50 protein-coding genes, 1 rRNA gene and 2 riboswitches (1 of these 53 running past the window's edge) are annotated in these 57,671 nt (G+C 53.2%); of the genes, 10 read left to right on the top strand and 41 right to left on the bottom strand.

The genetic code is table 11. The features are described 5' to 3' along the window. Positions 1–609, bottom strand: the 5' portion of a protein-coding gene (locus IEV46_RS13900) for an ABC transporter substrate-binding protein (protein ID WP_188433151.1). It extends 351 nt beyond the left edge of the window; only the first 609 of its 960 coding nucleotides appear in the window; the start codon lies at positions 607–609; the stop codon falls past the left edge of the window. 138 nt (positions 610–747) lie between these two features. Beyond that, positions 748–943, bottom strand: a riboswitch (cobalamin riboswitch). A 103-nt stretch (positions 944–1,046) separates the two neighbouring features. On the opposite strand from IEV46_RS13900, the gene IEV46_RS13895 reads away from it, so the two are divergent. Both IEV46_RS13895 and IEV46_RS13890 read left to right on the top strand, forming a co-directional pair. Next, positions 1,047–1,919 carry an alpha/beta hydrolase family protein gene (locus IEV46_RS13895; protein WP_188433150.1) on the top strand — a complete coding sequence of 291 codons (873 nt, stop codon included), beginning with the start codon at positions 1,047–1,049 and terminating at the stop codon, positions 1,917–1,919. 689 nt (positions 1,920–2,608) lie between these two features. After that, complete coding sequence (locus tag IEV46_RS13890; protein ID WP_188433149.1) at positions 2,609–3,400, top strand: DUF2797 domain-containing protein; 792 nt, start codon at positions 2,609–2,611, stop codon at positions 3,398–3,400. Between the two features lie 77 nt (positions 3,401–3,477). Here the strand turns inward: IEV46_RS13890 and IEV46_RS13885 are convergent, their stop codons facing one another. From IEV46_RS13885 to IEV46_RS13865, 6 genes are all read right to left on the bottom strand, one after another. Then, on the bottom strand, positions 3,478–4,059 hold the full coding sequence (locus IEV46_RS13885; protein WP_188433148.1) for a glycerol-3-phosphate acyltransferase: 582 nt from the start codon (positions 4,057–4,059) through the stop codon (positions 3,478–3,480). Between the two features lie 89 nt (positions 4,060–4,148). Next, complete coding sequence (locus IEV46_RS13880) at positions 4,149–4,715, bottom strand: nitroreductase family protein (protein ID WP_308420314.1); 567 nt, start codon at positions 4,713–4,715, stop codon at positions 4,149–4,151. Between the two features lie 89 nt (positions 4,716–4,804). After that, complete coding sequence (locus IEV46_RS13875; protein WP_188433146.1) at positions 4,805–5,863, bottom strand: YkvI family membrane protein; 1,059 nt, start codon at positions 5,861–5,863, stop codon at positions 4,805–4,807. A 122-nt stretch (positions 5,864–5,985) separates the two neighbouring features. Further along, positions 5,986–6,117, bottom strand: a complete 132-nt coding sequence (locus tag IEV46_RS18365; RefSeq protein WP_268235914.1) for a hypothetical protein — start codon at positions 6,115–6,117, stop codon at positions 5,986–5,988. Positions 6,118–6,337: 220 nt separating this feature from the next. Further along, complete coding sequence (locus tag IEV46_RS13870) at positions 6,338–8,770, bottom strand: transglycosylase domain-containing protein (RefSeq protein ID WP_188433145.1); 2,433 nt, start codon at positions 8,768–8,770, stop codon at positions 6,338–6,340. A 172-nt stretch (positions 8,771–8,942) separates the two neighbouring features. Then, positions 8,943–11,525 carry a transglycosylase domain-containing protein gene (locus IEV46_RS13865; RefSeq protein ID WP_188433144.1) on the bottom strand — a complete coding sequence of 861 codons (2,583 nt, stop codon included), beginning with the start codon at positions 11,523–11,525 and terminating at the stop codon, positions 8,943–8,945. Between the two features lie 204 nt (positions 11,526–11,729). On the opposite strand from IEV46_RS13865, the gene IEV46_RS13860 reads away from it, so the two are divergent. Further along, the gene (locus tag IEV46_RS13860) at positions 11,730–11,903 is read left to right on the top strand and encodes a hypothetical protein (protein ID WP_188433143.1); all 174 of its coding nucleotides are present in this window, start codon (positions 11,730–11,732) and stop codon (positions 11,901–11,903) included. Between the two features lie 395 nt (positions 11,904–12,298). Here the strand turns inward: IEV46_RS13860 and IEV46_RS13855 are convergent, their stop codons facing one another. From IEV46_RS13855 to IEV46_RS13835, 5 genes are all read right to left on the bottom strand, one after another. Further along, positions 12,299–12,553: a hypothetical protein gene (locus IEV46_RS13855; RefSeq protein ID WP_188433142.1), complete on the bottom strand. Its 255-nt coding sequence runs from the start codon at positions 12,551–12,553 to the stop codon at positions 12,299–12,301. A 112-nt stretch (positions 12,554–12,665) separates the two neighbouring features. Beyond that, positions 12,666–14,351 carry a lipase family alpha/beta hydrolase gene (locus IEV46_RS13850; protein ID WP_188433141.1) on the bottom strand — a complete coding sequence of 562 codons (1,686 nt, stop codon included), beginning with the start codon at positions 14,349–14,351 and terminating at the stop codon, positions 12,666–12,668. Positions 14,352–14,458: 107 nt separating this feature from the next. Next, positions 14,459–15,361, bottom strand: coding sequence for an RluA family pseudouridine synthase (locus tag IEV46_RS13845; RefSeq protein ID WP_188433140.1), 903 nt, complete (start codon positions 15,359–15,361; stop codon positions 14,459–14,461). Between the two features lie 606 nt (positions 15,362–15,967). Further along, positions 15,968–16,423, bottom strand: coding sequence for a helix-turn-helix domain-containing protein (locus IEV46_RS13840; RefSeq protein ID WP_188433139.1), 456 nt, complete (start codon positions 16,421–16,423; stop codon positions 15,968–15,970). Between the two features lie 234 nt (positions 16,424–16,657). Further along, positions 16,658–18,346, bottom strand: a complete 1,689-nt coding sequence (locus IEV46_RS13835) for a transglutaminase domain-containing protein (protein ID WP_188433138.1) — start codon at positions 18,344–18,346, stop codon at positions 16,658–16,660. A gap of 481 nt (positions 18,347–18,827) precedes the next feature. On the opposite strand from IEV46_RS13835, the gene IEV46_RS13830 reads away from it, so the two are divergent. Further along, a complete protein-coding gene (locus tag IEV46_RS13830) occupies positions 18,828–20,222 on the top strand; it encodes a helix-turn-helix domain-containing protein (protein WP_188433137.1) in 1,395 nt (464 codons plus the stop codon). 309 nt (positions 20,223–20,531) lie between these two features. Here IEV46_RS13830 and ligA read toward each other — a convergent pair whose 3' ends face one another. The 3 genes from ligA to pcrB all read right to left on the bottom strand — a co-directional run bounded on the left by ligA (position 20,532) and on the right by pcrB (position 25,850). Then, positions 20,532–22,544: an NAD-dependent DNA ligase LigA gene (ligA, locus tag IEV46_RS13825; RefSeq protein WP_188433136.1), complete on the bottom strand. Its 2,013-nt coding sequence runs from the start codon at positions 22,542–22,544 to the stop codon at positions 20,532–20,534. A 26-nt stretch (positions 22,545–22,570) separates the two neighbouring features. Further along, on the bottom strand, positions 22,571–24,757 hold the full coding sequence (gene pcrA / locus IEV46_RS13820; protein ID WP_188433135.1) for a DNA helicase PcrA: 2,187 nt from the start codon (positions 24,755–24,757) through the stop codon (positions 22,571–22,573). Between the two features lie 361 nt (positions 24,758–25,118). After that, on the bottom strand, positions 25,119–25,850 hold the full coding sequence (pcrB, locus tag IEV46_RS13815) for a heptaprenylglyceryl phosphate synthase (protein ID WP_229736129.1): 732 nt from the start codon (positions 25,848–25,850) through the stop codon (positions 25,119–25,121). Positions 25,851–26,019: 169 nt separating this feature from the next. Here pcrB and IEV46_RS13810 point away from each other — a divergent pair, with 169 nt between their 5' ends. Then, positions 26,020–26,364, top strand: coding sequence for a hypothetical protein (locus tag IEV46_RS13810; protein WP_188433134.1), 345 nt, complete (start codon positions 26,020–26,022; stop codon positions 26,362–26,364). A 310-nt stretch (positions 26,365–26,674) separates the two neighbouring features. Continuing rightward, the gene (proS, locus tag IEV46_RS13805; RefSeq protein ID WP_188433133.1) at positions 26,675–28,141 is read left to right on the top strand and encodes a proline--tRNA ligase; all 1,467 of its coding nucleotides are present in this window, start codon (positions 26,675–26,677) and stop codon (positions 28,139–28,141) included. 308 nt (positions 28,142–28,449) lie between these two features. Here the strand turns inward: proS and IEV46_RS13800 are convergent, their stop codons facing one another. The 4 genes from IEV46_RS13800 to IEV46_RS13785 form a co-directional block, all read right to left on the bottom strand. Next, on the bottom strand, positions 28,450–29,001 hold the full coding sequence (locus IEV46_RS13800) for a cysteine hydrolase family protein (protein ID WP_229736131.1): 552 nt from the start codon (positions 28,999–29,001) through the stop codon (positions 28,450–28,452). 297 nt (positions 29,002–29,298) lie between these two features. Then, positions 29,299–29,619: a YerC/YecD family TrpR-related protein gene (locus IEV46_RS13795; protein ID WP_188433131.1), complete on the bottom strand. Its 321-nt coding sequence runs from the start codon at positions 29,617–29,619 to the stop codon at positions 29,299–29,301. 74 nt (positions 29,620–29,693) lie between these two features. Continuing rightward, positions 29,694–30,683, bottom strand: coding sequence for a DUF3048 domain-containing protein (locus tag IEV46_RS13790; RefSeq protein WP_188433130.1), 990 nt, complete (start codon positions 30,681–30,683; stop codon positions 29,694–29,696). Positions 30,684–31,150: 467 nt separating this feature from the next. Further along, positions 31,151–32,923 (bottom strand): adenine deaminase C-terminal domain-containing protein, encoded by a 1,773-nt coding sequence (locus IEV46_RS13785; RefSeq protein ID WP_188433129.1) that lies wholly within the window; start codon positions 32,921–32,923, stop codon positions 31,151–31,153. Between the two features lie 131 nt (positions 32,924–33,054). On the opposite strand from IEV46_RS13785, the gene IEV46_RS13780 reads away from it, so the two are divergent. The 4 genes from IEV46_RS13780 to IEV46_RS13770 all read left to right on the top strand — a co-directional run bounded on the left by IEV46_RS13780 (position 33,055) and on the right by IEV46_RS13770 (position 34,610). Then, a complete protein-coding gene (locus IEV46_RS13780) occupies positions 33,055–33,303 on the top strand; it encodes a YgaP family membrane protein (RefSeq protein ID WP_229736128.1) in 249 nt (82 codons plus the stop codon). 3 nt (positions 33,304–33,306) lie between these two features. Beyond that, positions 33,307–33,435 (top strand): EYxxD motif small membrane protein, encoded by a 129-nt coding sequence (locus tag IEV46_RS18360; RefSeq protein WP_268235913.1) that lies wholly within the window; start codon positions 33,307–33,309, stop codon positions 33,433–33,435. A gap of 79 nt (positions 33,436–33,514) precedes the next feature. After that, positions 33,515–34,153, top strand: coding sequence for a CBS domain-containing protein (locus IEV46_RS13775; RefSeq protein WP_188433127.1), 639 nt, complete (start codon positions 33,515–33,517; stop codon positions 34,151–34,153). 235 nt (positions 34,154–34,388) lie between these two features. After that, a complete protein-coding gene (locus IEV46_RS13770; protein WP_188433126.1) occupies positions 34,389–34,610 on the top strand; it encodes a hypothetical protein in 222 nt (73 codons plus the stop codon). A gap of 57 nt (positions 34,611–34,667) precedes the next feature. On the opposite strand, the gene IEV46_RS13765 is transcribed toward IEV46_RS13770, so the two are convergent. The 22 genes from IEV46_RS13765 to rrf all read right to left on the bottom strand — a co-directional run. Further along, a complete protein-coding gene (locus IEV46_RS13765; RefSeq protein WP_188433125.1) occupies positions 34,668–35,657 on the bottom strand; it encodes a CDP-alcohol phosphatidyltransferase family protein in 990 nt (329 codons plus the stop codon). Positions 35,658–35,663: 6 nt separating this feature from the next. Beyond that, positions 35,664–36,413 carry an ABC transporter ATP-binding protein gene (locus IEV46_RS13760; protein WP_188433124.1) on the bottom strand — a complete coding sequence of 250 codons (750 nt, stop codon included), beginning with the start codon at positions 36,411–36,413 and terminating at the stop codon, positions 35,664–35,666. Between the two features lie 2 nt (positions 36,414–36,415). Continuing rightward, entirely contained in the window at positions 36,416–37,234 is an 819-nt protein-coding gene (locus IEV46_RS13755) for an ABC transporter permease (protein ID WP_188433123.1), read from the bottom strand. 12 nt (positions 37,235–37,246) lie between these two features. Continuing rightward, positions 37,247–38,341: an iron-containing alcohol dehydrogenase family protein gene (locus IEV46_RS13750; protein ID WP_188433122.1), complete on the bottom strand. Its 1,095-nt coding sequence runs from the start codon at positions 38,339–38,341 to the stop codon at positions 37,247–37,249. An 18-nt stretch (positions 38,342–38,359) separates the two neighbouring features. After that, positions 38,360–39,076 (bottom strand): phosphocholine cytidylyltransferase family protein, encoded by a 717-nt coding sequence (locus tag IEV46_RS13745; protein WP_188433121.1) that lies wholly within the window; start codon positions 39,074–39,076, stop codon positions 38,360–38,362. Between the two features lie 59 nt (positions 39,077–39,135). Beyond that, positions 39,136–39,876 carry a CDP-alcohol phosphatidyltransferase family protein gene (locus IEV46_RS13740; RefSeq protein WP_188433120.1) on the bottom strand — a complete coding sequence of 247 codons (741 nt, stop codon included), beginning with the start codon at positions 39,874–39,876 and terminating at the stop codon, positions 39,136–39,138. Beyond that, positions 39,854–40,918, bottom strand: coding sequence for a glycosyltransferase family 2 protein (locus IEV46_RS13735; protein WP_229736127.1), 1,065 nt, complete (start codon positions 40,916–40,918; stop codon positions 39,854–39,856). Before IEV46_RS13735 ends, IEV46_RS13740 begins: the two co-directional genes overlap by 23 nt. 930 nt (positions 40,919–41,848) lie before the next feature. Next, entirely contained in the window at positions 41,849–43,123 is a 1,275-nt protein-coding gene (purD, locus tag IEV46_RS13730) for a phosphoribosylamine--glycine ligase (RefSeq protein WP_188433119.1), read from the bottom strand. A gap of 167 nt (positions 43,124–43,290) precedes the next feature. Beyond that, positions 43,291–43,569, bottom strand: a complete 279-nt coding sequence (locus tag IEV46_RS13725) for a hypothetical protein (RefSeq protein ID WP_188433118.1) — start codon at positions 43,567–43,569, stop codon at positions 43,291–43,293. A gap of 69 nt (positions 43,570–43,638) precedes the next feature. After that, positions 43,639–45,180, bottom strand: coding sequence for a bifunctional phosphoribosylaminoimidazolecarboxamide formyltransferase/IMP cyclohydrolase (gene purH / locus IEV46_RS13720; protein WP_188433117.1), 1,542 nt, complete (start codon positions 45,178–45,180; stop codon positions 43,639–43,641). Positions 45,181–45,263: 83 nt separating this feature from the next. Next, positions 45,264–45,866, bottom strand: coding sequence for a phosphoribosylglycinamide formyltransferase (purN, locus tag IEV46_RS13715; RefSeq protein WP_188433116.1), 603 nt, complete (start codon positions 45,864–45,866; stop codon positions 45,264–45,266). Continuing rightward, positions 45,863–46,897, bottom strand: coding sequence for a phosphoribosylformylglycinamidine cyclo-ligase (purM, locus tag IEV46_RS13710; RefSeq protein WP_188433115.1), 1,035 nt, complete (start codon positions 46,895–46,897; stop codon positions 45,863–45,865). The genes purN and purM overlap by 4 nt, the downstream gene beginning before the upstream one ends. Next, the gene (gene purF, locus IEV46_RS13705; protein ID WP_188433114.1) at positions 46,894–48,330 is read right to left on the bottom strand and encodes an amidophosphoribosyltransferase; all 1,437 of its coding nucleotides are present in this window, start codon (positions 48,328–48,330) and stop codon (positions 46,894–46,896) included. The genes purM and purF overlap by 4 nt, the downstream gene beginning before the upstream one ends. After that, positions 48,300–50,588 (bottom strand): phosphoribosylformylglycinamidine synthase subunit PurL, encoded by a 2,289-nt coding sequence (gene purL / locus IEV46_RS13700; RefSeq protein ID WP_229736125.1) that lies wholly within the window; start codon positions 50,586–50,588, stop codon positions 48,300–48,302. The genes purF and purL overlap by 31 nt, the downstream gene beginning before the upstream one ends. Further along, positions 50,575–51,258: a phosphoribosylformylglycinamidine synthase subunit PurQ gene (purQ, locus tag IEV46_RS13695; protein ID WP_188433113.1), complete on the bottom strand. Its 684-nt coding sequence runs from the start codon at positions 51,256–51,258 to the stop codon at positions 50,575–50,577. The genes purL and purQ overlap by 14 nt, the downstream gene beginning before the upstream one ends. Position 51,259: 1 nt before the next feature. Beyond that, on the bottom strand, positions 51,260–51,511 hold the full coding sequence (gene purS, locus IEV46_RS13690; protein WP_188433112.1) for a phosphoribosylformylglycinamidine synthase subunit PurS: 252 nt from the start codon (positions 51,509–51,511) through the stop codon (positions 51,260–51,262). Then, positions 51,504–52,223 carry a phosphoribosylaminoimidazolesuccinocarboxamide synthase gene (purC, locus tag IEV46_RS13685; protein ID WP_188433111.1) on the bottom strand — a complete coding sequence of 240 codons (720 nt, stop codon included), beginning with the start codon at positions 52,221–52,223 and terminating at the stop codon, positions 51,504–51,506. The genes purS and purC overlap by 8 nt, the downstream gene beginning before the upstream one ends. A gap of 227 nt (positions 52,224–52,450) precedes the next feature. Continuing rightward, a complete protein-coding gene (purB, locus tag IEV46_RS13680) occupies positions 52,451–53,746 on the bottom strand; it encodes an adenylosuccinate lyase (RefSeq protein WP_188433110.1) in 1,296 nt (431 codons plus the stop codon). 9 nt (positions 53,747–53,755) lie between these two features. Continuing rightward, positions 53,756–54,910: a 5-(carboxyamino)imidazole ribonucleotide synthase gene (purK, locus tag IEV46_RS13675; RefSeq protein ID WP_188433109.1), complete on the bottom strand. Its 1,155-nt coding sequence runs from the start codon at positions 54,908–54,910 to the stop codon at positions 53,756–53,758. Between the two features lie 2 nt (positions 54,911–54,912). Continuing rightward, the gene (purE, locus tag IEV46_RS13670) at positions 54,913–55,407 is read right to left on the bottom strand and encodes a 5-(carboxyamino)imidazole ribonucleotide mutase (protein ID WP_188433164.1); all 495 of its coding nucleotides are present in this window, start codon (positions 55,405–55,407) and stop codon (positions 54,913–54,915) included. A gap of 218 nt (positions 55,408–55,625) precedes the next feature. Beyond that, positions 55,626–55,727: riboswitch (purine riboswitch) on the bottom strand. Positions 55,728–55,953: 226 nt separating this feature from the next. Continuing rightward, positions 55,954–57,189 carry a dicarboxylate/amino acid:cation symporter gene (locus IEV46_RS13665; protein ID WP_188433108.1) on the bottom strand — a complete coding sequence of 412 codons (1,236 nt, stop codon included), beginning with the start codon at positions 57,187–57,189 and terminating at the stop codon, positions 55,954–55,956. 410 nt (positions 57,190–57,599) lie between these two features. After that, positions 57,600–57,671 (bottom strand): 5S ribosomal RNA (gene rrf / locus IEV46_RS18790); the annotation flags it as partial.

Here is a 57,671-nt window from a genome sequence, read left to right as displayed (position 1 = left end):
TACCTTGGCTTGTTTGTCCGCCGGCACTTTAGCAGCGACCTTTTCCGCCAACTGTTTCTCTTTCTTCATCTTTCCGATCAGCTGCTCCGCCTCTTTTCCGGCACCTGTCGCTTTCCCCACATCCCGAATCTGTTGGAACACTCCATCCAGATCCTGAGGTTCATAGGCGACGACAGTCAATCCCAACTTACGGAGCTTCTCAATCGTCTTCTTGTCGTTCAGCCCGCTGGACGCCAGAACCAGATCCGGTTTCAGGGAGAGCACTTTTTCCTCATCGATGTTCATGTCGCCCACTTTTTCCACTTTCTTTGCTTCGGCGGGATAGTCGTCATTGGTCGTCACCCCGACCATCCGGTCCCCCAATCCCAGAGCATAAGCAGTTTCTGTCATGCTGGGAATCAGGGAAATGATCCGTTTCGGTTCCTTTTTCACCGTGACCTTTGTGTTGGTGCCATCTGTCAAGGTGACCGGGAAGTCGGCTTCCTGCTTTCCGGAATCCCCGCCGGCCGGGGGATTGTCACCCGTATTTGGAGTGGACCCGCAGCCGACCATCACAAACACCAGCAACAAGGACAACCATACTGCAGAAATTCGTCTCCATCTCTTCATCTTTCATCCGCTCCCATTCGCCTTTGTTCCGAGGCAAAAGAAAACCCCCATTTACCGTGAGGCAAAGGGGGGTCCTGACCGAATCAAAAAATGATCCCAGGATCCGGTGGCATCTCCTCAGCCTCGAAGGAGATCGCAAGTTTCCCAGATGAAAAGGCAGGTCTCCTGGCTCATGGATCCTCACTCGGCCGCGCCTTCCCGTTCTAAAAAACAGTGGCATCATGCGGCTTCGCTCCCCAAACACAGTGGCGGGACCGCGCCGGAATCTCACCGGCTTCCCTTTTCACTCCCCACCCTCCATGGGGGTGGGGAGACCTTTTCATCCTATCGACTTGTGAACCTATTATATACTGAAATCCTGCACCGGATCAATTAAAAAGGATACCGAAGATCCGCAAAGAAGAGATTATGGTGAAAGATCAGCGAAGGGAGGACAGGTGTGGACCGCTTCGGCCGCACCGTCTGGAATGCACAGAAAAGACTTTATATTGAACCTGAACAAGGAAGACCGAAAGATCCGGGGAGAGGTACACCTTCCCGACAGCACCGGCCCTCATCCGGTCGTCATCATTTGTCATGGCTTCAAGGGATTCAAAGAGTGGGGTTTCTTCCCCCATACCGCCCGAAGTCTGGCCCAATCGGGATTGGCCGCCATCACCTTCAACTTCTCCATGAATGGCGTGGGGGAGGACCCTGATACCTTTGGAGAACTGGATAAATTCGCCCGCAACACCTTCAGCCGGGAGCAGGAGGATCTGCAGTTTCTGATTCAACAATTATACAATCGATCCTTGCCCGGTGCCGATTTCCTCGACATCCACCGGGTGGCACTCCTCGGTCACAGCCGGGGTGGGGCCAACAGCCTGCTGTTTGCCCTGGATCACACAGACGCTATCCATGGGGTGATTCTCTGGAACAGCGTTTCCCGCGTCGACTTCTTTTCCGATGAACTGAAACAGGAGATCCGCAAGAAAGGAAGAGCCACTCTCCTCAATGCCCGAACCGGTCAGGAGATGCCCGTCGACCGGGAAGTGTTGGATGATATCGAACTCCACCGGGAACGGTTCGACCTCCTCAGCCGCTTGCCCGGCTTCACGAAGCCGATTCTGATCCTCCAGGGGGACAAGGACGCTGCGGTTCCTATCCAAGCCGCTCAAGACCTCCGGAATGCCGCCCCCCATGCCGATCTCCACCTCATTCACGGGGCAGGACATACTTTCAACGTCGTTCACCCTTTCCAGGGATCCACTCCACAACTGAATGAAGCCATCGAGGCAACCACCCGTTTCTTGCGGGAAATTTTCAGATGAATTTTTTTAGGACGAAAAGGCCGGCCAAAAATGGCCGGCCTTTTCGTCTCAAGGGGGTCAAACTCGTTTTTATCAATTTAAAGGAGGATTGCAATGGACTTTGGATTTGTAGACATATTTCCCAACCTTCCAAAACATCTATTCACACTATATACCATATAAAAATATATGTCAATCGGTGAAAAAAGTGAACTTTGACCCACGCAAATTCTGTTCCCTTTCAGGTTTTCCCGTTTTCATTCATAATAACGAAGTTCTTCTGAAGGAGGTTTCGCTTTCCCGAATCGACCTATGACTTCCAGATTACACTCGTTTGCCTGATTTTATCTACACTTCCGGCCCATCCTGAAATGCAGACCCCTTACTCCTTCGATTTTCCAGCGCCTCGACTTCCATGAAGTATCCCCCCTTGTTTTTGTCAGTTTTCCTTATAAACTTAAACTCGCCTCTCTTATACTCCACTTCTCGAAAGGCGTATTCCGGGTCATGAAAGATTCCAGCCGTTGAAAAAGAATGTGTGCTTCTAGTAAGCTGTAAGTGCATGCTCTGTAATACATCAGTAGATATGGAGATTTGCCGATACGCCCTCCTGGAATGTAGATTGGAGCATCTCTGACGGCGACTGCCTAATATTACTTCAAGAAAACGTTTAGATTAGGAAGTTCAATCAATTAAGGGAGTGGTCATCCATGCAGCTGACCGGCTATATCCAGCCGTTGACACATCAGCATACAGATCCGGTCACTTACTTTTGGCCCTTTCCCGACCGGGAGATTCCGATCAATGAGTTGTTGGGAGAAGAGTTGGAGATCCGTTTTTTAGGGGAAAAAGCTTGTATATACTGTGGACGGAAGATCAAAAAGACTTTTAACAACGGTTCCTGCTATCCTTGTTTCCGGGATCGTGCAGAGAATGACTTATGTATTGTGAAACCTCATCAATGCCACTTTCACCTGGGCACTTGCCGTGATGCCGACTTTGGTGAACGCCACTGCATGCAACCTCATATCGTCTATCTGGCGATCAGTGATGATGTGAAAGTGGGTATCACCCGGAAAACCAACATGCCGAAGCGATGGATCGACCAAGGAGCCGTGACGGCGGTTCCCATCGCCGAGGTTCCGGATCGCAAAACCGCAGGGGAAATCGAGATGCATCTGGCTCAATATATCAAGGATAAGACCAACTGGCGACGGATGCTGAAAAATGAAATCGCCGACCGGGATCTGCAGGAAGTACGTGCCGATATGGAAGCAAAAATCCCCGAAAAATACCGGAGATACTATCAAGGGGACCAAGAACCACTTACCTTTCGTTATCCATGTCTGGAAGTTCCGGAAAAGATCAAACCTCTGAACCTGGATAAGTTGGACCGGATCCGGGGAAAATTGCTCGGGGCCAAGGCCCAGTATCTGATGTTGGACAACGGGGTGATCAATATTCGAAAGTTCAGTGGTTATAAAGTGGAAGTGGCAGTTTGAGAAATAAACCACCAGAAAGCCGAGCCGCTGACGAACAGCAAAACCCGTCGGCGGCTTTTGACATTTCTGGAGATTCCTCATCGCCAACGGCGAAAACCCCGTTTCCACACCGGGGGCTCCATTCCTTTGAACCAGCGATCGGGACGCCCCCTGTTCCTCAACCAGATCACCCCCCCTGCAAACAACACCACCAACACCACGTACACCCCCGGAAACAAAACCAGGGAAAAAACCATGACCCCGATGGAAGCAAAAAGTACAGAGACGGAAAAGTAGCGGGTGAGAACGAGAGTCAGCAAGTAGATGCTCATACCCAAAGCAACCAAAAGCGGGCTCAAGATTAGCAATCCCCCCGCGGCAACTGCCACTCCTCCCCCGCCATGAACGTGCCGGAACAGAGAAAACAGATCCCCCAGCACCGCGGCCGCGGCCGCCAGTGCACCTCCCGTCCACCCTGCCAGCAACAATCCCGTCAGGGTGGCCAACGCCCCTTTCCCCATCTGCAACCCGGCAAAGATCATACCTTCCCGCAAGCCTCTCCCCGGACGGATCCCGCCGGGGGAGAGATGGCTCACCCGGGGAACCCTCCGGCTGTGAAGCAGAGTGAAGACCGGGAGTGAACCGATCAGGTATCCCGTGACAGCAATCAAGATCAGCATCATTGTCTTCCTCCACCTTTCAGGCAGATCGAGCAACCGGGAACCCTTGAAGCCGGTGACGGGATGCTTCCTCTGGAATCAATGCAGGATCAATGATCCCACCATTCCACTTTCTCCTCCATGGGGGCCCGGGGACGTTCCTTGGGAAGAATGGAGGGATAACCGATGTATAAAAACCCGAGCAAGGTTTGCCTTTCACCCAGTTGAAAAAACTCCTTCATCCTGGGATGGTAAGTGGGCTTGCCCGTACGCCAGATCGCCCCCAGCCCCAAGGCATGAGCTGTCAACAACCCATTTTGCACCCCGGCTGCCACAGCACAGATCTCTTCGATTTCCTCCACTTTCGGATCATCGGAAGGAGTGACCGCAACAGCGATCACCACGGGTGCCAGCAGGGGCTTCCGTTCTTCCCGCTCCAAGCTTTCAGCATTCGCCTGTCTTTCGTCTTCCGTCCAACCTTCTTCTTTGATCTCTCTCAACACCTTCCCCAGACGAATCCGGGCAGCTCCTGTCAATACAAAGAACTTCCAAGGCTGGGTCATATGATGGTTGGGAGCCCAGCGGGCCGCTTCCAACACTTTTTCGATCAGCTGTGGTTCCGGCATGGTTTGACTTACTTTTCCAATACTCCTCCGGGACCGAATGGCATCCTTCACTTCCAAACAAGCTCTCCCCTTTCATTGGATTCCCGTTCTATTCTATCCCATTCACCCCTGCTCGGAGAAACCCTGTTTGTGGCACCGTCTCATCCCTGTTTGCCCGGATATTTGCGAACAGCCAGAAACAGCAACATCAAGAGCCCGCAATAGCCGAAGATGGGGTAGATATATCCGATAAACACCGGAAATCCGATCAGGGAGCAGACATACCCCAGGATAAAGATCAGGGCCATCAGCGTATGGATCCGAACCGGGATCACACTTTCCAGATTGGCGGCCAACCCGTAGACATTGCCGATCAGAGTGGTGAATATTTCCCCCCACATCACTGCTAAAAAGAAGTACTTCATTCCCTCTCCCAGGGTGGAGATCACCAGCGCGATCGGGATTTCCAGATGGAAGATCTCAGGGATTTTGAGTGACAGGGCGAAATTGCTGGCCAACAACATGACGCCCAGGCCGACCCCCCCCAGAATCCCTCCCAATCGAAGCGTCTTTTCATCCTGGATCTCCCCTCCCAAGGGAATCAGCACCGACTGTGCCATCGCCAGGTTGAAGGCGACATAAGTGATGGCGGAGATTATCCAGTTCCGGGTTCCTTCCATGGGTTCCATCACCAAAAATTCACCGAGGCCCGATCCCGACAAGCCCTGGATTCCCACCACCAAGGTGAAGGCGAACATACAGGGAACCACCAGGGCGTTGACATTCAAGATTCCTTCCATTCCTTTGATGATCACCAAAAAGGCAATCATAGAGGTGACGATGACGCCAAAATGAAAGGACAATCCCAACTGCTCCTTGAATAAGGCCCCTGTCCCAGACATCATCGCTGTTGTCACTCCGAAGAGAATCACTCCCACAAACCAGTTCATCCAACGGCCGGCGCCGGCGCCAAACAAGTAATTGTTAAACTCTTCATAAGAACGGGCCTTCAAACGTCCTCCAATCACCATCATACGAATTCCCAACCAAGAAAACAGAACGGTCACCAGTAAGATGGCCCATACGCTTCTGAAACCGCTGACCGTAAAAAATTGCATAATTTCCTGCCCGGAGGCAAACCCCGCTCCCACCACCGTGCCAATATAAGTGAAACCGACACGAGAAGCGGTAAACCACCGTTCATGCAGCACCACAGACAACCCCTCCCCGGCTGAAACTCGTCCCCGTAGAATCAGTCTATTGGGACAACACCCGGTTTAGAACCTGTCCGTATGCTTACATGAGACAACCGGCCCCATCCTCATGGGAGGGGGCCGGTTGTTCAGGTGCCCGGACGATCCGGACCTTCCAACTTTCTGTTTCCAAGTCCGGGGCGTGACTCCCTGTCACGTACTTCTCTGTTCTCCTTTTCCTTCCTCTTTTGCTCCAGGCTGGAATTCTTCCGCTTCTTCATGAAATGTGCTTCTCCTTTCCATCAGGTTCCGGGCTCCGCCCCTAGAAGCATTGTGAATTAGTGGTGGCCGGGACGGTCGGGATTGGGTTTCACATGACCTTTTCGTTGTTCTTCGGTCCAAAATCACTCCATGCGAAACCCAACTCTCCCTTTGAACGGCTTTTTCACAATGCTTCTAGTATGACCTGATCCCGCATCCTGATGTAGATAAAGAGTTTTTTCACCTGCCCCAAACCGGCGGCCGCCAGGAACCCCAGTCTCTCCGGTCGGGAATCGGGAATGGATCTCCTTGATCATTGCCGGGTGGATCCCCAGGCGGCTCTCCCGGCTCTCCCGGGTCTCCAGGCTCATCCCCCTCCTCATCCCCGGGTGGGTCATCCCCCTCCTCATCCCCTGGATTCTCAGTGGGGGGCTGTTCCGAAACCAACTGAATCTTCACCGTGTTGGATGGACCTGCCTCTTGGTTTTTCACTGTATCTACTGCGATCACCCGGTATTGGTAGGTCTTTTTCCCGCTGAAGATCTGACCGAGGGGATCGTCAGCCGATTGGGGCATAACAATGCTTCCATCTGTATAAGAACCGGAACTGGTCTCTCCAATCGCCTGCCAGTTGCCTCCCTCCTCGGAACGTTCCACCCGATATTTCAGACGATCGGAGTAATCATTCCACTTCAACCGGACCACCTGTTGATCGGAATCGAAGGATGCAGACAGTTGCACCGGTTTCAACTGGAAGGGGGGCTGGGGTTCCGACACACCGGGATTTTGAAACCGACTGATCGGTGTTCCTTGCAATGTTTCCGACATCACTCTTCGGAAAATCTTGGCCGGATAGGCGCCGCCGGAAAGTTCCACTTTTCCATTTTCCTGATTAAATACCATGGCGGACATTACATACTCCCGGGTGTAACCCACAAACCAAGCCTCCCGGCTGTTCTGCGTCGTTCCCGTCTTCCCGGCCACATCCCGACCATCGGGGAGTCGAGCACTGGTTCCCGTCCCCTGAAGAATGTTGTAGTGCATCATCCGGGTCAGGTAATAAGCGGTCTTCGGAGTCAATACCTGCTGATCTTTCGCCAATTCTTTCTTCGCTTCCCATTCCCGATCCTCAACAGTGATCTTTCGGATGGCATGGGCTTGGGTTATCCGGCCGTTATTGGCAAAGGGGGAATAAGCCTGGGCCATTTGGATCGTGTTCACCCCTTCGGTCAATCCCCCGAGAGCCAGTGCAGCATCAGAGGACCGATCCTTCCGGTTCAGTGTCAGACCCATCCGGGTGGCGTAATCCACAGCAGTATCCCGTCCCACTTCATTTTTCAACAACCAGGCTGTGGCCACGTTGAGAGATTTGGCCAACACATCCTTCAGTGGCAACTTTCCAAAATAACGTTGTTGAAAGTTTTTCGGCTGCCAATCCCCGATCCGAAAACCCGGCGGATCGGGGACGAGTGAAAATTCATCATACCCCTTTTCCTGCACTGCCGGAGCGTATACCGTGATCGGCTTGATCGCTGATCCTGGTTGCTTCAATTCCGCTTTGGAACGGAGGATATATCCCTGACCCTTATAGTCACGTCCACCTGCGATGGCGGCAATGCCTCCGGTTTTGGTGTGGACCATCGTCGCCCCGCCATCCAATTCATCATGTTCTTGGAAGAGGGAATCATCATCGAAAGCTTTTTCCATCGCCGTCTGGGCTTGGGGTACCAGGTTGGTCTGTATTTTGTATCCCCCGGTGGCCAGTTCCGTCTCGGAGATGCCATAACGTTCTTTCGCCTCTTCCACCACCAGATGTTTATAAGCTACATACTGATCCGACTTCAGGTATCTCTTCAGATTTTTTCGATCCACCCCCAGATCCGTCTCGCGGAGTCGTTCCCGTTCCTCCCGGGAGATCACTCCTTCTCTCGCCATCACATCGAGAACCAGGTTCCGTCTCTCCAATGCCTTCTCCCGGTTCAGATAGGGATTATATGTGGATGGAGCCTTGGGCAGGGCTGCCAGCAGGGCGGCCTCCTGCGGCTCGAGCTTCGCCTTGGTCAGATCTTTTCCAAAGTAGATTTTGGATGCCATCTGGATTCCCTGGACATCATTCCCGAAGTAGATAAAATTGAGATAAGCTTCTAAAATATCTTCTTTATGGTATTTTCGTTCCAAATTCCACGCGACAGCCACTTCTTTCAATTTTCGGGTGTAGGTTTTCGTCTTGTTTTCCAGGATGACATTCCGGGCCACCTGCATGGTGATCGTACCGCCACCCTCTGCCTTTCTGCCTTGCAGCACATTATGGACCGCCGCCCGCAGAAGGCCCCTGAAGTCAACTCCGTGATGTTCATAAAATCGGCGGTCTTCCACCGCAACAAAGGCGCTCTCAATCAGTTTGCGGGATCGAACATCCTCCATGTGAACATACTCCTTGTTGGTGGAACCCAGCTTGGTCGCCGGGCGGTTGTTCACATCATAGATGGTGGAAGCCACGTCGATGCGGTTCAACCGGTCGAGAGGCATCGACTTGGCCGTCATCATCACCACAGAACATCCCCCTGCCACCAACAGGGCCGTGGTGATCAACACCAGCAAAATCCACTTCCGGTTGATCAGTCGTCTGAAGCCCCTTCTTCGCTTCCTGGACTCGGCCCGTTTTTCCTCCATGCTTCTCAACCTCCCTCTCTCTTTGACTCCTCCATCTGTATCCATCCGATGATCATACCTGGCATCTATGTTACTCCAATTCTTCCTTTAAATCCAATAGATTTCCTTTTCCAATCATAACATCCAAATACAAAAAAAGACCGGTCCATACAGACCGGTCTTACTCATATGATTATCTGTCCCATGGGGGTCGCCAACCATTATTATCACCGTTATCATTTCCGTTGTCACCCCGACGATCGCCACCATCGGGGGGGCGATCTCCCTGCTCGTTCCCCGGGGGAAAGGGCGTGTCACCGCCGTTGGGGTTCTGATCCTCTCCCTGATCCTTTGGTTGATCATCCTCCTCCTCATCATCATCTTCCGGCGGCTCTTCCTGCTTGGCAGTGATTCGGATCGTCATCACATTGGACGGCCCGGACTCCTTGTTATCGGGATCCTCCGCCTGAGTGTCGATGGCGATCACCCGGTAATGGTAAGTCTTCGACCCGCCGCCAAACAAGCCATCACTGGGCACCTCAATGTTGCTGTCGTTGAAGGCCCCATCCGATGTCTCGCCGATGGCACTCCAGTTGGAACCGTCTTCGGAGCGCTCCACCCGGTATTTCAACCGGTCGGAGTAATCGGACCACTGCAGATTCACCTGGGAGCTGCCGTCAAACCCGCCTCTGAGGTCCTTAATCGGTTTCAGCTCAAAGGGCGGCTCGGGCTCCGGCACACCTGAGGGTTTCCGGAATTTCTGGGGCGGCATCCCTTCCAGGGCTTTGCTCATCACATCCTGGAAGATGGGAGCCGCATAACCTCCACCGGAGAGCTCCACATCGTTCTCCTTGCTTTTATCGTATTGGTTGAACACCGTGACCGCGCTCACATACTTCGATGTGTAACCCACAAACCAAGCCTCTTTGCTGCTCTGGGTGGTCCCGGTTTTTCCGGCCACTTGATGACCCGGTATCTGAGCGTTGGTCCCGGTCCCTTCCTCCACGTTATTCAGCAGCATCCGTGTCATATACCAGGCGGTTTTGGGATCAAACACCTGGTGTTTTTTAATCGGTTTCGCAGGCTGGAGAACCCGGTTGTTCTCTTGTGGATCCACAATCTTGACCACAGCATGTGCGTCCCGGTTCGTCCCCGTCAGATTGGCAAAGGTTGCATAAGACTGGGCAATCTCGACCGTGGTCGTCCCTTTGGTCATCCCACCCAGAGCCAGGGCGGCATAACTGCCTTTATCCTTTTCATCCAGTTGAATCCCCGCTTTTTCCGCGTATTCCGCCGCCGCAGGCAGTTTCACCTGATCCCGCAGGATCCGGATGGTGGAGAGGTTCAGGGAGTTGTTCACCATCTCCTGCATCGGGATGTCTCCATAAACCTTGCGACTCATGTTCTTCGGTTCCCAGTCACCGATCTTGATCGGTTCGTCCTTCACCATCGTGTATTCATTGAAGTTATGATCCTTGATTGCCGGACCGTAAACAGTGATCGGCTTGATCGCGGATCCCGGCTGCCGGTTGGTGATCGACCAGTTGTAGTACCCCGGTTTGTAATCGCGGCCGCCGCCCACAGCCACAATCTCCCCGGTTTTCGCATCGAGAACCGTCATGGCGGCGTTCAGTTCCTCCGGCTTCAACTTCCGGCCGGTATCCTTGTCGACGAAAAACTCATCCTTCTGCAGGGCTTCTTCCGTCGCCTTTTGAACCTTGGGATCGAGGGCGGTGTAAATCCTGTAGCCTCCGTTGATCAGATCTTTGGAATCGATCCCAGGGTAACGCTCCTCAATTTCATTGAGAATCAGACTTTTATACGCATAGAATTCGCTACTTTTCAGATGTTTTTGGACTGCTTCCTGCTTGACGCCCAGGTCCATCTTTTTATATTTTTCCGCTTCCTCCTTGGTGATCAAAGCACCGAAGGGAGCTTCCGTCTCTTCCGCCATCTTGTTGAGCACCACATTGCGGCGGAACTTGGCTTTATCCGGGAAACGGAAGGGATCGTAACCGTAGGGTGCCTTGGGCAACCCCGCCAACAGGGCGATCTCATGGGGCTCCAACTTCTCCTTGGTGATATCCTTGTCAAAATAGATCTTGGCCGCCATCTTGATTCCCTGCACGTTGTTCCCGAAATCGATATAGTTGAGATAGGTTTCCAAAATCCTGGTTTTGGATACTTCCTTCTCCAGGCTTAAAGCTGCCATCATCTCGTCCAATTTCCTGGAATAGGTCTTCTTCCGATCTTTGATCACCGCGTTCCGGGCCACCTGCATGGTGATCGTTCCACCGCCCTCGGCCTTGCCCATGGCGATGATGTTTTTCACCACGGCCCGTCCCAGGCTCCAATAGTCCACACCGTGGTGATTGTAGAAGCGTTCATCCTCCACTGCGACAAAGGCCTGATATAATTCAGGGGACTTCACATCTTTCAGTTTCACATACTCCCGGTTGGTAGATCCGAGCTGCATCACCTTTTTCCCGTCACGATCATAAACTACGGATGAGGTTTCCATGCTCTTTTTAACTTCATCCATATTGTAGGTTTTTGCACTCATCATCACTGCGGAGCAACCGCCCACCGCCAGCAGAATGGTGGTGGTGAACACCAGGAAAAACCATTTTTTGTTGAAAAAACGGAAACGTTTCCCGCTGCCGCCTCCCCGACCGCCCCGGGAGGAACGGCCCGCCAGGGAACGACGCTTTGCTCTACGGCCAGTACTGCGTGACCGCGGCGGCATGCCCCCCGGCGTCATCTGATAATTATCCATCACTTCAAACCCCCTGCATTCCATTCATTTTCCCGGTTTTGTCTGTATTTCCGAATAAAAGGATCTTATGAGTACTGAGAAAACAATGAAATCCTCAATCTTCAAAAACCGATGATTCCTGGGGGATCTTATCCCTTGCAAATTCGGTATCGACCTCTTTCTCCGCTTCTTTCCGTTATGGTATAGTGGGAACGAGGTGATTCCATGAACACCCAAGCAGCGGTGTTTGCCTGCCGGTTCACCGGGTTCATCGGCATCCTCGCATCCCTCCTCTTCTGGAAAATGTACGGTATCACCGGTCTTTCCCTCGGACTGGCCGGTTCGATTTTCTGGTTTGGACTGGGCCTGTACTTTCAAAGGACAGGTGGGAAAGGATGACGCCTGGATGAAATAAATACCCTCTCATTATAACGTAACCGGGATAAAGTTTGTTGCAGAATCTCCGTTTTGTTACAAAACCACTGCCTTCCCAAGCAGTGGTTTTTACCCCTCTCCAAGAAATATGGGGGACACAGAAGCTCCCCTGATCTCCCCCATCCTGATTCGGATTCACCGTTTATGAAAGTGCAAACCAAAAACGACCCGGCGGGTCGCTGTTTCATCAGTATGATCCGTTGTATGCCTCCCTTTCAGAAGCGTGATAAGTGATGGCCGGGTCAGTCGGGATTGGGTTTCACATTCCGGCGCCAAAGCCAAAGTTCTCCACGATCCAAAGACGCTCCATGTGCAACCCCATCCTCCCTGTGACGGGTTTTTCACAAGGTTTTCAGAGGTCAATCCCTGACCGGTTCCAGGATCTGTTTGGACATCAACAGCAGACAGATCGCCCCCAAGATGATCCCGGCAACGGTAAGCAGAGGTCCGGAAGAATCGAGAATGGCGAAAGCAAGTACGAGAGAGGCGATACTCCCCCAGGCGACAGCCCGGAATAGACGCCGTTTGGTCACCCAGGCGAGACTGGATGACAAAACCAGGATCACACTCATCGCCTGCCATTCCCACAAGGAAAGAAACGACCAATCCTCCATCTGAATCCCTCCAATCTCTAACCAGTATGACCCACCAGGGTCTTGCCGAATACATTTTCTTTTAAAAAACCCGCCTGTTCGGCGGGTTTGAGGAGGTGATTTCCAGTGCGGGTCACTTCAGGTAGAAGGAGCGGATCACGGTTCGCTGGAAGTCTTCTCCCTTGTCGTTGACCCCCTGAACATCCACCGTCAGATTGTAAACACCGGGTTTCATCTGTTTCGGGAGGTGCCCGGAAAAAGAAGATCTCTCTTTGCCTGTCGAGTCCAGTTTTCCATGAAAAGCATCGGCTTTCATTTTGTGAATGCTGTGGGCCTTCGGCGGAACCAGGCGAACCTTCACATTCTCCGGTTTCGCTTTCCAACCTCGGGGCAGATTGACCCGAACAGGAACATCCCGCCCCGATTTTCCCGGAACTTGGACATCCACTTTCATCTCGGCACTATCCATCAAAGTGGTCGTCAACAGGTAGGCGTCATCCTTTTCAGAGATGAGGCGAACCTTCCAGTGCCCCGCCTCCGGGTCGGAAATTCGATAACCTTGGATGGCAGCCCCCCGGAAAATTTCCTCATCTCCCCCAGTACGGTAAAATTGCGCACTCTGATGATTGTATACCTTGCCGGAGGGGGAGATGAGACGAACTGAAACTGAGGGGTCGCCGGTCATCAGGTTGAAGATCGCCTCTTTGGCCCCTGATTCCACGGCCACTTTCTCTTCCACCGGGGTGCCGGCGGGAAGGGAGTCCCCGCGAACCACCTGTTCCGAACCTTCGGAATCAGCATCGGCGGAGGAGACAGCCACTTCTTTCAACGCATCCCGCTCCGCAGTCGTGACGGCAGCTGACCGCAAAGAGGGTTCGATCCGGGGAAATGCCGTGCTTCCCATCCGAATATTGTCATGATCAAAGGATTCGGTAAACAGATGTTGCCCATAAGGGAGAGAGGCACTCCAAACATTGACCATTCCGTCATTGCTTCCGTGAGGCGCCAAATAGGCTCCACCCGTCCAGAGGGCGGATGGAAATGGCCCCCAACTGGTACCGGCGGAGGTGTAGTAATTGTTTTTGCCGACGTTGGCGTGGGAATCGGTCACCGAACGGAAATACTCCATATAACCGGTCTGCAACACTTCGGTGCCCGCATCTCTCGATCCCAACAGTTCCGCCAACCAGCCGGCCCACCAACTAAAGGCGAGATTCGCCAAATGGGAGCCCTCGTGCGGAGAGCCGAGGGTGATCACACGGCCGACATGGGGGTATGCTCCGGAATGGATCAAGGCCGCCTGTGTATCGACCCCTCCCTTACTGTGAGCGACGATGTTCACCTTTTCACCGAAATATTGCCGAATCTCACTCAATTGGCGGGCCAACAGGGCTCCATTGTCCCACATATCCGCCGCGTCCCCTCCGGCGGAATCGTACAGCTCCACAAAGGCAGTGCGATAACCATGATTATAGGCGTAATCATACATATCATTGTGACCGTGATATACCGTATCCTCCCACCAATTGCTCGCATGCCCGTGCAATCCCTGGACAAAGACAATGGGGGGTTTGCTTTTGTCCATATTGGGAGGAGTGGCTCCCACATACCATGTTCCCGGCTCACCCCCGTCACTTCCTCCACCTTTGCCACCGGTGACCTTGAACTCACCTTGAACTTTGGAAGGAGGTGGTACCACGCCGGCCGGTTTCGGCTTCGGCGCTTTTTCTGTTGAGGCCGCTCCCTGCACCCAGCCCGCCGGGAGCACCAAAAGAAAGGCCAGCAGCGTCACCACTCCTTTCCACATTCTCCTCTTCAATGTGGAACACCTCATTTCAAAATCGAATTGTTCTCTCACCACTCCCAGAAGACAATTCGATTCAACTGTCGGGTATTCCTGCATCTTTTTTTAATTGTTTATAATATTTAAATTGATGGCAGAGATTCCATAAGCAGGTGAAAATCTTTTGGCAATGGGGATTCCCAGCAGCATTTTTTTCCATCCCTGGGGTGGATCAAGGCGAGCCGCACCGCGTGTAAAGCCTGTCGCTCAATTTCTGCGGTCTGTCCGCCATACAGGGTGTCACCCAAAAGCGGATGTCCCAGATGAGCCATATGGACGCGAATCTGATGTGTCCGTCCCGTCTCCAGACGCAATCGAACCAGTGTGGCCTCCGGCCACCGCCTGATGACACGGTAACGGGTGCAGGCTGGCGCCCCCGCCGGGGAGACGGTCCGAATATGAGGATGTTCCGGTGAACGGGCAATCGGCTCCTCCACCTTCCCCTCCTCTTTTTCAAGACTGCCGTGCACCACGGCCAGATACTCCCGCAGATAACGTTTCCCTTTCATCTGTCCGGACAGAATGGCATGGGCATGAGGGTGTTTGGCAAATACGATCAGACCGGAAGTATCCTTGTCCAACCGGGTGACCGGACGCACCAGGTGAAATTCGCCCCGTTCTTGCCAATAAGCAGCCAATCCATTGGCCAAGGTCCCCTCCGGATAGTTCCGGGTGGGATGAACCACCACTCCGGGCTGTTTATCCAGGATGATCAGGTCTTCATCCTCATGTATCACCTGGATCGGAAGGGGTTGCGGCTTTACACCCTCCCCTGTGTCCCTTGGCAGAAATACTGCCATCCGATCCCCCGCTTTCACCCGGGAGGTGAGATACACCGGTTCCCCATTCACTTCCACCGCCTTAGCCTCCTTCAGGCGACGAAACATACGGCGGGAGAAACGAAATCGATTCCGGAGCAATTGTCGTACCATCTTTCCCTCTTCTTCCCCCCGAACCTGATGGAGATAATCCGCTTTTCGGGCCATAGGCTCCCTCCCGTTCACGCCCTGATCGAAGTCAAGTAGTGCCCCCTCAGCGAACATTATGTTGAAAAATCACAGAAGGGCTAGTACTGCTTTGAGTGTTGATGAATTTTATTCAAGAAAATGTCGAATATTGTCCCAAGCCAATTGAAAACAGACGGTGATTCTGCATTTGGAGCTCGCTCCACACCCACAATACAGACTATGTTCGACATCGATTGACACTCTTTACGTAAGGCTCAAAGCAGTAGTAGAAGCGTTGTGAAAAAGCTGTTCACAGGGAAGATTGGATTTCACATGGAGTGATTTTGGATCGTAAGAACAACGAAAAGGTCATGTGAAACCCAATCCCGACCGCCTTCAAACGCAGCAAATCACAACGCTTCTGGGATGGTGGGGATTTGATTCGCCTTTGCGCTTTTTGCAAGAGATCGGAGCCGCCCCACCATCCTGCCCCCGCCTTGCTGCCTGAAGGGGCAGTAGCTCACTCTCCGAACCGGCTCCAACATTCTCCCTCGTTCAGTCCGATTTACCGTTGACAGTTGCCACCCAGCATCCCTTTCTTGTTTTTTAAAATCCAAAAAAATACATTTTTATCGCTACCCTTGATTAATCAATATATTTATTTTTCAACTGGTCAGACCCAATGCCACCGATCACCATTAAAGCCAGTGGTAAAAAATTCGATACGACTTTCGGTAAGCCTTTTAAAATCATAATATCTGTACCAACAAAATAATTTAAAGCTAGAATCAGCAGTTTTGCCACTAACAAAAATGTGCCCAGTAACCATACACTATCAAAAAACACTTTCCATTTCGGATACGCCAACTGCTTACTATCTTGAATAACTTTTTCTTTCAATTCTTCGTCACTCCTCAACAATTCATCGATCGTGATGCCAAACAAATCACTCAAATCAATGATCACTTCGATACTCGGATAGTTCTTGCCAGTTTCCCATTTTGAAACTGACTGGCGACTAACACTAATTCTCTCAGCAAGGTCTGTTTGCGACCAACCTCTTTTTTCCCGTTCTATTTTTAATCGTTCACTAAAAACCATGTTATTCAACGCCTTTCCTTACTGTCAGTATTATTGATGTGAATGGTTAAAGTAAAGATAGTTCTAGGCGCATTATGGCGCAACCTAACGTTGTCACACTGAAAACCTTAAATTATGTCACTCACATAAAGCCCACCCATTGTCGCGCAAAAGAAAAAAGAAAACCCTGTGTCCCTTGTTGCTCGGGTCACAGAGTGTCACCAGCCGGGAAAATCCCGGTTCCGCCGTCCTCCCTCAGTACATCACACCCGTCCGCCGATGAGTCTTGGCAAACTCCGAAGGCTTGGGATCAAAATACTTGGTGGTGTATCTTCGTACAAACCGGTCCCGGGAATCGATATACCCGGATCCCCAGGTGGGGTCCATCGTGATCCATTTTCCATCTGTCTTCACTTCCACCCAGGCGTGACGATTTCCATCGGCCACCCCTTCCACAAAGCGTGCTTCCAGATCGATGGAACGGAGCAAAGCGATGGCCAAGAAGCTGTAATCCTGACAGACTCCCTTCTTTTGACGGAGAGCCTTGATCGCCGAATCATCGTAATCAAAAGCATCGGTTCGGAATTTCCACACATCGTAGCGGACATTTTGGGCCACATATTCGTAAATGGCGAGGGCTTTTTCCCGCTCTGTCTGTTTCCCCCGGGTCAAATCGCGGGCCAGGCTTTCAATGGAAGGGTCATCTGATTGGATCCCCCGGGAGGGAAGCAGGTTGCGCAGATCCTGATCCGCAGTGTTATTCACAGTAAATCGCGCCACTCCGAAAAATCGAAAATAATCCCGCTGTCGGTCCGTGATTTCAGGAACATTTACAGTCACTTCATAGGTCCCTTTACCGAAACGGAGCCAGAAAGATCCATCAAACCGGTAATTTTCCACAGGGATGATATAAGTGGCTTCCAGGCCGTCCTTCTTCGTTTGAACGATCAGATGCTTGGTTTTTGCAGCGTAAGGGGCTTTCGGGTCGATCGAGCCCTTGATACGGTATTTCATCTCCCCCTTGCCGCCTCCGGTGAGGGGATGCTCCAGTTTGACTCCCCGGCTTTCATAATGCTTGAAATACTCAATCGGGGACTTTTCCTCCGAGGAACGGTTATAAACCAGCAGGGTGGCTCCCTCATTGTAGTAATTTTCCCGTTGGGGATCCGGAGTCATCACGGTCAGTTTATGGATACCCTTCCCGTAAATGAACGGAACCCGGGTATCGAAAGAACCCTCCTGCAGCCGCAGCAGATGCTTCCACTCCTTGCCCCCCTTTTCCACCCGTATCATCACCCGTTGGGCTTTGCCCTTCTGGATGGAGCCTTTCAGTCGGATATCCCCATCGGTTTGGACAAAGCCGCCACCAGGCAGTTCCAATTGCAAACCAGCTTGCAAACCGGCCCGTGTCATCACCACCTCCCGATGGACCTTCGGATTGACATTGATCACATGAAAGCGGGCCAGATCGTAAAACCGATCTTCCCGTTCCGCACTGGGAAGCCGGACGGTCACCCGATACTCCCCTTCACCGTTAAACAAGGTAACCCGGCGGCTGAACTTTCCGTCTTTGATATGGGTGTAAAAGGAAAGATCTTTTTCGCCGGTCCCTTTCCCTCCCTTCACCTTTTCCACTTCGATCCAAACAAATTCAGACTTAAAATCTTCATATTCTTTAACAGTGCCGGACACCCAGAAATGGGAATTGACGGCAAAACGTTGATATCGGGGTGAGGAAAGAGCTGCATCCACCTCTTCAGCATACGGTTTCAATTTCAGTTTGGTCAGTGGCAACTGTTCGTTCTTTTCCGCCGCAACACGATCCCAATCACTCTGATTCGGTTCCGCCTCCGACTCCAAAGCGAACATGGGATGACAACCGACGGTTATGATAACTGCCATGAGGGCCAGCAGAATCCTCCCTGTGAGAAGGGTCTTTTTCATCGGAATTTCCCTCCATATAAAAGCCCCTTCTCAAGGAATGGGGCAATATAGGCGGGGTTGTCAGCCCCTTTAAAAAACCTCTTATCATTATATCAACGAAATACCTGAAATCACCAACGAATTTGGCAAAAAAAAAGGCACCTGACCAAGGCGCCCTTTGATATAGAAAGACCAAGACCTCAAAAACAGTGGAACTTCGCAATACCCAGACCTAAATGGATCGGTCGTATCACCGATTCCCCGGCCCGACTATATCATACTACAATTTTATGAACCTGTGTTTTTAAAAATTCGACGGAATTCGACATGATCTTCCCTGGTTTCCGGGCTTTTAACCCGGTTTCCATTTAAAGTTTTTAAAACTTCCCTCGTCCGTTGGCTCCTCCTTCCAATCCACAGTTGACAGCAGGTCGGATAGAAGTAAGATGTTAGTAATGCACACTCCAATTTTTTGTGAATCCTCGGGACCACATTCCCCTTTATGCAGGCAGATCAGCCGCCTGGCCGGCTCATTCCTGCAATGATCGAAAGGAGGGAACAAGCCATCGGTCTCGGAAACAACATTCGATACAGGAGGAAGGAGCTGGGACTTACCCAGTCCGAACTGGCCGAGGGGATCATTTCCGTACCATACTTGAGTCTGATCGAAAATGAAAAGGCCCATCCCAAACCCGATATCCTTGTCCCCCTCGCCAAGCGCCTCCGTTCCTCTGTGAAAGATCTTCTCGGTGTCATCGATCAAGACGACCTCCGCCGAGCGGATTTTTTGATTGACAAAATCCGCAGCTCTCTGGTGTATGAACGATATCAAGAAGCAAAAGCCTTTCTTAAAGACTTGAGAGAATTCTCCGGAAAGACCCCTGATCAACGGGTCCATATCAAAACCGATCTGATAGAGATCAATTTTTTAATTCATTTTGCCGAAAAAGAGAAGTACCATGACAAACTTGCCGCTTTTGAACAAAGATGGGGAAATCCGGAGGAAGATACCAACCTTCTCGTCTGGTACCTTCGGATGAAAGGAAATATTCATTTTTTGGAGGATATGTATGATCAGGCGCTTCTCTGCTACAAGCAGGCGGAAAAATTGTTTCCCCAAGTGACTGATGACATTGAAAAAGCCTATATCTACGGAAATCTGGGAAAAACCCACCTGTTCCTTTCCGACCCTGCTCTCGGCATTCTGTATACCGAGAAAGCGATCAATATCATGCTGAAGAAGGATCGTTGGCTGGAAGTATGCTCCATGTTCAACATCCTGGGTGCTTGTCACACCAACAAAGGCAATTTCCAGGATGCGATCGAGTGTTTCGAACGGGTGCTTCGGATCGCTGATCAGTTTAAGTTCTCCAAAATACTGATTTCCCGAACTTACCATGAGTTGGGTGTCTGTTATCTGAGGTTGGAGGATTGCAAACAGGCGATCCACTATCTGAACCAATCACTGGAAGTGGTCAGTCCGGATCATCTGCCCGCCTGGGAAGAGGGATTCGTCCATCAGATTTTGTGTCGTACCTATCTGAAGACCGGGGAGTTGGATCAAGCGCAACATCATATTGAGAAAGCACTCCCCTTACTGGAATCCCGGGAACGCCTCAAGTCCGAATGTCTGATTTTTCTGGGACAAATCCACTATCACCGAGGGAATTACAAGGAGTTCACCCGCTGTTACCGGGAGGCGATCCAATCATTTCTTCGTCTGGGCGCCCCGGAAAATGCGGCCCGGGCCTCCCACACCCTTGGTAAACACTACATTCAATCGGGGGATACCGACGAGGGAGTCCGCTATCTCCTGCTAGCGGTGGACCACTATCACCAGCTGCTTCCCAGCATCAACTTTGAGGTTCATCTGCCTGAAAGAAACCTGTCCCGATGAACTGCGATCATGCTTCCCTATAAAAAAGAGCAAAGCCAAGCTCTTGGGCCACCGGAATCCGGTGGCTTTTTGACTGACAGCTGTGACCCATGATGCTTTGACAAATGGTTACCGGGTGGACAGGGTCGGGAACTCAGCGAGGAGATGATGGTTCCCTTGGTTTGCTGAAGCCTTTCCAGACCTTGAAGCCTTGTGATTTAGTGCGCTCCTTGACGGTCGGGATTAGGTTTCATATTCCGCTTCCGTTGTTCTGACGAGCCAAAGACACTCCACTCCATATGAAACCCAACCCTCCTGTATGAACGGCTTTCATCCCTCCAGCATCGCTAAAAAGGTGGGCTCATCGATCACGTCCACCCCGAGCTCGCGGGCTTTTTTCAGTTTGGAGCCCGCCTTTGCCCCGGCGATGACGTAATCCGTATTTTTGCTGACGCTTCCAGTCACCTTGCCCCCCTGTGCTTCAATGCGGTCGGCGGCTTCCTTGCGGGACATGGATTCCAGTGTGCCGGTGAGCACCACGGTTTTGCCGGCGAAGGGGCTGTCGGAATCTCCCTGCTGTATCGGAGCCCGTCCCTTATAGATCATATTGACTCCCGCCGCTTCCAGCCGGCGGATCATCTCTCTCACTTCGGGTTTGTTGAAATAAGTCTGGATACTTTCCGCCATCTTGGGTCCGATCTCATCGACGGCTTCCAGCTCCTCCCGGTCCGCCGCCATAATGGCTTTTAGTCCACCGAAGTGCTGCGCCAAAATCTGTGCCCCTTTGGAGCCGACAAAGCGGATCCCCAGACCGAAGAGCAGCTTTTCGACGGAGTTTTGCTTACTTTTCTCAATGGCGGCGAGCAGATTTTCCACGGATTTTTTCCCCATCCTCTCCAGTGGGAGAAGGTCCTCAGCTTTCAGGTCGTAAAGATCTGCCGGCCCCCGGACCAGGTCGGCGTTGAAGAGTTGCGTGACCACTTTCTCCCCGATCCCTTCGATATTCATCGCTCCCCGGGAGACAAAGTGGATGATCCCTTCCCGGGTTTGGGCAGGGCATTGGGGGTTGATGCAACGCAAGGCCACTTCCCCCTCCAGCCGGACGAGCTTGCTGCCACATTCGGGACACTCCTCCGGCATCCGGTAGGACTTCTCCTCCCCGGTGCGGCGCTCCGGGACCACGCCGACCACTTCGGGAATAATGTCTCCCGCCTTTTTCACAATCACATGGTCTCCCAACAGAATCTCTTTTTCCTTGATGAAGTCCTCATTGTGAAGGGTGGCCCGCTGGACGGTGGTTCCTGCCAGGACGACGGGATCCAACAAGGCGGTGGGAGTGACGGCTCCAGTCCGACCCACGTTGATCTCAATCCCCCGGAGTACGGTGACTCCTTCCTCCGCGGGAAACTTGTAGGCGATCGCCCAGCGTGGGTTCTTGGCGGTGGTACCCAGCCGTTCTCTGAGCCTCAGATCATCCACCTTGATCACGATCCCATCGATGTCATACCCCAGCTCTTCCCTGTTTTCCCGCCAATGATCGATAAACTCCATCACATTATCGATTCCCTTGACGGTCACCCGCACAGGGTTGACCTTCAGACCGAGCCGGGACAACAGATCCAGGGATTCGGTATGGGTCTTTGGCGTTTCTGTACCGTGGAGTTCCCCGATCCCGTAGAGGAAAATATCGAGAGCCCGCTCAGCGGCCAGTTTGGGATCCAACTGGCGCAGGGATCCGGCTGCCGCATTTCGGGGATTGGCGAACAGGGTCTCGCCGCGACTCTCCTTCTGTCGGTTGATCCGTTCAAATTCTTTTCGGGGAAGGAAGGCTTCTCCGCGCACTTCCAGGGTGACTTCATCCCGCAAGCGCAGAGGCAGGGAGCGGATGGTTTTCAGATTTTGTGTAATGTTTTCACCGATGGTGCCGTCCCCCCGGGTGGCCCCGCGGATCATCACCCCCTCTTCATAGCGGATGGTGACCGCTAGACCGTCGATCTTCAACTCGCAAACATAATCCACCCCGTCCACTTCGGCCAGCCGGCGAATCCGCCGGTCAAACTCCTGCAACTCCTCAAAATTAAAGGCATTGGCCAGGCTGAGCATCGGTTGGGTGTGCCGCACTTTTTCAAAATAGGGAAGCGGCTCCCCGCCGACACGCTGGCTGGGGGAATCGGGGGTCACAAGCTCCGGGTGTTCCTGTTCCAGCCGGAGCAACTCCTGCATCTTCCTGTCATATTCTTCATCAGAGATCACCGGACGGTCCAACACATGGTACTGGTAATTGTGATCATGGATCTCCCGGCGCAAGACCTCGATCCGTTGTTCCGCTTCTTTCCGCTCCACGCATCCTTCCTCCCTCGTTCATACCTTCAAACCTTGGTGATGGGGGCAAACTGGGCCAACAGTCTTTTCACGCCTGTGGGGGCGGGAAAAGCGATGTTCAACTCCAAATCCTGACCTTCCCCCTGTATCTTGACCACAGTGCCGATCCCCCATTTCTTATGACTCACCTTGTCCCCCACGCGCCAATCCGTCTCCGTGTCGGGGACGGGACGAACCGGACCCCGGCGCAGAACCGGCTTCTTCAAAACCGCCGGGGGCTTGCCGACCGGCTCCACCAACTCCCGGGGGATCTCCCGCAGGAAAAGGGACGGGGGGTTGGTATGGGTTTGACCGAACAGCATCCGCATTTTCGCCCGGGTGAGGTACAATTTCTCTTCGGCCCGGGTGATGCCCACATAAGCCAGTCTCCGTTCCTCTTCCAACTCCTCAGGATCATCCAAGGTGCGGCTGTGAGGGAAGATCCCCTCCTCCATTCCCACCAGAAACACTTGGGGAAATTCCAGCCCTTTGGCGGAGTGCAGGGTCATCAGGGTGACGGCATCCTCCGGAGCGTCCGGATCCTCCTCCAGAGTATCCACATCGGAGATCAAAGCCAGATCCGTCAAAAAAGCCACCAGGGATTTATCTTCATTTTTCTCTTCAAATTCCCGGGTCACGGAGAGAAACTCATCGATGTTTTCCAGACGGCTGGCCGCTTCAACGGTCTCCTCCTTCATCAATTCCTCTCGATAGCCGGTCCGTTCCAGGACTTCTTCCGTCAGCTCTCCCGCCGACAGATACTCCATCATCGCATTCAGCTCTTTGATCAGACCGGTGAATTTCTCCAAGGGCCGCAAGAAGCGATTGGAGAGGCCGATCCCTTCCACTTCCAGGAGCGCCTGCATCATGGAGATCCCTTCCCGATCGGCAAAAGCCGCGATTTTGTCCACAGTGGCCTGTCCAATTCCCCGTTTGGGCACATTGATCACCCGACGCAAACTGAGATCGTCGTCAGGATTGACCACCAACCGCAGATAGGCCAGTAGATCTTTGATCTCCTTCCGCTCATAAAACTTCAGCCCACCCACCATCCGGTAGGGAATATTGGATTTCATGAGGACTTCTTCCAGCACCCGGGACTGAGCATTGGTCCGGTACAAAACCGCGAAACTTTTGTACCCCTTCCCGTTTTTCCTCTCTTTTACAACAGTGTCCGCCACAAAATAGGCTTCCTCATGTTCATTCTCCGCTTCATACAACTGCACCGGCTCGCCAGCTTCATTCTCCGTCCACAGATCCTTCGGCTTCCGCTCCCTATTGTAGGAGATGACACTGTTGGCCGCCTTCAGGATCGTTTGGGTGGAGCGATAGTTCTGTTCCAGTTTAATCACTTGGGCGTCGGGATAATCCCGCTCAAAATGAAGAATGTTGCTGATGTCCGCACCGCGAAAGCGGTAGATGGACTGGTCGGAATCCCCCACCACACACAGATTCCGATGATGTTCCGCCAGCAGGCGGATCAGGACATACTGCACATGGTTGGTATCCTGATATTCATCCACATGGATGTACTGAAATTTTTTCCGGTAAAAGTCCAGTACCTCCGGCACCTGCCGGAACAGGCGCACCGTCTCCGTAAGCAAGTCGTCGAAGTCCAGAGACTGATTGGTCCGAAGCTTGTCCTGATAGGTTTCAAAGATCTCCGCCGCCAATTCGTCCATGTAGCTCTGGGCCCGCTCCTTCATGTCCCGGGCGGTTTGAAGCCGGTTTTTCCCATGGCTGATCCGGTGTAACAAGCCCCGAGGTGGAATTTGTTTCGGATCCAGGTTCTTTTCCTTTAAAATCTGTTTCATCACCGTCAGCTGATCGGAACTGTCCAGAATGGTGAAGTTCCGGTTGTAACCGATCCGGTCAATGTCCCGTCGCAGGATGCGGACACACATGGAGTGAAAGGTGGAAATCCAAATCTCCTCCGCCTCAGCTCCTGCCAAAGCATGGATCCGATCCTTCATCTCCCGGGCCGCTTTATTGGTGAACGTGATCGCCAGGATATTCCACGGATGAATCCGTTTTTCCGACAACAGGTGAGCCACCCGGTTGGTCAACACCCGCGTTTTGCCACTGCCGGCCCCGGCCACGATCAGAAGCGGACCTTCCGTCGTCTCCACCGCCAGTCTCTGATCGGGGTTCAACCCTTGGAGTAGGGAGCCCTTCGCCCAGGTGTTTTGTGCCATTGTGATCCGCACCTTTCCGCTTTAATCATCCTTCGGGAGCATGTTGATCCAACATCTTGGATGAGGGATCCTGTTCCGCCATGCAACCGAGGCCGCCCATAGGGCACGAGTCGCGCTTGGGGTCGTGCCTCCCATTCGCGCTATGCTATCCCACAAGGAAGTAATGACTGGCCGCTCCGAATCTGACCGTCGGGCAGGGGCAAAGACGTATCACAAGGAAGAATGTTGCCCCTAAACGCCCTCCCGTAAGACTTTCCGCTGGGTGGAATGGCAACCTTAGACCCAGGGCTTCGGCCCATCCGAATTGCAGTGCCTGTGATGCAAAGTTCCCTTTGGCAGTGTACTCACCGCCATTTTCCGGTTAATTTATGCCCTGATCCCCCGAGACTCCCTTCGATTCCGTTTCCTTGACCCAGCGAACGGACTCCAGCGCCGCCTCCAGGTTTTGATAAACCAGATTGCCCACGACCACGGTGTCGGCTTCCCGGCTCATGGCCCGGGCCTGGTCTTCCCGGGAGATCCCGCCCCCGTAAAACAGCCGGGATCTTTTTAATCCCCGGCGCGCCGCCCGCACCATCCCTTCATCGCCGTACATTCCGCTGTACTCCACATACAAGGCGGGCATTCTGAACAAGTGTTCCGCCAGACGGCCGTAGGCCGTCAGGTCAGCAGTTCCCACCCCCGTCCGGCTCTCAGTCAGGCGGCCCACCTTGGATTCCGGATTGAGCACCACGTAGCCGAGCGCGGCTACATCTTCCCAGGGAATCCAGTCCCCGTACTTCCGGATCGCCCGATGTTGTGCCTTAAGCACCCAGTGCAGGGATCCGGAATTGAGAACGACGGGGATCAGATAACCGTCCACACCGGGGACGACAGCCGATTCAGCGGAGATTTCCTGGACAGATTCCACTGGGTATTCAGCGATCCGCTCGATCAGGTCTCGAGAATTTTGGTAAGTGATGCCATCTGTCCCACCCACGATCACTGCATCGGTGCCGCTGGTGCACACCTTTTCCAAAGATTTTTCGGACAGGGTCCGATTGGGATCCAGTTTAAACACATGTCGCCATTTTTTCATGCGTTCCGTCAGCAAATGTTCATCCTCCCACAGCCGCTCTTTCCATTCAGGATCATTATACACGACAAGGAAAGAGGGAAAAAGAAACGCTTCTTTTAGATTCACAATGGAAAAATCCCGCCAATCGGCGCATAGGATGAAGCGATAAACAGGAAAGGGAATCCAAGAGTGGGGAGGGGGCAAGGTGAAAAAATGGTTCTGGAGCGCGAGCGGATATTACGGGATCTGGAGCCTGGTGTTCCTCATCGGCTATCTGTGGATCGGAAGCCGGTACAACCTATTTGAAGGAGCGGTATCCCCCGAAGGCCGTGAACTCCTGTGGTACTGGGTCAGTGGATTTGGCCTCCTGTTTGTCATTCCCCTAGGAATCGGCCAAGTGGCAGCGGGTATTCTCTCCTACCGGTATGCCGCTACCCGTCCCCGCACTTGGGTCTCGCTCCTGTTGGGATTGGTGTTGTGCATTTCCACCATCGTCGCCTGTTTATTCGGATATGCAGTCTTCATCCTGATCTTCCACGGATTTGCTTGACCTTTTTCCGAAGTCATCAAATTGACAATGATGGTTGTCCCTGATATGATTTTTCCGAAGAAGGTGATGAAAGGACCTGCAGGTACCAACTGTGTCCCAGGGAGTCGGCTCTTGACTGGAAGGTCGATCCACAGGGTATCTGTTCCCCATCCTGGAGCCACTGGCGATGAGCCATGTCGGATGCCCCTCCGTTATCGGGATCAAGCGGACCGCAGTCTGCGGTCAATCAGGGTGGTACCGCGGGTTGAATCTCCCGTCCCTTTGGGGATGGGGGATTTTTGTTTACAATGGGTTCAAGGAGTGATATCAGATGGCCGATGAAAAAAAATTTGTAAAGGAGATCACCCCGCAGTCGGAGGATTTCTCCCGCTGGTATATCGATGTGATCCGAAAAGGGGATTTGATGGATTACACACCCGTCCGCGGCTGCATCGTGTTCAAGCCGGACGGTTTTGAGTTGTGGGAGCGGATTCAGGCGGCGATGGATCAGCGGTTCAAGGAGACGGGACACCGGAATGCCTATTTTCCGATGCTGATTCCGGAGTCTTTTTTCCAAAAAGAAAAAGAACATGTGGAGGGCTTTAATCCGGAGCTGCCCTGGGTGACTGAAGCCGCCGGCGAAAAACTGGAAGAGCGCTTGGCCCTGCGCCCCACTTCAGAGACGATGATCGGCCATATGTACAGTCAGTGGATCCACAGCCATCGGGACCTGCCGGTGTTGATCAACCAATGGGCCAATGTGTTCCGGTGGGAAAAACGGACCATGCCCTTTCTGCGAACCTCAGAATTTCTCTGGCAGGAAGGACATACCGCCCATGCCACAGAGGAGGAAGCCCGCCAAGAGACGATGCAGATGCTGGAAATCTACAGGGAAGTGGTGGAACAAGTTTTGGCCATTCCGGTCTGGAAAGGGCAAAAAACCCCCAGTGAGCGGTTTGCCGGTGCAGTGGAGACCTATTCCATCGAAGCGATGATGAAAGACGGTAAAGCGGTTCAAGCCGGCACCTCCCACTATCTTGGAGAAAACTTTGCCAAGGGATTTGATATTAAATTCCTGGACAAGGACAACCAGCTGAAATACGTCCACACCACTTCCTGGGGAACCTCCACCCGCCTGATCGGCTCCATGATCATGGTTCACGGCGATGACCGCGGACTGGCCATGCCGCCCCGCGTGGCACCGACACAGGTGGTGATGATCCCCGTCGGCCCGGTCAAGCTGAGGGAGAAAGTGATGGAGAGGTTCGATCCGCTGTTCGATGATCTCCGGTCCGCGGGGGTTCGCGTACGGGCTGACTTGCGGGAGGAGACGCCGGGATGGAAGTTTAATGAATGGGAGATGCGCGGTGTTCCTCTCCGCCTGGAAATCGGACCCCGAGACGTGGACAAAGGGGAAGTGGTATTGGCCCGCCGTGACACCGGGGAGAAGGTGGCAGTCGCGATCGATCAGGCAGTTGAGAAGGTCCGCGAACTGTTGGAAGAGATCCAAGAGAACATGTTTCAAAAAGCGCTGGCTTTCCGGGACCACCACTCTCATCTGCACATCAACACCCTGGAAGAATTGAAAACCCATATCACCCAAAAGGAAAGCGAAGCCAAGGTTGCAGGCTGGGTGTTGGCCGGCTGGTGTGGTGAGGACGCCTGTGAATCCAAGGTGAAGGAAGAGACCAAATTCACCTCCCGAAACATTCCCTTTGAACCCCCGGTCATCAAGAAAACCTGTATCCACTGCGGTGAAAAAGCCCAACATACCGTCTGGTTCTCCCGGGCTTATTAGGGCGTGTCTGATCAATCTATATCCGGGGCGGACCGGTCGGGATTGGTTTTCACATGTTGTTCTTAACTGTGAAATCACTCCATGTGAAAGCCACCCCTCCCTGTGAACGTCTTTTTCACAATGCTTCGAGAGTCCCAAAAAAGGAGCCCCACGGGGCTCTTGAAGCGGAACGTCCAGATCCCTCCATCATCAACGGAGGGATTTGCTTTTCCTTTGATTGATCCCCGGGACAAGACTCCAGTTCGTTCCACAGGATTGGCCGCAACAGTTCAAAAAATGGAAGTCCCCTTTCAAAAAGACCCTCAGAGTCACAGATGAGCGATCAGATTGCGGATGTTTGTCACTTGGGTGAACTCGCCGTGGAGACTGGCCAGATGGATGCGATGAACCTCCGCTGCCGGGATCCGATTGCCATCAAGATCCACCCGGTCAAAAGTGGCCGTGGCATCAGACAGGAGTTGGGGGTCAAAGCCCAGATTTCTCGCCATCCGGGTCGTGGTGGAGACGCAATGATCCGTGGTCAGACCGGCAATCACCAAGGATTGAATCCCTCTTTCTCTGAGTCTCTCTTCCAAATCCGTCCCGATGAAGGCACTGTTCACATACTTCTCAATGACCGGCTCCTCCGCCAGCGGACGGGCTTCCTCCTTGAAATCACAACTGTCGGCGTCGGGATGAAAAAGTGAGCCCCTGTTCCGGGAGAGATGACGGATATGGACAACCGGTAGCCCTTTTGCACGCCAGACCGATAGCAAGTGCCCGATATTCTCTTCTGCAAAAGGATTGTTCCGCGAGCCCCATTTCGGGTCATCAAAGGCTTTCTGCACATCGATCAACAACAAACCAGTCTTTGAAGTGATTTTCAACGGATCTGCTCTCCCCTCACTTTTGATGAAACAGACATCTCAAATACAGCGTGAGGCCAACTCCGCAGCACATCCATCCAGTTTTGGGATGTGCCGCTGGTTTCAGCTGATTGAAGTCAATGGACAACCGCCTGGAAGGTTGTGATTTAGTGCGTTCTGGGGACGGTCGGGGTTGGGTTTCACATTCCCGCTTCCCTTGTTCTGACGATCCAAAGACGCTCCATGTGAAACCCAACCCTCTCTTTTTCACAACACTTCTGATAAAAACGCCGGGAGCAAGCTCCGCGGCGATTATTTTTGCGCACCTTCATCTTGTTGCTGTTGCTCCTTCAATCGATCCAGAGCCAAGGTATAACCATCGGTCCCATAGTGAAGGCAACGCTTGACCCGGGAAATGGTGGCGGTGCTGGCACCCGTGTCGGCCTCAATCCGGTTGTAGGTGAACCCTTCTTTCAACATGCGGGCCACTTCCAGACGCTGGGCCAAGGATTTGATCTCGCCCACCGTGCAAAGGTCGTCAAAAAAGCGATAACACTCTTCAATGCTGTTTAACGTCAAAATAGCGGCAAACAAGTTGTCCACTTCTTTTTGTCTCAGTTTGTCCAATTGCATACAAATCCCCCTTTCCTGGCAGAATACTTTACCCCTTTAAAATAGAAAATTCGACAAAATATGCTGACTTCCTTCTATTTGCCGTACTTGAGTCCTCCATCCACCGGGAGGACATTGATCCAGGTTTTCCCTGGAGCAAGCGGTGCGGTCTTTCCGTCCATGAGTGGAACAATCCAGCCTTGTCTGTATTCCCAGCGAAGGGGCCAAGCTTTTCCCCCACGAAAGAGCATCCCCTCTCCCCCGTCGGTGATGCTCACCTCTCTGCGGCCGGAGGAGTCGATCACCCGATGGGGTGCACGAATCACCAGCACATTTTCCATAGACAGAGGCGTCCCCTTCTCCCGATCCACCTGTTTTTTCCCTTGTGTATACCGGATGTAGCGCCCGGTTTTCGGATCATACCCATATTCCACTCGGTACAGTCGATGATATCTCAAATCGATTCGGGATGCAGCTTTCCCCTTATCAGGTTCTTTCCGACTGAAAATGTAAGGGCTTTCAACTGTGCCTTCGGCATACCCCTTCTTTTCGGCTCCTTCCCGCAACTTCTCGAGATCTGTGTACAGATTGTGGGGAGGTTGTCGAAAGTTTACACGATAAAACCAACGGCTGTCCCCATGAATACCATCCAGACTGGGGAACCTCTCCTCCCGGATCCGCTCCATTGCCTTCGGTGATCCGCCGGCATGAGTCACCACTGCTTGCGGCCCCCGGGCCAGATCCAGGTAGTAAGGCCGAACACTCCGGATCGGTCCGACAACTCCTTCCCTTACCCCATAGTAAAAGGCGGCGAAGCGGGTGATCTCTCCCTCTGCCAGAACTTCTGCCACAAGATCTGCCCGATCCAATCCCGATTGGGGTCTGGCCTGGGCCTGGTTATTCACCATCACCATCCATGGGCGACCCGATGTTTCCTTTTCCATCTCCTTCCCCGTCAAAGGGTTGATCCTCCGGATCTCCTTCTCTCCACTTGTCTCTGTATCGGGAGGGAGAACTCTCGGCAGCGAACAGCCGGCCACCATCCATAAAATGACCCCGACTTCTATCAAGACCCTGTATCGCATCTTACCACACTCCCTCGGAATTGGAACCCCCTCTTATGGTTCGACAGGATCCATCTGTATCCTCCCACCAACACCACATGGCACCCATTTTTCCCAAAGAGCCATCAAACCAAAAAACAGGCTCCCCGGCATCAGGAATTATTCATGGAAGATATCTTGTTTTCTTCTATTACCTCTAATTGTTGAATTCATCCGCCTGAGCCGTACATAAGGCCGAACTCGGATGTTTGATGAACCTTATTTCAGGTGGGGGGATCGTAGATTCCCACGCTGGGATTTCCATACCATGTTCCCTGATGAACTGTAATTTACCGCTTTGAGTCGGTCGGGTTGGGGGTTCACATTTCGCGCAAAAGCTCTGAACGCTCCATATAAAACCAACCCTCCCTGTGACGAATTCTTCACAGCGTTTCCAAAAGCCGATATCCGGTAAAACAGGAGGGGCAATTCCCCCTCCTGTTTTTCATTCATTTCAACCGTTCTGCTGGGATCAACACCTTTTTTTCTTTGATATGCATCAAACCTTCTGCCGTCAAGCGAGCCTGAGGTAAATGAGTGGAAGAGAGAAACAGAAACGTATAGATCGGATCGTGGAAGGGATGATCATGTTCCTTCATGCGGCGGAGAAATTCCTCCGTCCGGGGGATCAGTTCACTCAACGAGAGCAGACTCGTTTTTCCTGCCAGAGGAAGCGGGAGATTGTACACTTCCTCCCCATTCTGCTCCCAAATGATCCCTCCCCCTTGTTCCAAAGCGCGGTTGGCGGCACGGGCCATCGCTTCCGGATTTCTTCCCACCAACAACAAGTCATCGGATCCGTTATAAGTGCTGACCAAACCGTCAATATCCCGGCCGAACCCCCGCACCAGCGATTTGGTGATCCACTTTCCTTCCCGATCAGCCAGAGCAACCAATAAATCTCCTTCACCCAAGGGAAGGGACGATCGGGTCCCCTCCGGGGGTTCTTTCCACTCCAGCTTGGTGATCACCGGGTTGAGCAATCGAAGAATGGGAATTTTCCCTTCTGTACCCCCGGGGAGTTTTTCCAGGTGTTCTGGACGGACCCATCCCTTCCATCGCCGGTTGAGAGTGGGATATCCGGCCCAGTCGACCCCAGGAAAGGAGCGCAGGAGAGACTTTCTTTCCGCCACAGGCTCCCCGTCGGCCACCACCCGTTCCGGCACCGGTTCCTCCAGAGAAGAGAGGATATTGATATCGGCAATCCGACCCGGCGCAATCGCTCCCAGATGCTCATCCAGACGATAGTAACACGCCGGGTTCAGGGTGACCATCTGATAAGCCCGAACAGGCGGGCAACCGGCTTCCATCGCCGTTCTCAAGACATAATCCACAAACCCTTTGCGAAGATAGGGAGGCGTGGGACCGTCCGTCGTCAACATCAGGCGATGCCAAGGAATCTCCCCGTTCCATTGGAGCAATCCTTTGATCAATTCCGGAAGATCCGGACGCAAGGAGCTGTGCCGAAGCGTTGTCATATAGCCCAGCCTCAGACGGTCCAGAACTTCCTCCGCCGAGATACTCTCATGATCCCCCGTCACCCCCGCCGCCGCCAGACGGGACAAGGTGCGAGAAGAAGCTCCAGGGGCATGTCCTTCCACCCGGATCCCCCTTCTCCTCGCTTCACCCACCCAGCGGGTGCGATTTTCTTCCCCCTCCAATAAGGGCATCCAATCAGTCAACTCACCGGCCTGCACCACGGAGGGGCGCTTTAATTCCCCAGACACCCGATCATCGCCGAACAAAAAGCGGAAATCCTCATCCAGGTGGGCCTGAGCATCCAACCGTGCCCACCACAACATCTTGACCGGCAGGCGATCCAACGCTTCCAGTAACCGACTCCATTCATCCGGATCCAGAAGAGTGAAAAAGAAAAGATTATCATTAATCAGGGTGGTGGTCCCCCTTCCGAGGACCTCTGCGGCCAAAGTGACCGGATGGTACAACTGAAACGGGTGGGCATGGGGCTCGATGTAGCCTGGTACCAGCACTTTGTCCGTCACATCGATGATACGGCGGGAGTCCGGCAGCTGAAGCCCCCCTTTCTTCATATCACCCACATAAGCGATCCGCTCGTCACAAAGAGCCACATCGGCACGCTCCAGCTCTCCCGTGAACACATTGAGCACTATGCCCCCCATAAGCACACGGGTGGGTAACAACTTTCCGGTCGCGGTTCGGATCAGTTTATCCAAATGATGATATCGAATCCTGTTGGTCAATCTTCCGTTTCCCCCTCTGATCCGTTTTTTACTTCCATGCTACCACAACCCACCAAAACCCGTCCTTCGTATATGGGACACTCCTCCGATCATAATAAGAGCGAAAACATCTGCTGGGGAGGTGAAGAATGATGCAAAAAAATGTGGGAACTTGGGATGCACTGATGAGAATCACCTTCGGCTTAACGGGACTGGCCTGGAGTGCCTCCCGGCTGGTCCAACGCCCTGTCCGCCTGATGCCGCTGATGGTGGCCGGATTGTCAGCCATGAAAGTGGCGGAGGGAATCACCCGCTTTTGTCCCATGTTGTTCGCCATGGGAATCTCCACACGGAATACCGGGCCACGGCACATGAACACTCTGGATCGACAGGAGGGGTAAATTTTGGAACAGTTGTGGGCCCTTAACGACAAATGGAACGATTACTCCTTTGTCATCCTGAGCGCGGTGGGCTCCTTGGTGGTACTGGGACTGGTGATCCATCTGTTCCGCCGTCGAAACAGAAGCCGGTAACTTTTTCTGCTGTTAAACCCACATTCCCCCTTTGACTCCAACATATATTGGTGTGACTATAGAAGGGGGAATTGAGTAGATGTTCATTCGCAATTGCATGACACCAGTTTCGGAATTGTCAACCGTCCCACTAAACGCCACCATTCAAGATACTTTGGATCTGTTGGAACAACAAGGTTTGGAATCCGCCCCGGTAGTGGATGATCGGGGACGGTTTGCGGGAGTCACCGGGTACAAAACCATTTTCCAATCTCTGTTGCAGCATCAGAAAGGATGGGAATCCTCATTCCGCATCCAACCGATTGCTCCAACAGTGGAGCCGATTCAAACCCTCCACCTGGACAGTGACTTTGAGGAGACACTGCCACTGGTGATTCGTCATCCTTTTGTACCCATCGTGGATAAAAAGGATTCAACCTTAATAGGGATTGTAAAAATCAGCGATATTGAATCAGCCATGGCCGTAGCCATGGGGTATGGTGTCAAAGGCATCCGGATCTTGCTCGGCGTCGTGACTGACACCCCGTATACACTGGAACACCTGTTGGAGACTTTGAAACCTTACCAGGTGAACATTATCTCCGTGACGACTTTCGATGCCGGAAAAGCCGCGGCCCGACGGATCCTGTTAAAGCTCGCGCCCACTCCGAAGGTGAAAGCGATCCGTGAAAAGCTGAACCGACGGGGTTTCCGGACGCTCAGTGTAAAACAGACCTGATCTCTTTTTGCCATGCCATACTCCGCTGTCCACGGCGGAGTCTTTTATTTTTATTTCCGTCTTCAGAAAATTCCCCTTGAATCTTCCCCGGCCTCCCCTTTATTTTAGAAGAGAGGAAGATTTACTTCTCCTTTCCGCCACCCAAAGATCGGTGGCAATCCCTAAAGATCATGGTATGATATACAGCATGGGGAACGTATGATCGAGATGTTTCCACAGAGGAGAGTGAGAAAGTATGTCTCTGACCGAAGAAGAAAAAGAAACCGTAATCCAGTTTGATGAAGCGGGACAAACCGCCTTAGTCTATACAGCCAGTTGGGGCATGGCCCGTAACTTGAAACGTGCCGGATACGCCCCCGTGAAAAAGACACAAGGCGCTTGGTGGTTTGAAGTTCCCTTGGGGGCTCTCAGCATCCAAGGGGAAAAGCTGACTATGAACCTGGATTCTCTTCGATAAGCCACCGCCAAAAATGAACAACGGACCCCCTGTGGATCAGGGGGTCCGTTGTTTCGGTTAGCGGTTCTCGGCTTCGGTCTCTTCAGGAGGAAGGGTCGCTTCAATCGTTGCCGTGGCCATTTCAATATTGTTCAGTTCCCGTTGAAAGTCCTTTGTGGACAGCCAGATTTTATAAAGGATGGCCGCTTCAAATGCCATCAACAGGATCGCCCCGAAAAAGATAATCTCTTTCATAAACCCAATGATGGGTGCCACCACAAACACAAACATTTGAAACTCGATTCCACTGAACAGATGCATCCGGATCCGCTTTTCCAGAAAGTAATCCCTTACCTTCATGTAATGGGTGAACTTGGATTTAAATTCTTGCTGCAGGTCAAATTTTTTCTTCCGTAACAATTCGGTGTTCACCGTTTCGTGATCCCGTTCGGTCTCATCTTCCTCTTCTTCCGGTTTGTCCACCTGGGTGGATTCTTCCGGAATTTCAATGACGATCCCGGCGGCTTCGCCAATCCGCTTCAGTTTCCTTTTCGCCTTCCGGAGTTTACCCCGCATTTCCCGCCGAAGTTTGTACAACTGAAGGGCGTTGATATGGCGGGCACAGTAGGCTGCCAAGAATAAAAATCCCAGATACAGATAGGTGACATCTTCTGTAATCCGATATTGACTGTAGGTCAGTGCCGCCGCAGCGAGCACGACCCGGATATGGTCCAAACTGATATCCAACAGCATTCCAAAGGTGGATCCCGTCCCTTTCAGGCGGGCGATTTTTCCGTCCATACAGTCAATGATAAAACTGATGTGATACAGGATTGCACCAACCACCAGGGCCGTGGTGTGACCCAGGAAAAAACAATAAACGGATGTCATCCCCAATGCAAAAGAAAACAGTGAAAGTTGATTGGGCGTGATGTTCGTATAATTGGCCGTGGGCACGATCAGGCGGGAGGCAACAGGATCCACAAGCAATACGGTCCACCAAGCATCTTTTTTCTTATAGGTTTCTTTTACATCTTCTAGAGAAAATTTATCTCGGTCCCCACTCAAAGAGCATCACGCTCCTTTCTTTTTTTTCTTTTTTTTCTTTTCATCCTGATATTTATCGATCATCTCGTTGATATCCCCGACATCCACCACTCGACCCTTCTCCAGGATCAAAGCCCGGTCACAGATCCGGCGCAGCGGTTTGAGGCTGTGGGAGACGATCACAAGGGTTTTTCCCGAATTGCGAAGCTCTTCCATCTTGGTATAACATTTTTGTTTAAAATCCTTATCCCCGACGGCCAACACTTCATCGATCAGAATGATGTCCGCATCGATGTGGATGGCGATGGAGAAGCCCAACCGGGCCTTCATCCCTGATGAGTAAAATTTCACCGGTGTGTTGATAAACTCATCCAGCTCGGAAAACTCCACGATCTTTGGATAAGCTTCAGCGATCTGTTTTTTATCCAAGCCAAAGATGGCACAGTTGAGCCGGATATTTTCCGCACCCGTCAGATCCCGGGACAGACCCGCCCCCAACTCAATCAGGGGAGCCACTTTTCCTTCAATCTTCACCTCGCCGGAATCGGGTTGAATGATTCCGGACAACACCTTGAACAGTGTGCTTTTCCCCGCTCCATTTTTTCCGATGATGGCGTAGGATTCCCCCTTGTTCACTTGGAAGGAAACACCGTTCAAAGCTGTAAACTCTTTATAACGTTTTTCCCCTTTTACCAACGAGATGAAGAACCCTTTCAGGGTTTTGTCATAAGCTTTCCGAAAATACTTGGTCAGATTGTTGACGACAATCGCTTCCATCGTCAGATCACTTCCCCTACACGGCGATTCATCCGTCTAAACAAATACCAAGCCGCCAAAAACAAGATCAACGTCAAGATTACGGTGTAGATCAGCCAAAAACCGGGAATGCCAAACTTATCGGGCAATCCTTGATCGGCAAAAAACACACCGTGATACATGGAGATCATCACCGCCATCGGGTTCAGGAAATACAGGTCGGCAAACTGCTGAACCAGTTCACTGGACTTCTCTTCATACAGAATGGAAATGGGATAGATAATCGGACAGAGATACATCCAAGCCCGCATCACCAGATTGACGATGAACTCGACATCCCGATAGTAGACATTCAGCACAGACACCAGCAAGGCAAGGGCCAACGTAAATAGTGCCTGCAACAGGATCACTCCGGGCAGCATCGCCAGATAATCCCACTGAATCGTTTTTCCGTATGCCACTGCCATGATAAAAACCAGGGTGAAAGCAGGGATGAAGTTGACCAGATTGGAGATCAACATGGTCAACGGGAAGATCTCTCTGGGGAAATATACCTTTTTGATCAAAGAAGCATTGCCGGAAAGCGCCTTGGTTCCTTTCCGGATCGAGTTATTGAAGAAAGTCCAAGGAATCAACCCCGCCAAAACATACAGAGGATAGGGATCGATTCCTTTGTTCAGATCGATAATATATCCGAACACCAAGGTGTAGATCACCATCAGTCCCAAGGGTTCCAGCAAGGTCCAAAAGAAACCGAACAGGGAGTTGCGGTACCGGACCTTTAATTCCTTGTGAACCAGAAAATACATCAGTTCCTTGTATTTCATCAGATGTGCGAGCATGTTCGCGACTCCTTATCCTGCGGACGAACCCGTCAGTTGGTAGCGATTTTTTGCGTGCTCGGGATAAACTTCGTCCAGGATTTTATCTATGAATTCGTCCGTCAGTTCAAACTCGTTCAGGATGGTATACCGGTTCCGCATCGACGGGGCTTTGCGGATCGCCCGGTGCATTTCCTCCCGGGTGTAGCCCAGATCTTCATAATGAGCGGGCAAGCCCAGCTTTTCATAAACTGGGGCCAATTTCTCCACTTGCTCCCGTTTTCCCTGGAGATATTCGCTGACGAGCACTCCGAGAGCCACCTGCTCTCCGTGAAGGGCTTTTCCACCGCAATGGTAGTCCAACGCATGACTGATCAGATGCTCGGATCCGCTGCAGGGCCGGCTCGAACCGGCGATGGACATGGCGATTCCGCTCATGATCAAGGATTCCGCCGCTCCCTTGATCAATCTGGAGGAATTCACCCCCGAACGATTGACCAGGTTCAGAAAAGAATCCACCGCATTGTTCGCCATGAGATTGGCGAAGGTGTTCATCTCTTCTTCGCCGGCATTATGGGCCAAGCGCCAGTCAAACAGTGCCGATTTGTTGGAGAGGAGGTCTCCAATCCCGGCGGACATCAGCCTCGGCGGGGAGGAGGCCAACAGATCCAGATCGATCACCACACCTTGAGGCATCTTCACTCCGATGCTCGTGCTTTTGTTCAACATCTTGATCACAGCGACAGGGGAACAGATCGCGTCACTGGAGATGGCAGTGGGAAACAGCACCACCGGAACATTGCTCCGGGTTCCCACTACCTTGGAAACATCCAAAGCTTTTCCCCCGCCGACACCGAAGATGATGTCGGGAGGGTCTTCCAGCACCAACCGTTCCAGTTCGTTGATCGTGTCCAATGTGTTGTTTTCACAACTCATCACCTGAATACGGGAAGCCTGACCGGAGATTACCTCCATAATCTCATGGGTCACGGCACGGGTTTTTCCGCTCCCGCTGACCAAGGCAACCTTTTGATTTTTGATCCACTCGTACACCTGGGTTTTATACAGGTGGGGAATTGCCTTGTGTTCGATAATCAACTGAACCGGGATACGCACTTTGATTGTCATCATCCATCTCCTCCCCGGTCAGGTCAGAACGGTGGCCGCCAGTTTTTTGGCCGTCTCCAGATCGTTGAAATCATCGATCTCCACCCACGGGTATCCCTGGGTATCCACCCCGATGATTTCCAGATCCGCCGCACAAGCTTCATATACGTTTTCATACCAGGCGTCGGTCTCTCCATTGTCGATCATGGTGCGCGCCGTCTTGTAGAGGATCTCCAGTTCCGGACGGGCCAGTTTGGAAATTCCGATATATTCCCCATCCGCTTCATCCAGCGCAATCTTCTTGTTGATCAACGTCAACCGGCTCCCCCCGCTCATTTTGACGCGCATGGCCTCTTCCGTCAGCTTTTTTTCCGTATCCACCAGGATCGCGGTCCGAGCCTCTGCGCCGAGAAGCAAGGGAATCATCCGTTCATCGAAAAAGTCGTCGGAGTTGATCAGAAGAATGTCATCCCCGATCTCCTCCGTCAACAGAAACGAGTAAATATTGTTCATGGATTCATAGTTGGGATTGAAAATAAACCGGATCCCGGTTCCGGCGAAGTGTTCCTGGATCCGTTCCATTTTGTAACCACCGAGAACATGGATATCCTCGTCGGCAAAGCCCGCTTTTCGGACACTTTCCACCTGGTATTGAACCAAGGGCTTGCCATTGATTTCAATCATCGCCTTCGGTTTATCATCGGTTTCCGGACGCAGGCGGCTGCCCACTCCGGCTGCCAGGATTACAACTTTCATGTTATACACTCCTCACCGTTTGTAATATCCGTTTTACACAAATTTAATCCAGCCGCAATCTATCTTAACTTGGATGTGGTAAGATACAAGCGAACCAGCGTTTTCAAGGCCGTAACACCGAGAAAGACGATCAACAACAAGGAAACCAGCGGGAATGGAATCGCGATTTCCACCAATACCATGACCAACAACAAGGCGAAGAAGCCGGGCATCCCCGTAAAAAATGCCAGCCACTCCATGAAAGCGGAAGAGGTCCTCATCTCGCTGACCGGATCGTTTTCATCCTCTTTCAATCCCACATAGTTGTAGGCCAGCGGAACCAACAGCCCCAGTGTTCCGATCACGACAGCCCCATAGATGAGGGTCGCCGGGAGCAGATCGACCTCCACTCGGCCCGTTTCCCTGAGGAAAGCCAGAGAAATGCCGGTCAGGATCGGAATGCTCATGGCCCGGATCAGGGTATCCACAAACACACCGAGACGCCCGGTCATTCCTTTCAAACGGGCCAGCTCGCCATCCAGACAATCACAGAGATAACCCAGGTTGTAACAGAGAACCGCCGACAGATACCCCCAAACCTCCCCAATCATCAAAAACCAACCGGTCATTGCGAAAAAAAGGAGGCTGGACCAACTGATCCCGTTTGGCGTCACCCGGGTTCGGCCCAGCATTAACGTCACATAGACGGAGATCCTGCGCAACACATACCAGGACCAGATTTCCTCCAGGTGTCTGGGTTTTTGGCAGAGGATCCGGAGTTGGCGAATCCGATCACTGTCAACGGGCAATGTTGGTCGCATTATTATCGTATCGCTGCTCTTCATGGACCCGGTCACCCCTCCAGTAATGTCTGCTCAGGTAGCTGGCGGCCGAGCCGAACCCGCGGCTGAAATGCAACAGGAAAAATGACAGCATGCAAGGGAGAAAATACTTCCATCCCTTTTTGACGATCCCCCATGACGAGCCGATCAAAATAGAAAAGTAAACTGTGATCAATGCGAGTAAGGTGAACCAAGCCACCGTGCTGAAAAATGAGGCGACCCCCAACACCAATGAAGTCAAGACGACCACCAACGGGATATAATGACGCCAACGGAGTACACCGGAGCCTCGCTTGCTCGCCACAATCGTCCATTTCCCGTCACTGTAGGATTTTTTCAAAAAGGCGGATAAAGTGTTTCGTACAAAATACGTGGACCGGACGGTGGTGGACAAAAAGAAGGATCCCCCGCTTCTGCGGATGCGGGCATGCATCTCCAAGTCTTCATTTCTTTTCAGCTCATCGCTGAAAAGGCCCACCCGCTCAAAGATCTCCCGCTTGTATGCCCCATAAGGAACGGTGTCCACATATCCCTCCCATTTTTTTTTGGTGGTTCGGAACTTGGAGTTGCCGACTCCAAAAGGATGGGAATAGACGTAAGCGTTCACCTCTCCCCAAAATCCGGATCCCTTGGTCTCCACCACGCCTCCCACACAGGAAGCCTCGGGCACCCGCTGTGCAACGCGGTAAGTGCTGGACAGAAAGTCCGGGGGAATTTGACTGTGCCCGTCGACCCGGATCACATACTCTCCGCGGGAGTGCTGTATTCCAAGGTTCCAACCCGGTGCAAGGGTTCTTTGGGGATTGGACAGATAACGAATCCGACCGGGATAACGCCTCTGAAATTCTTCTACGATTTGCGGAGTGGAATCCTGGGATTCCCCGTCCACCACGATCACTTCATACCGATCTTGCGGAAAGTCTTGGTTCAAAACGGATTCCAGCAGATTCCTTATATATGCTTCTTCATTTCTTACAACCAGTAAAAAAGAAAAAACCAACGGATTTTCGATGGGAATCACCCGCTCTCTACCTGCTACCCAAAGCGTGTCTGATAAAAAAAATAACTCGGGCCGACTTCTTGCAAAACGCGCACACCGTGGAACCCCGGGAGCGAAAGAGATCTCGGTGAGACATGTGTACTCCCCTGAAAAAGGACTCTCCGCCGGTCACACAGGCTTCCCCTACAGATTACATAGAAGTGAATAACCAGACACACCCAGTATCAGGATGAAAAAGTCATGCCACAAGGATGAGGCTATGATCCTCTCACTTGTATGGGTTTGGATTTGGAAACAACCATCCTTTGAAACGGGCTGAGCCCTGTTCCCCTCTCCCATCCTCTCCTCTGACCGATTTTCCTGCATTCTTATCATAACATAACATGGGCCTGTTTTCTCTACAATCACAGCCCCCTTCCTTGTAAATAAATACATATAATTCCTGGTTCTGCTCCGATCCCGGATATATGAATAAAATGATGGGGAATTTTATCTTATCATGTTCAGACGGTTTTGCGGGGGATTCATTTGCAAATAGTTCTTTTAACGAATATCTTCTCCCCGACGGTACCACGGACACACCTTTGGTCTTATTCCGGGAAATTCGTCCACATGCAGGAAGGGATCAGGCCACTGATCACGACAAAGGTTGGGATTACCGGTCTGCTCACTCTTCGGGATTGGCTTCACATGATCTGTCCGTGTTTTCAATAAAAGCACGTCATGCGTTTCAACTGCATATCAAAACCATCCCGGCGGAAATGGGATGGTCAAGGATCAGTCGTTGATTCACCCGAAAATGAACGATGGAAAAAATCGTGTACTGTCGCAGCAGGGGCGGGAGTGAAGCGACCCGGTTGAGACCTGTGCCCAATGGGTAAAACGGTCGCGTGGCAGAACAGGATCTCCCCACCCAAAATATAGATGATACATACCCGGTGAAGGATGATTTCAGACTTTACGTCCTTTCACTCCACGAATGCCGATGTCCTTCCGGTAATGGGCCCCCTCAAAATCGATGGATTTCACACTCCGATAGGCCGCTTCCCTCGCTGATTGCAGATCCGCGCCCAAGGAAGTTACACCCAGAACCCTTCCTCCCGATGTGATCAGAACACCGTCTTCCCGGGATGTACCGGCATGAAACACCATCAGCTCCCTGGTATCGGCAAAAACCCCCCGGATCTTTTTTCCCTTCACGTAATTCCCGGGATAACCTTCAGAAGCCATCACCACACAGAGGGATGACTCCGGCTTCCACCGGATCGATAGTTCCTTCAGTCGGCCTTTTGTGATGGCTGATAAAATCTCCGCCAAGTCGCTGTCCAAGCGGGGAAGCACCACTTGGGTCTCCGGATCTCCGAACCGGGCATTAAACTCAATCACCTTGGGACCCGTATCGGTCATCATCAGACCGGCATAAAGGACACCCCGGTAGCGGAGCCCCTCTTCCTCCATCCCCCGGGCCATCGGTTCCAGAATCTCCTTTACAACCTGCCGGATCCTCTCCTCCGAAATCTGGGGCACCGGGCTGTAGGCCCCCATTCCCCCGGTGTTGGGTCCCCGGTCCCCATCGAAAACCGGTTTATGGTCTTGGGCCGGAACCATCGGACAGACTGTTTCACCGTCGACGAAGGCCATCAGGGAGATTTCTTCCCCCTCCAGATACTCCTCGACCACGATCTCTTCCCCTGCCTGGCCAAAGGCCCGAAATCTCATCAGGTCTTCCACCGCTTTTTCGGCCTCATCCAAGGTACGGGCCACGAACACTCCCTTGCCCGCAGCCAAGCCGTCAGCTTTCACCACGATGGGTGCTCCTTGCTCCCGAATATAGCGAATCGCTGCATCTGAATCGGTGAAAGTGCGGTATCTACCGGTAGGTACTCCGTACTTTTCCATCAATTCTTTGGCAAATCGCTTGCTCCCTTCCACCCGGGCCGCCCTTTTCCGCGGGCCGAAAATCGGCAGTCCCTCCCTTTCAAAAGCATCCACCACCCCCGCCATCAGGGATGCTTCCGGGCCGACCACGGTCAGGTCTATCTTCTTTTCCCGGGCAAAACGGACCAGGGATTCCACATCGGTAGGGGATATCGGGGGAGTGACGGCATGAGCCTCCATTCCTCCGTTACCGGGAGTGCAATAAACCTTTGTCACCCGGGGACTCTGCATCAATTTCCAAACGAGGGCATGTTCCCGCCCTCCTCCGCCGATCACCAACACACGCACAACCGGCCACCGCCTTTCCGAAAGGGGGTAAAATCAGATCACGTACCGATCAGCCCTTTTATCCTCACCGGCTTGTCCCATTTTGAGGAAGGGACCCTGAAAAACCGGGCAGGGAGGGGTGGGTTCCCGCCCACCCACTTCATCTTGTCCGGATCACCTTCACCCGATCAGCCAAACCATAAACTGACTCCAAACAGAAGGATCGTCACCACGATAAAGATAAAGGCCCAATCCTCTTTTGCTCCGGACATCGATCCTTTTTCCCTGTGAAAGGAAGGATGGGACATGATTCCGCTCATCGCGATCGCAATCAGAAAATAGATTCCTCCTGCCACACGAATCGTGTACTGCCAGGATAAAGGCTCGTACCAACCTAGGAAACTGACCAGCCACAAGAGGGAAATCGTCGCGGCAACGATCAAGATCGACCAACGAATCACATACATCATCCACCCTCCCCGACGTTCCTGTTTTCATATCTATACGCCGGCAATGGATAGGGTGTTAATAGGGAATCAATGTTTGAAGTGTCGGGTGTGGGTGAAGACCATGGCGATTCCATGACGATCCGCCTCTTCGATGGACTCCTGATCCCGAATGGAACCACCGGGTTGAATGATCGCCGTCACTCCCGCCGTCGCCGCCGATTCCACGGTGTCCTTCATCGGAAAAAATGCATCAGATGCGAGCACTGCACCTTTTCCCCGTTCTCCGGCCTGTGCGATGGCGATGCGGGCCGCACCCACCCGGTTCATCTGGCCGGCCCCCACCCCGACAGTGGAGAAGTCCCGGGCCAGTACAATCGCGTTTGATTTCACGTGTTTCACCACTTTCCAAGCGAACAAAAGCTGTTCCCACTCCGCTTCAGAGGGTTGACGACGAGTGACCACGGTACAATCTTTTCGGAGTACAGACTTGACATCCCCGGCTTGTACCAAGGCACCGCCTCCCACACTGTTTACACGGGTAGGTCCTTCCACTTCCTTGGACAAATCCCCTACGCGAAGCAGGCGGAGGTTTTTCTTCTCCTGCAAAAGGGCGATCGCTTCCTGTTCGAAGTCCGGCGCCAAAATGATTTCCAGAAAAATCTCCTTGAGACTTTGCGCCGTCTTCCGATCCACCACCCGATTGAGAGCGACTATGCCGCCAAAGATGGAGACCGGATCCGATTCATAGGCTTTCCGGTACGCTTGAATCAGGTTATCTCCCACACCCACGCCGCAGGGATTCATATGTTTCACCGCGACAGCAGCGGGACGGTCAAACTCGGATACAATTTCCAAAGCTGCGTTGGCATCGTTGATATTGTTGTATGAAAGTTCTTTTCCGTGAAGCTGCTCCGCTGTGGCCACCGTCCCGGTCCGTGGCAGCGGATCCCGGTAAAAGGCCGCCGGCTGATGGGGGTTCTCCCCGTAACGAAGATCCTGTGCTTTTTCAAAGGTGATCGTCCACTTCTCCGGGTGGGTTTCCCCCGTTTGCCTGGTGAGATAAGAGGCGATCAGGGCATCATAGGCCGCGGTGTGCCGAAACGCCTTCGCCGCCAATCTCTCCCGGGTCGACCTCTGCACCCCACCCCCGGCGATCTCTTCCAACAATGAAGCGTAATCCGCCGGATCCACCACCACCGTCACATAACGATGGTTCTTCGCCGCCGCCCGCACCATGGAGGGACCTCCGATATCGATGTTCTCAATGGCCTCTGCTCGGGTCACTCCCGGTTTGGCGATCGTCTCCTGAAAAGGATAAAGGTTGACCACCACCAAATCGAAGGTATCGATATTTAGTTCCCCCAATTGACGTGCGTGGTTTTCTTGATTTCGCACAGCCAGCAGCCCCGCGTGGATCCGGGGATGGAGGGTTTTCACCCTGCCGTCCAGAATCTCTGGAAAACCGGTTACTTCTGACACACCGATCACGGGGATTCCCGAGTTCACCAATTTTTTCTGGGTGCCTCCGGTGGAGACAATCTCCACACCCAGTTCGGACAATCTCTTCGCCAAATCCAGGATACCGGTTTTATCCGATACACTGATCAGTGCCCGTCGGATCGATTTCAAGCTTGACGTCCCCCTTCTAAGGCGTTGTGATTTGGAAGTGTTGGGAATGTGCAGCCGGTTCCCTGTGACAGTTCACAATGCTTCTAGTGCCGCCCACTTTCTCTTCCGTCAGGCGGAAGAATCTTCCCGGTCAACCATTTCCGGACCACTGCGGGATACAGGTTGTGCTCGACAAACTGGACTTTCCTGCGCAAAGATTCCACCGTCTCCCCCGGTTCCACCAACACCGGTTTCTGTTCGATGATCGGGCCGGTGTCGATTCCCTCATCCACCCAATGCACCGTCACTCCAGTCCAACGGACTCCATAATTCAAGGCTTGCTCCAGGGCGTCTTTTCCCTGGAAAGCAGGGAGCAGGGAAGGGTGGATATTCAGGATACGCCAACGATAGGCTTCCAGCAAAACCGGGCCCACGATTCGCATATAGCCGGCCAGCAGGATCCGTCGTATTCCAAATTCCCCCAACACCGAGAGGATGGCCTGTTCATAGGCCGCTTTGGTTTCGTAATCGGAGGGATTGAAGACCACAGCAGTCACCCCCAGACGCTTTGCCCTTTCCAGAACCTGGGCCTTGGGCCGATCCGTGAGCATCAGCGTGACGGGCTCGGGCCAACCCTGTCGCCGCGATTTCTCCACCAGTACTTCAAAGTTGCTGCCGTCTCCAGATGCAAAAACTGCGATGCTCAAGCTGAATCCCTCCCGCTCCACATCACCCCGTCGCCCTGGGTCACCTCTCCGATCACGTAAGCCCGTTCTCCCGCTTCCACGGCAGTTCGGAGAGCCTGATCCACCTGATTCTCCGGCACGAAGAGGACCATTCCGATCCCCATGTTAAAGGTGCGGTACAAATCATCCTCAGATAATCCCCCCTCATGGGCCAGAACCTGAAAGATCTCCGGCTGCGGCCAGGATTCCCGGTAGAGGCGGATTCCACGACCTGAAGGGAGCATGCGGGGCACGTTTTCCACCAGACCGCCCCCGGTGATATGAGCGCCCCCTTTCACCTCACAGACCTTCATCAGATCCCGGAAAGCACGCACATAGATCCGGGTGGGTGCTATCAGCGCATCCCCCCAGGAGATCTCACCCCAAGGCACCTGTTCTTCAAGACGCTTCGGGTCATCCGGGAGCAAAATTTTTCTGGCGAGGGAATATCCATTGCTGTGCAAACCGTCGGAAGCCAAACCCAGAATGCGGTCCCCGGGTTGGATACTTTCCCCTGTCAACAGACGCTCCTGTTCCACAACACCGACGGCAAAACCGGCCACATCGTATTCCCCGGCGGAATACATGCCCGGCATTTCCGCCGTCTCGCCTCCGATCAGGGTACAGCCTGCCTGCTCACATCCATCGGCGATTCCTTTGACTACAGCTTCCACCTGGTCGGGCAACAGCTTGCCTGTGGCCAGGTAGTCGAGAAAGAAGAGCGGCTCCGCTCCTTGGACGATCAGATCGTTGACACACATGGCGACACAGTCGATCCCGATGGTGTCGTGGCGATCCATGGCAAAGGCCAGTTTCAATTTGGTTCCGACCCCGTCGGTGGCCGCCACCAACACGGGGTTTTGGTAACCGGACAACCGGAAGAGTCCTCCGAATCCTCCCAGATCTCCAAGCACTTCCGGACGGCGGGTCCGTCTAACGTGCCCTTTGATGCGTTCCACCACTTCATTGCCGACATCAATGTCGACCCCTGCCTGTCGGTACGCTTCACTCATCCTCTGTTCCCCTCCGCAACCTGCGGCAACTTCTCCTCGATTGCCGTCGGATATTTTCCGTTGAAACAGGCCAAACAGTGACTGCAATTCCCCTGTGCCGGAGTTCGACCCACAGCCCGGATCAATCCCTCTTCGCTCAGAAAGGAAAGACTGTCAGCCCCAATGATCTGCCGAATTTCTTCGACGGTGTGTTTGGCCGCGATCAACCGCTCCCGATCCGAGGTGTCGATCCCGTAGAAACAGGAGTGGCGGACCGGCGGGGAGCTGATTCGGACATGAACTTCCTTCGCCCCGGCCTCCTTCAGTATCCTGACAATGCGACGGCTGGTGGTACCCCGGACAATGGAGTCATCGATCATCACCACCCGCTTTCCCTCCACCACCCTGCGAACTGCGGAGAGTTTCATCTTGACTCCCTGCTCTCGCAAGTGCTGACTGGGCTGGATAAAAGTACGCGCAACATAGCGGTTTTTGATCAGCCCCAGTTCATAGGGAATCCCTGCCGCCTCTGCAAAACCAATCGCTGCAGACGTGCTGGAATCCGGCACGCCGGTGACGACATCGGCATCCACCGGTGCTTCCCGGTACAGCTGACCCCCGAGGCGTTTACGGGCCCCATGCACATTGATGCCGTCAATATCACTGTCCGGCCGGGCGAAATAGATATACTCAAAGGAACAGACCGCGGGGCGGGCCGGTTCAGCAAAACGGAAAGAGCGCAATCCCTGTTTCCCTTTCAAGTCCAGAGTCAGCATTTCCCCCGGTTCAACGGTGCGCAGAGCTTCAGCCCCGATCACATCAAAGGCGCAGGTCTCGGAAGAAAAGATGTAGGAATCCCCCAGCATGCCCATGGACAAGGGACGCAACCCATGGGGGTCCTGAGCGACCACTAGGGAATCGTTGGTCAAGATGAGGAGCGCATAGGCACCCACCAGTTGGTTGAGGGCCTCTTTCACTGCCTCCTCGAAGTGAGACGCCCGAGACTGGGCGATCAGATGGGCGATCACTTCGGTGTCGGAGGTGGTGTGAAATACCGCCCCACGGCCTTCCAATTTTTTTTTCAGCCGAACGGCATTGATCAGATTGCCGTTGGTGGCCAGGGCCAACTGGCCGACGACAGCATGGTGGAAAACCAAGGGCTGGGCATTGGTCAACAGGCTTTCCCCCGAGGTGGAGTAGCGCACATGGCCGATGGCGGCATTCCCGACCAATCCTTTGAGAATCTCCCCATTGAATACTTCATGGACCAGCCCCATACTCCGGTGGTAACGAAAACCCGTACCCCCGGTCACCACCATCCCGGCGCTTTCCTGCCCCCGATGCTGCAAGGCATGAAGGCCGTAGTAAGTCAGCTGGGCTGCATCGGGGTGACCGATGATGCCGAAGACCCCGCACTCCTCTTTCAACTCGTCGAAGACGGATTCATCGCGCATGGGATCGCCCCTTCCCAGTCGGTTTTCAGCTGCTGCACCGATGCGTCGATCACATGCTTCCCATTAATGTCCACAACGAGAGATTCTCCCCCGACAGTCCCGATCCGTGTGCAAGCCATCCCCTGATCTGTCGCCAGTTCCATCAGGGATTCGGCGTATTCCCCAGGCAGACTCAGCACCACCCTGGATTGGGATTCACTGAACAGGCAGACCGCGGGATCCAATGGAGTCTCCATCCGGATCACAGCTCCGAGCCCCCTGCCAAAACAAGATTCGGCGAGGGTTGTCGCCAGCCCGCCTATGGAGCAATCATGGGCTGAGGAGATCCATCCTTTTTGGATGGCAGCCAGGACCAGATGGTGCAATCGCTTCTCCTTCGCCAGATCGATCTGCGGCGGGCGTCCGGAGATTTTTCCTTCCATCACCAGCTGAAGCTCGCTCCCGCCCAGTTCCGGAAGGGTCTCTCCCAGCAGGAAGATGATATCTCCTTCTTGTTTGAACTCCTGGGTGGTGATATGGTGACGACTGGTAACCAATCCCACCATGCCCACCACGGGGGTGGGGTGGATGGTTCCCTTGGACTCGTTATACAAACTGACATTCCCGCCGACGACCGGTGTCTCCAGGGCCCGGCAAGCTTCACTCATGCCCTCGACAGCTCCCTCCAATTGCCAGAAGACCTCCGGCTTTTCCGGACTTCCGAAGTTGAGACAGTCGGTGACCCCAAGGGGCTTCGCTCCAGAACAGACCACATTGCGGGCCGCTTCCGCCACGGCAATCGCTCCGCCTTTGGCTGGATCGAGATAGACGTAGCGACCGTTCCCATCGGTGGACATGGCCAAAGCTTTGTCCAAGCCGTCCATCATGATTACGGCTGCATCGGATCCCGGGCGGACCGCTGTGCTGGTACGAACCATATGGTCATACTGTTGGTAGACCCATTGTTTGCTGGCCACGTTAGGGGAGGAGAGAACTTTTTTCAGTGCTTTTTGGGGATCCACCCCGGCCAAGGTATCTTCCGGACACAGATCCGCATGTTGGCGATAATAGGCAGGCTCCTCCCCTTTGCGGTGAACTACCGGAGCCTCGTCCACCAAGGTACGGACCGGAATATCCACCACCAAACGCCCACGGTGTCGGACCCGGTAACGGCCGTCATCGGTCACCCGTCCCACCACGGCGGATGAGAGCCCCCATTTGTCCAGAACTTCCCGAACTTCAACCTCTTTGCCCTTCTCCACCACCAGCAACATCCGTTCCTGAGATTCGGACAGCATCATTTCATAAGGGGTCATCCCTGTTTCCCGCTGTGGAACATCGTCCAGATTCAGCACCATTCCCGCCCCGCCTTTGGCGGCCATCTCCGCACTGGAACTGGTGAGCCCTGCGGCTCCCATATCCTGAATCCCGATGAGTAACCCTTTTTTGACCAGCTCCAAGCAGGCTTCCATCAGCAATTTTTCCATAAAGGGATCCCCTGCCTGAACTGAGGGGCGCTTCTCCTCGGCATCTTCACCCAATTCTTCGGAGGCGAAGGTGGCCCCGTGGATCCCGTCGCGCCCGGTGCTGGCTCCCACGTAGATCACCGGATTTCCTCTTCCGGCGGCGATTCCCTTTTGCAGCTCATCATGGGAAAGTATCCCGACACACATGGCATTGACCAGGGGATTTCCTTCATAGCTGTCGTCAAATTCCACTTCCCCGCCGACGGTGGGGATTCCCACCACATTTCCATAATGGGCGATCCCCGCCACAGCTTGCTGAAACAGATAGCGAACCCGGGGGTTGGAAAGATTCCCGAAGCGAAGGGAGTTCAGCAGGGCCACCGGCCGGGCTCCCATGGAAAACACATCCCGGATGATGCCCCCGACACCGGTGGCCGCACCCTGGAAGGGCTCCACTGCTGTCGGGTGATTGTGGCTCTCTATTTTAAAGACCACCGCTTGGCCATCCCCGATATCCAGTGCGCCTGCCCCTTCCCCGGGACCCTGCAATACTCTGGGTCCCTCCACCGGGAACCGACGCAGAAGGGGCTTGGAGTTTTTGTAACTGCAATGCTCCGACCACATCACACTGTAAATCCCCAACTCCGTCCAGTTGGGCAATCGTCCGAGATGACCGATGATGAGTTGATACTCATCCGAAGCCAATCCCATCTCCGAATAAAGCTTCTGATCACGAATTTCCACTGGCGTCGGCTCCGACTCCGCCGCCCGATCCACCACCGGTTCAATCATCCTTTGTTCAGGCTGCACCATTGATCCCCTCCCAGGTTCGAAACATGGATTGAAACAGGCGGGCCCCGTCGGCGGATCCCATCCAATCATGAGTGGCCCGTTCCGGGTGGGGCATCAGCCCGAGCACATTTCCCTGTGCGTTGACCACTCCGGCGATCCCGGCCACGGAGCCATTGGGGTTTTCCCCGGAATAGCGGAAAACGATCCGCCCTTGTTCCTCCAATTCTTTCAGAGTCTCCGGATCACAGTAGTAGTTCCCTTCCCCGTGCGCGATGGGAAAATGAATCTCCTCACCCTCTTCATACAGACGGGTGAATGGGAGCTGATTATTCTCTACCCGCAATGGTTGAATGGCACAGCGAAACTGGAGGTGATCGTTTACCCGCATGGCACCGGGAAGAAGTCCTGCCTCCAGGAGAACCTGGAAACCATTGCAAATCCCGAGGATCATCTTCCCCTTTTCCGCCGCTTCCGCCACAGATTCCATCACAGGGGAGAAACGGGCCAGTGCACCTGTGCGCAAATAATCTCCATAGGAAAACCCGCCGGGCAATATAATGGCATCAAAGTTTTCCAGGTTGCGTTCGGTGTGCCAGACAAGATCTACTGGACGATCCAGGACCTCCCGAACGGCTTTGGCACAGTCCACATCACAATTGGAACCGGGAAAAACCGGAACGGCGAATCGCATTTTACGCCCCCTCCTCCAGTCGATACTCGTAATCCTCGATCACCGGATTGGCCAGAAGCCGGCGGCACATGGCATCCACCCGCTTTCCCGCCTCCACCTGATCCGTGGTGTTCAGCCAAAGTTCCATCGTCTTTCCGATCCGGACCTCCTCCACTTCAGTGTAGCCGAGAGAATGAAGCGATCCCTTGACGGTAGTACCCTGGGGATCCAACACACTGGATTTCAGACGAACCGTGATGATGACTTTATACATGGGCTTCCCCTCCCAAACGGTGCCAAATTTGGCGATAGGCCTCTTCCACATGACCCAGATCCCGTCGAAACCGGTCCTTGTCCAGCTTTTCGCCGGTTTCCAAGTCCCAGAAACGGCAAGTATCCGGGGAGATCTCATCGGCAAGGAGGAGTTTCCCCCCACTGTCCACTCCGAATTCAAGCTTGAAATCCACCAGTATAATCCCTTTCCCGGCCATCAGCTCCGTGAGATGCTCATTCACCCTGAGTGCGGTCTCCCGCATGCCGGTGACTTGTTCCCCGGTCGCCAGTTGAAGTAGAGCGATATGATCCTCATTGATCAAGGGATCTCCAAGCTTATCGTCCTTTAGGTAAAACTCCACCACCGGCCGGGAAAGCACCGTTCCCTCCTCTATTCCCAGACGGGAGGCAAGAGAGCCCGCTGCCCGGTTTCGAACCACCACTTCCACCGGCAAAATTTTGACATGCTTCACCAGCTGTTCTCTGGGGGAGAGAGTGCGCAGAAAATGATGGCGGATGCCCTCGCGCCCCAGCGACTCAAAGAAAAAGGCACTGATCCGGTTGTTCAGCTCTCCTTTTCCCGGGATTTGTCCTTTCTTTTCTCCGTTAAAGGCAGTGGCATCATCCTTGTACTCCACCCGGACCTGATCCGGATCTTCAGTGGAATAGATTTTTTTGGCTTTTCCCTCGTAGAGAAGCACATTCCGGCTCATCTGTTTCCCCTTCCCTCTCTGGAAGCGTTGTGAATTAGGATAGCCCAGGTCGGTCGGGATGGGGTTTCACATTCCGGCGCCAAAGTTCCGGCAATCCAAAGACGCTCCATGTGAGACCCACCCCTCCCTGCATAGCATGACCGGGGAGCGAAACGACCCTGGGCACTTGTGTCCTGTGGGTATGACAGCTTTTTCACAACGTTTCCGAGTTGAACCCGCGCACCTGTTCAGAGCAACTCCAGGCGGCGGAAGATCTCATCCACCCGCTTCAGGTGATAACGGGTGTCAAAGCAATCCTCCAACTCCTCCGGCGACAAGATGGATGCGATTCTTTCATCCTTCTCCACCAACTCTCGGAAGGAGCGCGCCTCCTCCCAGGCTTGCATCGCCAAACTCTGAATCCGGTCGTAAGCTTCTTCCCGCTTCAACCCTTTGTCGATCAGGGTGAGTAACACCCGTTGCGAAAAGATTAAACCGTAGGTCCGTTTCATGTTGCGCTCCATATTCTCCGGGAAAACGGACAAATTTTCCACGATCCCTGCAAACCGGTTGAGCATGTAATTCAGCAGAATCGTGGTGTCCGGCAAGATCACCCGCTCCGCCGAAGAGTGAGAGATGTCCCGTTCATGCCAGAGGGCCACATTTTCAAAGGCGGTCACCATATGTCCCCGTACCACCCGTGCCAGCCCGGTAATATTTTCCGATCCGATCGGATTCCGCTTGTGGGGCATGGCAGAGGAACCTTTCTGCCCCTTGCCGAAGGCTTCCTCCACTTCCCGGGTTTCGCTTTTCTGAAGTCCCCGAATCTCCACTGCGAACTTTTCCAGAGAGGTGGCGATCAGGCTTAAAGACGCCAGATATTCTGCGTGACGGTCCCGCTGCAAAGTCTGGGTGGAGATGGGCGCCGGCTTCAATCCCAGTTTTTCGCAGACATAGGATTCCACAAAAGGGTCAATATTGGCGTAAGTTCCCACAGCACCGGAAATCTTGCCGACGGCCACCGTCTCCATCGCCCGAACCAGGCGCTCCCGGTTTCGTTTCATTTCCGCGTACCACAAGGCCATTTTCAGCCCAAAGGTGGTGGGTTCGGCATGAACTCCATGGGTGCGACCCATCATCACCGTATTTTTATGTTCCAGTGCTTTCTTTTTCAGAACTGCGATGAACCGATCCACATCCCGCAACAAAATCTGATTGGCCTGGCGCAACAGGTAAGAAAGAGCGGTATCCACCACATCAGTGGACGTAAGACCGTAATGAACCCATTTGGACTCGGGCCCAAGCGTTTCCGCCACCGCCCGAGTGAAGGCCACCACATCATGGCGGGTCTCCCGCTCAATCTCCAATATCCGGTCCACATTGACCCGGGCCCCTTCCCGGATCTTGGCTACGTCCTCCTCGGGAATGACCCCCAGCTCCGCCCAGGCTTCACAAGCGAGTATCTCCACTTCCAACCAGGCGCGGTATCGGTTTTCATCGGTCCAGATGGACCCCATTTCCGGTCGGGTGTAACGTTCAATCATCGGCTGGATTCAACTCCTCTTCTCGTTGTCGGTCGCTTTCATCCATCCCAGGCGGCGAACCGTTGCTTCCGCACTTTCCCCCATCACTGTGAGATGTCCCATCTTCCGGCGGGGCCGACTCTCTCTTTTGCCGTACCAATGCACCTTCACCTGGGGAGGAAAGTTCGCCATCTGTTCCCGGATGCGGTCCACATCCTCACCCAAAATATTGACCATCACCGCCGGAGTCAATAGCCTCGAGGAACCCAACGGGAGTCCGGACAGGGCCCGGATCTGCTGCTCAAACTGAGAAACGGCACAGGCATCCAATGTATAGTGTCCCGAATTATGAGGGCGGGGGGCCAATTCATTGACCCACAGGGAGCCGTCTGGCAGCAGAAACATCTCCACCGCGATCAATCCCCGTACATTCAGCCGCTCCGCGACCTGACGGGCCAAATCTTCGGCGTGACGCAAAATTCCATCCTCCACCGGAGCAGGCACAATGGATTGATGAAGGATCTGGTTGTGGTGAATATTCCACGTCGGAGGAAAAACAGCCACTTCTCCAAGGATGCTCCTCGCTGCGATCACGGAGATCTCTTTGTCAAAGGGGACCCATTGTTCCAGGACATACTCCCGGTCCGGCTCCAGTTCCGTGAAGGCCTCCGCTTCCGCCATGGATTGAAACACCCATTGGCCTTTTCCGTCATATCCTCCGGTGGCCGTTTTGAGAACACAGGGGAAACCCAGAGATTTCCCCCCGGTGAGGAGCTCTTCCTGGTTTTTAACCACTCGGTAAGGTGTGGTGGGGACTCCCGCTTCCACCAAAGCCCTCTTTTCCCGGATCCGGTGACGGGTGACCCGGAGAAGTTCACCTCCCTGGGGGAGAAAGGCATCTTCCTCCAATATTTTCACCACGGCATCATCCACATTTTCAAATTCATAGGTAATCAAGTCACTGGTGTCCGCCAGTAACCGTGCCGCCTCCAGATCATCATAACCGGCAACGATGTGTTGATCCGCCACCTGACTCCCGGGACAATCATCCGAAGGGTCCAGGGTGACAAATCGATATCCCATCTTCTTTCCCTCCAGGATGATCATTCTTCCCAGCTGTCCACCTCCCAGGATCCCGATCGTACTCCCGGGAAGGAGAGGCTTGATCCCTTCACTATTTGCCATCCTTATCCCTCACCCGGTATGGAATGCTCCCAGACCCGTTTTCGAATTTCTTCCCGTCGCTTGACCAACTGTTTCTGCACTTCAGGGCGCTTGATTCCCACCATTTCCGCGGCCAACAGACCTGCATTGACCGCTCCCGCATCTCCGATGGATACAGTGGCCACCGGAACGCCTCCCGGCATCTGGACGATGGACAACAGGGAATCCAGCCCGTTTAATGCGGATGATTGGATCGGCACTCCAATGACAGGCAACACCGTTTTCGCCGCCACCATCCCTGGGAGATGGGCTGCCCCCCCCGCCCCGGCGACGATCACCTCCAATCCCCGTTCCTGTGCTGACTCTGCATACCCAAACATCTCATCCGGTGTCCGATGGGCGGACACCACCCGCTTCTCGAAGGGAATTTCCAGTTCTTCGAGCACCTCACAAACTTTTCCCATGGTTGGCCAATCCGATGTGCTTCCCATAATGACTCCAACCCATGGCTTCAACAGAATCCCTCCATCCTCAGTGCCTTTTAGAAGCTTGGTGAGCCAAGTCGCTCGGGATGGGGTTTCACACGACCTTTTCGTTATTCTGAACTGCCAAATTCGTGAAATCCTACCCTCCCGATCACGGCTTTTCCACAATACCTTTAGAATACCCCCTGAGCAGGAAACAGAAAAAACCCGGACAGGCAAAAGGGAAATCCCTCCCGTCCGGGCATACTTCACCCTGGAAAGGCATTTCCCATAGTCCGGAAATTTACGGTTTCCGGGTAGAGACACTCGGGCCCTATTCCCGAGCATATATGAGAAACAACAATGAGTCGTTTATTAAGCTGTGCAATCTCAGTTTAACAGGATCACCCACATCCGTCAACCAAAACCGAACATTATCATCATTACCCCATATAAGTGTTCGCTTTTAATTAAAAAGGACAAATCCATGACAATCGGTTGCTTTCCTTGACTCCTGTGTCCAAAGGAGTAGAATGAAGAAAAAATTAAAGTTAAAAATAAAACCGGCCCCCGGATTGCCCGGGTTCCGGTCAAGTTCCTTTACGCAGATTGAGGAGCCGCTTGGTCTCCCACCTCTTCACCTTCCGACTTTGCCACACAGGTGGCAACCATGGCGTCACCGGTGATGTTGATGGCTGTACGGCTCATATCGAGGAGGCGGTCAACCCCCAGCACGATTCCCAAGCCTTCCAGGGGCAATCCCACGACGGGGAAGACCATCGTCAACATCACGATTCCCGCGGAAGGCACCGCAGCAGTACCGACGGAAGCCAGAGTGGCGGTCAGGATGATCAACAGCTGCTGGGGGAAGGTGAGATCGATCCCATACACCTGGGCGATAAAAATGGATGCGACCCCCTGCATGATCGCCGTACCATCCATATTGATGGTCGCCCCCAGGGGCAGGACAAAGCTGCTGATCCCCTTCGGCACTTTGAGACCCCGTTCCACCTGATCAATGGTCACCGGCAAAGTGGCGGCACTGGAACTGGTGGTGAAGGCCACTTCCATCGCCGGGAACATCGTCTTGAAGAATTTGATCGGGCTGATTTTGGCCCAGAACTTCAGGAACAGACTGTAGGTGAGTCCCGCATGAACCACCAAGGCCAACAACAGTGTGATCATGTACATCGCCATGGAACCGATCATTTCCAGGCCGGCCTCACCCACGGCTTTGGCCATCAAAGCGAAGGCGGCATAGGGAACCACTGTCATCAGCAAGTGAACCAACTTCATCATCACTTCGTTGGCTTGCTCCACGACTTCCTTGACCCGGGCCACCTTTTCACCGATCAGGGCGATCCCGACCCCAAAGGCGAGAGCAAAGAAGATGATCTGAAGCATCTCTCCCTCAGCCAAAGCATTGATCGGGTTGTCGGGAATGATGTTCATCAAGGTCTCCATCACCGGAGGAGCGGCTTCAATGTCCGTTTTTTCCGGTTTGGCCACTTCAACCCCTTCACCCGGACCTATGACATTGGCCAGCAACAGGGCGATGGTGATGGCGATTGCCGTGGTGATCAGATAGAGAAAAACCGTCTTGCCGCCGATCCTCCCCAGTTTTTTCGGATTACCGATCCCGGCGGCACCCATGACGATGGAGAAGAAGACCAACGGAACCACAATCATTTTGATCGCTCTGATAAACAGATCACCGACCGGTGCAAACAACCACGTGTTTAAAACCGTGAAAGCGTCAGGATAAAATTGGTTGAGTACGAGACCCACGATGAGACCCAGGATAATTCCAAGAAAGGTTTTGGTTGTGAGTTTCATGCATTCCACCTACCTTTACCTAGATTCACAAATCACTATTCATTTTCTGAAAAGGGGATCCTGTCACAACGTTGTGTTAATTGGGACGAGCTTGACAAAGCGTTGTGAAAAGGCTTACCAAACTCGTGTTAGTTCACCTTCCATACAATTATATCATACATAAGCAACATATTCAGCAATCATTAGACATTTACTTATAGAATATATTCCCTGGTTTCTGCTAATAAGAATGGCCTATGGAGCTCACTTGCACACTTGATCCACCTCCCCCTCGTGGGTTACAACGAAGACAGACTATGCTTGAGCATATGCCGCCCCCGATTGTCTCATTCCAATACAAACACCCCCCGGATCCAACTGGATCCGGGGGGTGTTTTCCACGGTCACACCGCAGGCACTTCTTTCAGATTGCCTGGCAACGTCCTACTCTCCCAGGGGCCTGCGCCCCAAGTACCATCGGCGCTGGAGGGCTTAACTTCCGT

Origin of the sequence: Kroppenstedtia guangzhouensis, from assembly GCF_014637345.1 — a bacterium.
GTDB lineage: Bacteria > Bacillota > Bacilli > Thermoactinomycetales > DSM-45169 > Kroppenstedtia > Kroppenstedtia guangzhouensis.
The sequence above is the reverse complement of the archived record's forward strand: the minus strand, read 5'-3'. Positions and strand labels throughout refer to the sequence as shown.

Bases quoted from the DNA above. Each gene is read 5' to 3' on its own strand.
- IEV46_RS18365 (WP_268235914.1), bottom strand. From the start codon at position 6,117: ATGAAGAAGCGGAAGAATTCCAGCCTGGAGCAAAAGAGGAAGGAAAAG.
- IEV46_RS13665 (WP_188433108.1), bottom strand. From the start codon at position 57,189: ATGAAACTCACAACCAAAACCTTTCTTGGAATTATCCTGGGTCTCATC.
- IEV46_RS13740 (WP_188433120.1), bottom strand. From the start codon at position 39,876: ATGCGACCAACATTGCCCGTTGACAGTGATCGGATTCGCCAACTCCGG.
- IEV46_RS13840 (WP_188433139.1), bottom strand. From the start codon at position 16,423: ATGGTTTTTAGTGAACGATTAAAAATAGAACGGGAAAAAAGAGGTTGG.
- IEV46_RS13775 (WP_188433127.1), top strand. From the start codon at position 33,515: ATGTTCATTCGCAATTGCATGACACCAGTTTCGGAATTGTCAACCGTC.
- proS (WP_188433133.1), top strand. From the start codon at position 26,675: ATGGCCGATGAAAAAAAATTTGTAAAGGAGATCACCCCGCAGTCGGAG.
- IEV46_RS13865 (WP_188433144.1), bottom strand. From the start codon at position 11,525: ATGGATAATTATCAGATGACGCCGGGGGGCATGCCGCCGCGGTCACGC.
- IEV46_RS13870 (WP_188433145.1), bottom strand. From the start codon at position 8,770: ATGGAGGAAAAACGGGCCGAGTCCAGGAAGCGAAGAAGGGGCTTCAGA.
- IEV46_RS13835 (WP_188433138.1), bottom strand. From the start codon at position 18,346: ATGAAAAAGACCCTTCTCACAGGGAGGATTCTGCTGGCCCTCATGGCA.
- pcrA (WP_188433135.1), bottom strand. From the start codon at position 24,757: ATGGCACAAAACACCTGGGCGAAGGGCTCCCTACTCCAAGGGTTGAAC.
- purS (WP_188433112.1), bottom strand. From the start codon at position 51,511: ATGTATAAAGTCATCATCACGGTTCGTCTGAAATCCAGTGTGTTGGAT.
- purK (WP_188433109.1), bottom strand. From the start codon at position 54,910: ATGGCAAATAGTGAAGGGATCAAGCCTCTCCTTCCCGGGAGTACGATC.
- IEV46_RS13845 (WP_188433140.1), bottom strand. From the start codon at position 15,361: ATGGCCCGAAAAGCGGATTATCTCCATCAGGTTCGGGGGGAAGAAGAG.
- IEV46_RS13860 (WP_188433143.1), top strand. From the start codon at position 11,730: ATGAACACCCAAGCAGCGGTGTTTGCCTGCCGGTTCACCGGGTTCATC.
- IEV46_RS13830 (WP_188433137.1), top strand. From the start codon at position 18,828: ATGCAGGCAGATCAGCCGCCTGGCCGGCTCATTCCTGCAATGATCGAA.
- purB (WP_188433110.1), bottom strand. From the start codon at position 53,746: ATGATTGAACGTTACACCCGACCGGAAATGGGGTCCATCTGGACCGAT.
- IEV46_RS13725 (WP_188433118.1), bottom strand. From the start codon at position 43,569: ATGTATGTGATTCGTTGGTCGATCTTGATCGTTGCCGCGACGATTTCC.
- IEV46_RS13780 (WP_229736128.1), top strand. From the start codon at position 33,055: ATGCAAAAAAATGTGGGAACTTGGGATGCACTGATGAGAATCACCTTC.
- purL (WP_229736125.1), bottom strand. From the start codon at position 50,588: ATGGTGCAGCCTGAACAAAGGATGATTGAACCGGTGGTGGATCGGGCG.
- IEV46_RS13750 (WP_188433122.1), bottom strand. From the start codon at position 38,341: ATGACAATCAAAGTGCGTATCCCGGTTCAGTTGATTATCGAACACAAG.
- IEV46_RS13755 (WP_188433123.1), bottom strand. From the start codon at position 37,234: ATGCTCGCACATCTGATGAAATACAAGGAACTGATGTATTTTCTGGTT.
- IEV46_RS13855 (WP_188433142.1), bottom strand. From the start codon at position 12,553: ATGGAGGATTGGTCGTTTCTTTCCTTGTGGGAATGGCAGGCGATGAGT.
- IEV46_RS13890 (WP_188433149.1), top strand. From the start codon at position 2,609: ATGCAGCTGACCGGCTATATCCAGCCGTTGACACATCAGCATACAGAT.
- purM (WP_188433115.1), bottom strand. From the start codon at position 46,897: ATGAGTGAAGCGTACCGACAGGCAGGGGTCGACATTGATGTCGGCAAT.
- purQ (WP_188433113.1), bottom strand. From the start codon at position 51,258: ATGCGATTCGCCGTTCCGGTTTTTCCCGGTTCCAATTGTGATGTGGAC.
- IEV46_RS13770 (WP_188433126.1), top strand. From the start codon at position 34,389: ATGTCTCTGACCGAAGAAGAAAAAGAAACCGTAATCCAGTTTGATGAA.
- IEV46_RS13795 (WP_188433131.1), bottom strand. From the start codon at position 29,619: ATGCAATTGGACAAACTGAGACAAAAAGAAGTGGACAACTTGTTTGCC.
- purF (WP_188433114.1), bottom strand. From the start codon at position 48,330: ATGCGCGATGAATCCGTCTTCGACGAGTTGAAAGAGGAGTGCGGGGTC.
- IEV46_RS13790 (WP_188433130.1), bottom strand. From the start codon at position 30,683: ATGCGATACAGGGTCTTGATAGAAGTCGGGGTCATTTTATGGATGGTG.
- IEV46_RS13745 (WP_188433121.1), bottom strand. From the start codon at position 39,076: ATGAAAGTTGTAATCCTGGCAGCCGGAGTGGGCAGCCGCCTGCGTCCG.
- purC (WP_188433111.1), bottom strand. From the start codon at position 52,223: ATGAGCCGGAATGTGCTTCTCTACGAGGGAAAAGCCAAAAAAATCTAT.
- IEV46_RS13760 (WP_188433124.1), bottom strand. From the start codon at position 36,413: ATGGAAGCGATTGTCGTCAACAATCTGACCAAGTATTTTCGGAAAGCT.
- IEV46_RS13885 (WP_188433148.1), bottom strand. From the start codon at position 4,059: ATGCTGATCTTGATTGCTGTCACGGGATACCTGATCGGTTCACTCCCG.